Source organism: Aquitalea sp. USM4 (assembly GCF_004328945.1).
GTDB lineage: Bacteria > Pseudomonadota > Gammaproteobacteria > Burkholderiales > Chromobacteriaceae > Aquitalea > Aquitalea pelogenes.
The window spans coordinates 1435896-1493566 of sequence record NZ_CP029539.1; the positions used below are offsets into that span (position 1 = coordinate 1435896).

Below are 57671 nucleotides of genomic sequence, written 5' to 3' on the forward strand. Positions count from 1 at the left end.
ATCGGGCTGCGGGGTAAAGCCTTCGATTTCGCCATAGAACAGCTGCCAGGGCTGGTTTTCACTGCTGCGTACCTGCAGGCATTGCATCTGCCCTGCACCAGCACTGCAGTTCTTGCGCACGGCACTCACATACAGATACTGCGGGCGTTGTACCGGGGCCGTGGCAGCGGTGTTCTGGCCTGCGGCCTTGTCCTGCTTGCGCACAAAGCGGTATTCGTCGCCAGCCTTACCCGTCAGCACCAGTTGCTGTGCCTTGCCGTCGGCCTTGATCTGAAAGGGTTGCGACAGGAAACCGACATAGGCCTGTTCGGTTTGCATCATGGCCGGGGGGCACATCATGCGCGTGGTGGCAATCACCAGTTTGCCTTCGGCATTGCTGTGGCCGGTAAAACGGTTACAGCCGGCAAAGCCGCTGATGCCCTTGGCCTGAAACGACAGCGTGGGTTGCGGTTCGGCCACCTTGGGCGACACCAGCTGCCAGTCAGTACCGATCAGGTTTGGCCGGGCCAGCACCGGGGCAGACAACAGGGAGGCCATGATGGCGATGGTTTTCCAGTGCATTGCGATCTCCAAAATTAAACAATACTAATATTTAAGAGGCCAGAACCAGCCACGAGTTCCATCCGGCGACCACTGTCAACTCTCCACAAGGACGGCCATAGCCGTTGAACTGGCTGCACAGCATGAAAAAACCCCGCCATGCAGGCGGGGTTGGATGGGGTGATACCTTGGCCAGCAGTGCTTAGTGCACCACGCCCTTCACCAGGTCTTCCACCACTTTCTTGGCATCGCCAAACACCATCATGGTCTTGTCCATGTAGAACAGCTCGTTGTCGAGGCCGGCATAGCCCACGCTCATCGAACGCTTCACCACGATCACGGTACGTGCCTTGTGCGCTTCCAGAATCGGCATGCCGTAGATGGGGCTGGACTTGTCCTTCTGCGCGGCCGGGTTCACCACGTCGTTGGCACCAATCACCAGCACCACGTCGGTATTGTTGAAGTCGGAGTTGATCTCCTCCATCTCCAGCACCTGCTCGTACGGCACTTCGGCTTCGGCCAGCAGCACGTTCATGTGGCCCGGCATGCGGCCTGCCACCGGGTGAATGGCGTAACGCACGGTAACGCCCTTCTCGTGCAGCAACTCGGCAAACTCCTGCAGGGCATGCTGGGCGCGCGATACCGCGAGGCCATAACCCGGCACGATGACCACGCTGTCGGCATTGCTCATCAGGAAGGCTGCGTCTTCTGCCGAACCGGACTTGTAGTTCTTCGGGCCACTGTCACCCGCCGCACCACCAGCCGCGGCCTCGGCACCAAAGCCACCCAGCAGCACGGACACGATGGAACGGTTCATCGCCTTGCACATGATGTAGGACAGGATGGCACCGGACGAACCCACGCAGGCACCGGCAATGATCAGCACCGGGTTGTTCAGCGTGAAGCCGATACCCGCCGCCGCCCAGCCGGAGTAGGAGTTGAGCATGGACACCACTACCGGCATGTCGGCACCGCCAATCGGGATGATCAGCGTCACGCCCAGTACCAGCGCAATGGCCACCATCAGCAGGAAGGCGGCATGGCTGTCGGTCACGAAGTAGGCCACGCCAAAACCCACCATGGCCAGTGCCAGCACCAGGTTCAGCAAATGCTGACCATTGAAGCTGACAGCCTTGGAGCCAAAGCGGCCGGACAGCTTGCCGTAGGCAATGACCGAGGCGGTAAAGGTGATGGCACCAATAAACGCGCCAATGAACAGTTCCACCTTCTGCACCGGGGTGTGTTCCACGCCGGTATGGAAAATGGCAGCCACGGCAATCAGTACCGCGGACAGGCCCACCAGCGAGTGCATGGCGGCCACCAGCTCCGGCATGCCGGTCATTTCAACCGTTTTGGCCTTCCAGCCGCCAATCACGGCACCACCGATGATGGCAGCGGCAATCAGCCCCAGCACCGGCTTGTCCATGATCATGAAGGTGGTACCCACGGCGATGACCATGCCGATGATGCCGAACTTGTTGCCGCGCAGCGCCGTCACCGGGCTGGACAGCCCCTTGAGCGCCAGGATGAACAGCACGGCCGCCACCAGATAAAGTACTGCGGAAATATTAGCCATGGTTCTTCCTTATTTTTTCTTCTTCTTGAACATGTCCAGCATGCGCTGGGTGACCATGAAGCCGCCGAAGATGTTGATGCTGGCCAGGAAGATGCCGATGGTACCCAGCACCGAGGTGAGGGTGATTTCGGAACCGTTGATGTCCACCACCTGCAGCATGGCACCGACGATGATGATGCCGGAAATGGCATTGGTCACCGCCATCAGCGGGGTATGCAGCGCCGGGGTGACGTTCCACACCACGTGGTAGCCGACAAACACGGCCAGCACGAAGACGGTAAGGCTGGCGATAAAGGGATCGACCATCTCTGTTCTCCTTAGTTGGCCGCCGGGAAACGCACCTGGCCGTCGTGGGTCACCAGAGTGGCCGCCAGCAGGTCGTCTTCCAGATTGAGGGTGAAACCTTCCTTGCTCAGCATCAGCGACAGGAAGGTCAGCAGGTTCTTGGCATACAGGCTGGAGGCATCCGCCGCCAGTTCGCCCGGCAGGTTGAACTGGCCCACCACGGTGACGTGGTTGTCAGTCACCACCACTTCGCCCGGCTGGGTCAGTTCACAGTTGCCACCGGCTTCGGCGGCAATGTCGATGATGACCGAACCCGGCTTCATCGCGGCCACGATGTCGGCGCTGATCAGCGTCGGGGCCTTCTTGCCCGGAATCAGCGCGGTGGTGATGATGATGTCGGCTGCGCGGGCGTGCTTGCTAACCAGTTCCGCCTGACGACGCTTGTAGTCGTCCGACATTTCCTTGGCGTACACGCCGTCACTGGCAGCCTTTTCTTCATCGGTCATCGGTACTTCGATGAACTTGCCGCCCAGCGATTCCACCTGCTCCTTGGTGGACGGGCGCACGTCGGTGGCTTCCACCACCGCACCCAGACGCTTGGCAGTGGCAATGGCCTGCAAACCGGCCACACCCACACCCATGATCAGCACCTTGGCCGGCTTTACCGTACCGGCAGCCGTCATCAGCATGGGCATGAAGCGCGGGTAGTAATGGGTGGCCAGCAGCACCGCCTTGTAACCGGCAATGTTGTTCTGGCTGGACAGCACGTCCATGCTCTGCGCGCGCGTGGTACGCGGCAGCAGCTCCATGGCAAAGGCAGAAACCTTCCTGGCCGCGAGCTGCGGGAAAGTGCTGTTCTGGTAGGGGGCCAGCTGGCCGATCAGCACCGCGCCGGTTTTCAGCTCGGCAATGCCGGCTTCGTCCAGCGGACGCACGGTCAGCACGATATCGGCCTGGGACAGCGCCTGGGCACGATCAGGGGCAATGCTGGCCCCGACATCAACGTAAGCCGCATCGGGAGCGGCGGCAAACTGCCCGGCTCCCTGCTCGACCACCACGGAGTGACCCATGGCAACCAGCTTTTTCACCGTTTCCGGTGTTGCGGCCACGCGTTTTTCACCAGCCAGCTTTTCAGCCGGAATAGCGATCTGCATGGTGTGAATCTCCTGCAATGTGAAATGACAAAAAACAAAAACCAAAGATAGCGAACGCCCGTGCGAGGCCAATTTCGAACGAGCGTTTGAATTCTATTAAAAACACGAATGTTGATTTTGCGCAATACTTTTACACAATTGCGACATTTGCCTACCATATACCGTCTGACAATCCGGTCAACACGGCAGGGTCTCCAGGCAGGATCACTGCAAGACAGGAGCAGGTAGCAGCAAGGGCGGCGGCATCACCATCCCTCACCCCGAACCATCCGGCCTGCCATGGGCAGGCGGGGCAAAATCCGGGCAAGAGCAGTGCCGCGCATGGGAAAACACCTCGTCGAAAGACACTAACGGTTCGCCCTCCAGCTTGTAAAGCAGGGTTAACCATTAACACCAAGGTGCTGTAAACAAAAATGAATTATCCGTGTAAGCAACAGAAGAAGCACGGTGACAACCGGCTTATCGTGCATTGCACCATCCTGCAAACTTGCTTGTCACTGCCCGTCGGCGCGCACGGAATACCGTACAGGAAATGTCCGCAGCACGAGTCCGGAACCACCAATATCAGCGTTTTATGATTTCAGATGCCAGCAGGATAGGCAGGGCAAGCAGGCCAGAACGCTGGCCCGCCACACCGCGCAGTAGAGATGAAAGACGCGCAACTGCCGCATAAATGCGACAGCCGGCCTGGGACTCACAACAGGCTGCCAGCAGCCGCCAGCAACATCAACAGTACATCCAGCGCCAGCAGACGCCAGGGCGAGCACACACCCTGCAACAAACGGCCAAGGCCGAACAGTCCAGCCAGCTGCAACAGGGCAAAACCCCACAAGGCGGGCGTGGCCAGCACATCGCTCTGCCACAGATAGGCCGCGGCAGCAGCCGCCTGCAAGACAAACTGCCCCACGGCCATCAGCATGGCCGCACGCGTCAGCGGCGGGTCATAACGCTGCCGTGCTGCTTGCAGGTCAAATGCCGGGCTGTCATCGCGCACGCCGGGCGGCAGCCAGCCCGGCGCCTTGAACCACACCTTCAACTTGTCCTGCCAGCGTGGCGCACGGCGCGCCAGCTGCCACAGCGGCACATAGCCGGATGCCACCGCCCACAAGGGATTCCAGCTATTGAGTGGCGTGCGGGTGCCGTACACCGGGGCTTCATCCTCTTCGATGAAGGTGCCGAACAGGCGGTCCCAGATAATCAGCATTCCGCCGTAATTCTTGTCCAGATACTGGTCGTTCACCGCATGATGCACCCGGTGATTGGAAGGCGAGGAAAACACCCGGTCGAACCAGCCCAGCTTGCCGATGTGCTCGGTATGAATCCAGAACTGGTACAGCAATACAATCAGCCCGGCCAGGGCAAACTGGGCCGGAGGCACGCCAAGCAGGGCCATGGGCAGATAGAAGGGCCAACCCAGAAACGCCACCGTGCTTTCCTGGCGCAAGGCGGTGGACAGATTGAAATGCTGGCTCTGGTGATGCACCGCATGTGCCGCCCAGAACACCGCGCTTTCATGCCCCACGCGGTGCAGCCAGTAATCGCAGAAGTCGAACATGACAATGGCCAGCAGCCAGCCCCAGGGCGTAGCCCACAAGGCGGCATGGGGAAAGATGGCAAGGTGCTGCCAGGTGAGCGCATACAGGCCAAGCTGGAACAGCATGCTGACACTGGCCACCAGCTGGCTCTGCAGCCCCTGGCTCAGGCTGGCCAGCGCATCGCTCAGACGATAGGTATTCCGGCCAACGGCCAGGCCGTAGCCGATTTCCACCAGCATCAGCAGCAGGAAAACCGGGAAGGCGTATACGGTGAATTGTTCCATCAAACTTGATCCGCAAGACATGGCAAAACGGCACGACACGTGCCTGTACCCAACGGTACAGCAAAGCCCGGCGGAAGAATGTTGGAATTTTGTTGCGACACGCGCCAGGCTGCTGGCAGCCTGGCTGAGTGAGGGCGCGGATGCGGCTTACTTGCCGATGCAGAAGCGGCTGAAGATGACCCCCAGCAGGTCGTCCGGGGTGAACTGGCCGGTGATTTCCGATAGCGCGTTCTGTGCCAATCGCAGCTCTTCGGCGAAGATCTCCACCATTTCCCAGTCAGTATGCGCCAGCTCCATATGTTCGGCCGCGCGGCGGATGGCGTCCAGATGGCGCTCGCGTGCCAGGAACACGCCTTCGCTGGCCCCGCTGTAGCCAATCAGCTCCAGCAGGCGGGCTTTCAGCAGGTCCACCCCGGCATGGGTGCGGGCGGACAGGCGCAGCACGCTGCGGCCATCTTCCTCGGCCATGCCGATGGTTTCGCCGCTCAGGTCGGCCTTGTTGTAAATGAACAGGCGCGGCAGTTGCGGCGGAATGCGTTCCAGAATGGCTTCCACTTCGGCAGTCACGCCTTCGCGGCTGTCCACCAGCACCAGTGCCACGTCGGCGCGCTCCACCGCCTGCCAGGTGCGTTCGATGCCGATTTTCTCCACCACGTCGTCGGTATCGCGCAAGCCGGCGGTATCGATGATATGCACCGGCACGCCGTCGATGACGATTTCCTCCCGCACCGTGTCGCGGGTGGTGCCGGCGATATCGGTAACGATGGCGATATCATCCCCCGCCAGCGCATTCATCAGGCTGGACTTGCCGACATTGGGCTGGCCCACCAGCACCACGTGCATGCCTTCACGCAGGATGGCACCTTGCCGTGCGGTAGCCTGCACCTGTTGCAGGCGCTGGCGCAGGGTTTGCAGCTTGCCCAGTGCATCGGCCTTCTTGAGGAAGTCGATTTCTTCTTCCGGAAAGTCCAGCGTGGCTTCCACCAGCATGCGCAGGGTGATCAGCTCATCCACCAGCACGTGGATTTCATTGGAAAACGCGCCTTTCAGCGATTTGAGCGCGCTGCGGGCGGCGGTTTCGCTGGAAGCATCAATCAGGTCGGCCACGCTTTCCGCCTGGGCCAGGTCCATCTTGTCGTTCAGGAAGGCACGCTTGGAAAACTCGCCCGGCTCGGCCAGCCGTGCGCCCAGCTGCAGGCAGCGGGTCAGCAGCATATTGAGCACCACTGGCCCGCCATGGCCTTGCAGCTCCAGCACGTCTTCGCCGGTAAAGCTGTTGGGGCCGGGGAAGTACAGCAGCAGGCCGTTGTCGATAGCCTCGCCATCTGCCGCGTAGAAATCGGTATAGGTCGCGTAGCGCGGCTTGGGCTGTTTACCGCCGGTAAGCGCAGCGGCAAAGGGCAGCAAGTCACGCCCTGACACGCGGATGACCCCTACCCCGCCACGACCGGGTGCGGTGGCGATGGCACAAATGGTGACGGGAGCGTAGAGGCTAGGCATGGCGGTTTCCTTGCTGCTGACAGGCTGACCGAAGCAGCCGCCAGATGGATGGCGACAGCGGCTTGGGTCAACTTGCGTTGATTTTTTTACTGTATCAGAAAGAAAGCCCGGCCTTTGTCTGGCCGGGCTTTGTCAGTCACTACCGTCCATATCAGGACTGCAGGGCGACTTTCTTGCTGTTTTCAATGCTCTTGTTGATGTACCACTGCTGGGCAATCGACAGGATGTTGTTGACTGCGTAGTACAGCACCAGACCAGCCGGGAAGAAGAAGAACATGGCCGAGAAGGCAACCGGCATGATCTTCATCATCTTCGCCTGCATCGGGTCGGTCGGCGGCGGGTTCAGGAAGGTTTGCAGGAACATGGTGGCAGCCATGATCACCGGCAGTACATAGAACGGGTCCGGACGGGCAAGGTCGGTGTACCACAGAATCCACGGAGCCTGACGCAGCTCAACCGAGGCCAGCAGCGCCCAGTACAGGCCAATGAACACCGGAATCTGGATCAGCATGGGCAGACAGCCACCCAGCGGATTCACCTTCTCGCTCTTGTACATTTCCATCACGGCCTGCTGGAACTTCATGCGGTCGTCGCCGTATTGTTCCTTCATGCGTTCCAGGCGCGGTGCCAGAGCCTTCATCTTGGCCATGGAGCGGTAGGAAGCGGCAGTCAGCGGATAGAAGATGGCCTTCACGGTGAGGGTGAGCAGCACGATTGCCCAGCCCCAGTTCTGCACCAGACCGTGCAGCTTGGTCAGCAGCCAGAACAGCGGGGACGCGAAGATGTGTACCCAGCCGTAGTCCTTGGAGTATTCCAGGCCGTCGGCAATCTTGGTCAGCACGCTGTAGTCTTCCGGGCCGGCATACAGCGGCACGGTGATGGAAGCGGTCTGGCCCGGATTGATGGTTTTCAGGTCCACGGTGGCAGCGGCGGAATACAGGCCGTTGCTGTCTTTCAGCTCGAAGTGGCAGGACTTGTCGTCCTTGCACACGCTGGCCGAATCCAGCGGCTTCAGGATCCAGGCGGTCATGAAGTAATGCTGCAGCATGCCCACCCAGCCGTCGGTGGCCGACTTGGCATAATCACCCTTGCCCTTGGCCAGGTCTTCGAAGGAAACCTTCTGGAACTTGTCGGCAGCGGTGTACACAGCCGGGCCGGTAAAGGTGTGGGCAAAGCGGCCTTCACCTTCCGGTGCCTGGCCATCACGCAGGATGCGGTAGTAGGCAGTCGGAGCCAGCGGAGTGGTGCCGCCGTTGGTGATGTCAAAACGCACCGCGATATCGTAGCTACCCTTCTTGAAGGTGTAGGTTTTCACCACTTGCACGCCATTGGCAGCCGGCGCGGTCAGCTTCACCTGCAGGCTGTCGCCGCTCAGGGTGTAGCTGGACTGTGCCGAGGTGTAAACCGACTTGTGGGTAGGCAGGGCCGGGTTGCTGGCAGCCACCAGACCGGTCTGCGCCACGTACACGCGGCCATTCTTGTCGGTCAGCAGCTCGAACGGCTTTTTGGCGTCCGTGGCGGAATCGTGCTTCAGCAAATCCAGCTGACGCAGGTCACCACCCACGGTATCAATTTCGGCCTTGATCACGTCGGTCGTCACATGAATGCGCTGACCGGCGGTGAGTTTGGCAGCCTCAACAGGCTGGGCGCTGGCGGTATGGCTGGCCGGTGCGTCCGGCTGCGAAGCCGTTTGTGTCTGTGCCACCTGCTGCGGAGCAGGCTTGGGCGCAAAGTACTCCTGCCACAGCAGCAGGATGCCCATGGACAGAACGATGAAGATTATGAGTCGCTTGGAATCCATCTCTACGATACCGGAAAGTTCAGGGAACCGGGTCATAACCACTGCCACCCCAGGGGTGACAGCGCCCGATGCGTTTCATCGCCAGAAAGCCGCCCTTGCAGGCGCCATGCTTTCTCACCGCCTCGATCGCGTAACTGGAACAGGTCGGCACATAGCGGCACCGTGGTGCCAGCCAGGGGCTGATGGCCAGTTGATAAAAGCGGATCAGGAGGATGAGGAGGCGCGACATCGTGCCAGTTTAGCAAAGAGTGTAGACAAGGCGATGACAGCTTCTGCTCTGTCAGCGCGTGAAAAAGCAAGTTTGGCACGGACAATGTAGTCCTGTGCCGGCAAGGAAGCCTGATTCAGGCGGAACCACTCGCGCACGGTACGCTTGATGTAATTGCGGCGTACGGCCCGCTTGTGGACCTTTTTGCCCACCACCAGGCCAACCCGGGCATGGCCCAGATCGTTGGGACGGGCATATACCTGAAACAAAGCCGTGCTGCGCGCTTGCCGCAAACTAAAAACGGATGAAAATTCATCCGTTTTTAATAGCCGGTGCACACGGCGAAAGCGATAAGTCATTACTGAACTTATACGGCCAGGCGCTTGCGACCCTTGGCGCGACGGGCGGCGATAACGGCGCGGCCACCGCGGGTCTTCATGCGAACGAGGAAGCCGTGAGTGCGCTTGCGACGGGTAGTGGAAGGCTGGTAAGTACGCTTCATGATAAAGAATTCCTGTTTCGAAACGGAAATAAACGCGTGATTTCACAAGAAAAACCGCCGCTTGTCAATGGCAAATTTTTAGCGCACCTGTGGATAACTTTGCCGAAAACCGTTAGAATGTCGAAACTTAACGCACCCCACCCCCTGCGTAATTATTAAACGCAGCCGCCCGCCCAAGGGCAGCCAGCACGACAGGGGGATGGTGCAAGCCACTTGCCTTGCATGAACACATGCCAGGGCTGCACCCGCGCCGGACATAGCCGTCCGGCCATCCCACAGGGTGGCAACCATGGCTCCTCCCGCCGCAACGCATATCGTCAACGGCGGGTTTTTGCTTTTACTTGCGTGTACTTAATGACCGAACTGGATCAATTCTGGCCTGCCTGCCTCGCACGCCTCGAGGCCGAACTGTCTTCACAGCAGTTCAATACCTGGATCAAGCCGCTGGCGGCCGAAGCCAACGAAGAAGGCATTGCGCTGTTTGCACCCAACCGTTTCATCATGCAATTCATCAAGGATCGCTTCCTTGGTCGCATTGAAGAACTGGCGGTAGAACTGGTGGGCGAAGCCCCGGTCGAGTTGCGCCTGGGCGCGCCCAGCAGCAAGCCGCTGGCGGTGCCCACTGCGGTCAGCAACAGTGCGCGCAAGCCCGCACCGGCCCCCGCCACCAGCAACGATACCCCCAGCCCGGCCAAACAGGCGGCGGTGAAAGCCATTGGCGGCAGCCACGAAAGCACCCGGCTCAACCCCTCGTTTACCTTTGACACACTGGTAACCGGTAAGGGTAACCAGCTGGCGCGTGCCGCGGCCATGCAGATTGCCGAGAATCCGGGCGACCAGGCTTACAACCCGCTGTTTGTCTACGGTGGCGTGGGCCTGGGTAAAACCCACTTGATTCAGGCCATTGGCAACCACGTGTTCCAGAAGAACCCGCAAGCCAAAATCCGCTACATCCACGCCGAACGCTACGTGGCCGACATCATGCGCGCCTACCAGCACAAGGCATTTGACGAATTCAAGCGTTACTATCACTCGCTGGATTTGCTGCTGATTGACGACATCCAGTTCTTTGCCGGCAAGAACCGCACGCAGGAAGAATTCTTCTACGCTTTCAACGCGCTGATTGAAGGCGGCAAGCAAGTCATCATGACCTGCGACACCTACCCCAAGCAGATAGAAGGGATGGAAGAGCGGCTGATTTCGCGCTTCTCCTGGGGCCTGACGGTGGAAATCCAGCCGCCGGAACTGGAAATGCGCGTGGCCATTCTGATGAAGAAGGCCGAAGCCGACAGCATCAAGCTGGACCACCCGGTGGCGTTTTTCATTGCCCAGAACGTGCGCTCCAACGTGCGCGAACTGGAAGGCGCGCTCAAACGCGTGGTGGCCTATGCCCGCTTTACCAACCAGAGCATCTCGCTGGACCTGGTAAAAGAAGCACTGAAAGACATTCTGGCCGCCGGCAACCGCCAGGTGACCGTGGACGCCATCCAGAAAACCGTGGCCGAGTACTACAAGATCAAGCTGTCCGACATGCACAGCAAAAAGCGCAGCCGTGACATTGCCCGGCCGCGTCAGGTGGCCATGGCGCTGGCCAAGGAGCTGACCCAGCTCTCGCTGCCCAATATCGGCGATGCCTTTGGCGGCCGCGACCACACCACCGTGCTGCATGCCTGCAAGACCATTGCCGAAATGCGTGGTAATGACGCCGATATGGCGCACGATTACGATACGTTGCTCTCCATGCTGCGTAACTGATTATGTTGATTCAACCGATAACTGACTCTGGACACATTCGGGAGCCCGAAACATGCTGATCCTGCAAGCCGAACGCGATGCCCTTCTCAAGCCCCTGCTGGCCGTGACCGGTATTGTCGAACGCCGCCACACCCTGCCGATTCTTTCCAATGTACTGATTGAAAAGAAAGGCGGACAGGTAGGCTTCCTGGCGACTGATCTGGAAATCCAGATCACCACCGCCAGCGCCGACGAACTGCCGGGCGAAGACTTCCGCCTGACCACATCGGCCAAGAAGCTGCAGGACATCCTGCGTGCCATCCCGGACAAAACCACCGTCACGCTGGAACAACTGGACGGCCGCCTCACCCTGAAAGCCGGCAAAAGCCGCTTCAACCTGCAAACCCTGCCGGCGGAAGACTTCCCGCTGCTGTCGGTTGGCAATGCCAGCGAATCCAGCTTCAGCCTGAGCCAGCGCGAACTCAAGCGCCTGATTTCCCAGGTGCAATTTGCCATGGCGGTGCAGGACATCCGTTACTACCTCAACGGCCTGCTGATGCAAACCGACGGCAACCAGGTAAAGCTGATTGCCACCGACGGCCACCGCCTGGCCTTTGCCAGCGCCGACGTGGAAGCCACCCTGCCCAAGGCCGAAGTCATCCTGCCGCGCAAGACCATCCTGGAGCTGTACAAGCTGCTGCAGGACAGCGACGAGCTGATCAACATCGAAGTGCTGGCCAACCAGGTACGCTTCAGCTTTGGCTCCACCGTCATCATCAGCAAGGTTGTCGACGGCAAGTTCCCCGACTACAACCGCGTGATTCCGCTGGATAACGACAAGATCTTCCTGATCGAACGTCTGTCTTTCCTGCACGCGCTGCAACGTGCCGCCATTCTGGCCAACGAAAAATTCCGTGGTGTGCGACTGGTACTGGCACCGGGCAAGATGTCCATCCTGTGTACCAACAGCGAACAGGAAGAAGCCGAAGAAGAACTGGAAATCGCCTACCAGGGCGGCGAGCTGGAAATCGGCTTCAACATCAACTACCTGCTGGACGTGCTGACCAACCTGCCAGCCGACACCCTGCAAATGGCGTTTGGCGATGCCAACCGCAGCACGCTGGTCACCATTCCGGACTACAGCAACTTCAAGTACATCGTGATGCCGATGCGCATCTGATACAGCAGCAACACAGTCGGCAGTGACTGCGGCCACCGGCAGCAGTTTTCGAGATTTTGAGCATGAGCAGCAAAGGGAGGTACAGCGGACGGGATGTTCCCCGCCGCGCCCTCCCCCAGCGCAGGAAAGAAGCGGATGAGCGAACAGGAATACGGCGCGGATAGCATTAAAGTCCTCAAGGGTCTGGATGCGGTACGCAAACGCCCCGGCATGTACATTGGCGATACCTCGGACGGCACCGGTCTGCACCACATGGTGTTTGAAGTGCTGGACAACGCCATTGACGAAGCCCTGGCCGGCCATGCCGACACCATCAAGGTCATCATCAACCCCGACAACTCCATCACCGTATCGGACAACGGCCGGGGCATCCCCACCGACATCCACCCGGAAGAAGGACGTTCGGCGGCCGAAGTGATCATGACCATCCTGCACGCCGGCGGCAAATTCGACAGCAACAGCTACAAGATTTCCGGCGGCCTGCACGGCGTGGGCGTCTCCGTGGTGAATGCGCTGTCCGACTGGCTGAAGCTGAAAATCTGGCGTGACGGCAAGGTGCACGAAATGGAATTCCGCCGTGGCGACGCCGTGGCCCCGCTCACCGTTACCGGCCACAGCAACCACCGCGGCACCGAAGTCACCTTCCGCGCCAGCGAAGAAACCTTCGGCCTGGTGGAATACCACTTCGACATCCTGGCCAAGCGCATCCGCGAACTGTCCTTCCTCAACCAGGGCGTGGGCATCACCCTCATCGACAAACGCACCGGCAAGGAAGAAAACTTCGCCTTCTCCGGCGGCGTGGCCGGTTTCGTGGAATACATGAACCGCAACAAGAGCGTGCTGCACCCCAAGGTGTTCCACGGTTTTGGCGAAAAAGACGGCATGAGCGTGGAAGTGGCCATGCAATGGAACGACTCCTATCAGGAAAGCGTCCAGTGCTTCACCAACAACATCCCGCAACGTGACGGCGGCACCCACATGACCGCCCTGCGTCAGGTGATGACCCGCACGCTCAACCAGTACATCGAAGAAAACGAAGTCGCCAAAAAGGCCAAGGTGGACACCACCGGCGACGACATGCGCGAAGGCCTTACCTGCGTACTGTCCGTCAAGCTGCCCGACCCCAAGTTCTCCAGCCAGACCAAGGACAAGCTGGTCTCCAGCGAAATCGGCCCGGTAGTCAACGAAGTCATCAGCGAAGCACTGAAAAGCTATTTGCTGGAAAACCCCAACGACGCCAAAACCATCTGCGGCAAGATCGTCGACGCCGCCCGCGCCCGTGAAGCTGCGCGCAAGGCCCGCGAAATCACCCGCCGCAAAGGCGTGATGGACGGCCTGGGCCTGCCCGGCAAACTGGCCGACTGCCAGGAAAAAGACCCCAAGCTGTGCGAACTGTACCTGGTCGAGGGTGACTCCGCCGGCGGCTCCGCCAAGCAAGGCCGCGACCGCAAATTCCAGGCCATCCTGCCCTTGAAAGGCAAGATTCTCAACGTGGAACGCGCCCGCTTCGACAAGATGCTGCAAAGCCAGGAAGTGGCCACCCTGATTACCGCCATGGGCTGCGGCATTGGCAAGGACGAATACAACCCGGACAAACTGCGCTACCACCGCATCATCATCATGACCGATGCCGACGTGGACGGCGCGCACATCCGCACCCTGCTGCTCACCTTCTTCTACCGCCAGATGCACGAACTGGTAGAGCGCGGCCACATCTACATTGCCCAGCCGCCGCTGTACAAGGCCAAGCACGGCAAGCAAGAGCGCTACCTGAAGGACGACTACGAGCTGAACCAGTACCTGCTGCAACTGGCACTGGAAAAAGCCGAACTCATCCCCGGTACCGACGCCCCGGCCCTGGCCGGTGACACCCTGGCCGAAGTGGCCCGCCAGTTCCTGGTGGCCCGCGCCGTCATCGAACGCGAAAGCCGCGTCATCGACCCGCTGGTGCTGGAAGCCATGCTGAAATCCGGCCGCCTGTCACTGGAAAGCGAACACGCCTCCAACGACACCATCGCCCGCCTGCGCGCACTGGTACCGGCGGAAGCCATCACGCTGGACCTGCTGCACGACGAAAAGAACGACGGCCACCTGATCAAGATCACCCGCAAACTGCACGGCAACGTGCTGGTCACCGTGCTGGACCAGGACTTCCTGGAAAGCGGCGACTACGCCGAACTGGCCAAAACCGGCGACCTGCTCAGCGGCCTGCTGCGTGACGGCGCCACCGTACGCCGTGGCGAAACGGTGAAACCGATCAGCGAATTCGGCCAGGCACTGGACTGGCTGCTGGCCGAAGTGAAAAAGGGCATGAACATCCAGCGCTACAAAGGCCTGGGCGAGATGAACCCGGAACAGCTGTGGGAAACCACCATGGACCCCAATGTGCGCCGCCTGCTGAAGGTACGCATTGAAGACGTGATGGGCGCGGACGACGTGTTCACCACCCTGATGGGCGACGAAGTAGAACCCCGCCGCGCCTTTATCGAAGGCAATGCCCTGATTGCACGGAATATTGATGTGTAAGGGTGTAGGATCCCATGAATATCTAGATTTTTCCCACTATTCTAGATTTTTGGGATTCTGCTCTCTGTACTCCGCTTAGCAAATGGCCTCCAGGTTTGGAGGCCATTTTTTCGTTCATGCCCTTCCGCGGACTAGATAACTGCTTGGTTGTGAGCTCTCGGGCTCAAGACCTTTCTACAACGTATTTCATTTGGCCTTGAGATACCGTTACTTGGTAAAATATTCATATGTCACCACGGCGGGCAATTTTCCCTTCAGCAAGTAGGGAACAAGGGGCCCACATGCTCTGACACCATACTTACCCCACAATGGCATCCCTGCAGCGTAGCTTCACGTTTGCAGGGGTAAACACGAAAGTTCTAAATCGAAAGTCATGGCTATCAATCATCTCATGGCTGGGAAAATTATATGACTGAACGCAGACGCGGAAGGCAACCATTTCGGATAGCAGCTCGTGCAATGCGCCAACTTGGGGCTGAGTTGATTACATCCGACGAGATGGCGCTCTATGAACTAATAAAGAATGGCTTTGATGCTCGGTCTCCTAGAACTGTTGTATCAATCTCTGCTCCCGCAGATGCCTCAGCCGTAGCACTTATTCGGGAACAACTTGCGACGGGAAAAATTTCCACCGGAATTGCACTGGAAAGGCTGGAGAAGACACTATCATCGGATCTTGATCTTGAGCAGCGAGCCCAAGTACTCAGCAGGTTTAAGGAACACGCTTCAACAAGTACCGTACTTCATGACTATCTCGACACGTTCATTCGCGATGGGTTCTGGATCGAGGTAAAGGATACCGGATCGGGCATGTCTGCGGACGATCTCCACGACAAGTTTATGCTTGTAGGTACTCCAAATAGGCTAGATGAGAAATCGAGTAGTGAGCGAACCATTCTTGGAGAAAAGGGAATCGGTCGTCTATCGATGATGAAGTTGGGAGAGGTCGCACGTGTCCATTCGAAAGTCGAGGGCTCTACCATTTGGAGTTCCATCCAATTCGATTGGAAAAAGTTCGATGAACCAGGTGCGGAGCTAGGTCAGGTTTTCTTCGAGGTATCACCTGGTGCTGCGGAATCTCCAGAGGTACATGGGACGGTGATCCGGATCACGGAGCTTCTCGCTCATTGGTCGGCAGCAAAAGTAAATGAATTTCTCAATAAATACGTTCGTCGGCTGCAGGATCCATTTGCCAAGCCTCGACGACCTTATCCTATCGACGTTTTTCTCAACGGACATAGGTTGCCTATTGTACCGATTCCTTCGTGGCTGCTCGATGTGGCTCAGTTTCAGTGCATCATTTCTTACACGCCGAGTGCAACTGACGTAGATACAGTAGCCCTGCGCCGAGAAGTTATGTGGAAAGGGAGTGAAACCTCTGAAACCCGAACCTGGACGCTCAATGAGCTTGCAGCAATAACAGGTGTACCAATAGAAACATGCCGTAAACTGGGGCCATTTAACGCATCGTGTTATTGGTTCAATCGATCCCTGATTGTGGGAACTGTTGAGCATACAAAGTCGAAAATGTTAGCTGAGCTAAATGTGTGGTGTGGTGGATTCGCAGTTTATCGTGATGGTTTTCGGGTAGGCCAGACTGGCGGGATGGAAGATGACTGGTTGGAGTGGGATGGTAAAGCATTGAAAACTAAGGGATTTATGTTAAATCGCTACCAAACAGTCGGTACGATCAGCATAACTTCCCACGGAAATCCCAGACTAATCGATGCTGCTAATCGAGAGCGATTAGTTTCCTGTTCAGAACAGAACCTTTTAGTTTCTCTTTTTGGCGATGTTATCGTTAAGGATTTGCGATCACATATAGATGCGATAAAACAAGTTGAGGTTAAAAAAGCAATTGAAGAGGAGTCGGCAGAAGAAAGTCTTAAACGTTCGGAAGACTCCCTAAAAAGCACATTGACAGCTGTTGAAGAAATTGCAAAATCTGTTCCTCATGAGGTGCAGCCGAAAGTTGAAGGTATCAGACGTGCCCTTCAAGATCAGGTTGAGTACGTAGAGACGATCAAAAATGCTCTCAAGCTCGCTCGCGAGACTCGGGTTGAACTGCTGGAGTTAGCAAATATCGGTCTTGTCGTAGAGATTGTTGTGCATGAACTCACTCGGCTTACCCAAAGCACGGGTGACCTGTTAGTTGATTTACGAAAGACGAGCACAGAAAATACCCCGCTTGTTAGTCTCATTGACAACCTTCAATCTCAGATAAAAGCGACAAGTAAAAGAATAAGCTCCGTAGATGTTCTCAGTCCATCAGGGCGAAATCGCAAAGATCGTTATGACGTGGTAGCGCAACTGAAAACTATTGTTGGGGGTTTTGAAGCTAGGTTTCGGCGTCATTCTATTCAATGCGAGGTGTTGGTCGATGGTGCTCCGGCAATGGAGCAGAAATTCGAGGCTTATCTCGTTCGTGGCTTAATCGCTCAAGTTCTTGAGAACTTACTGACAAACTCGATTTATTGGGTTCAGCAGGGGCAAAAGCGTGGTGAGGCATTTAGGCGAATTGTTATAGAGCTTGATACGAGTTCAAGTACAGTTTTAGTGACAGACAATGGTCCAGGAATCGATCCTTCACATGCCGAAGCAATATTCCGGCCTTACTTCAGCATGAGGAAGCGAGGTAAAGGGCTTGGGCTTTATATTGCTCGCGAGCTTGTGGAATATCACGGTGGCAAGCTGTATATGGATGCTAGTGGTGAAGAGGATGGCAGGATTCGGACGTTTGTACTTGAATTGCCCCGAGAGGAGAAAAAGTGATCGAGCACGATATGGTTGGTAGAGAGGAAAACGGTCAAGAAGCTGCTGTAGCTGCTACCAATGAGCATGATGTTTCACCCAAAACGATACTTGTTGTTGATGACGAGCTGTTCCAACTACGGAGAGCCCATGTCCATCATGTAGCCACAAGTTTCTATGACACGATCGCTGACACTACGGACCCTATCTTTAGCAATCTCTGGGATGTAGCGAAGGCTATCCCTGGATTAGGTGCAGGTAGTTGGGACGAGGAACAAGCTGCTCAATATTTGTCTAGTGATGCTGCAGTTTCCTTAGTCCTTCTTTCTGTGCAATTTAAGCAGTTAGCAGGGGCCCCGCTTAAACAATTGCTTACTCCGTTTACGGCAAGGGCCGAGAGAGTTGGTAGGCTCAAACAGTTATTTCAAAGTGCCTTTCCAAGCCCAGAGTTTGACCTTCAGTTCGTTTCACCGCCAAGACCAAGCCTCGAACGTATTACCCATTGCGCCGCGGTTTTCCTTGACCTGTTCTTGGAACATGGGGACGGATCCCCAGTCGAAGCTGTGCAGACATATCTCCAGCAGCTATCAAGGGATGCTGATAGAAGATTACTTCCACCACTTGTTCTGATGTCATCTCATCCAGAGTTAGAACAACATAAGTTGCGCTTTAGCGAGAAAGCTGGGATTAGTGCAGCGGGCCTTATGGTGCTTCCAAAAGCAATGTTAATGGAGCCTGAATTCGGAGCAACCGGATTAAACCTTGCATTCAAGCAGCTAGATCGGCAGAAGAGCGTTGCTCATGCCATGAGACTCTTCATTGGTTCATGGCTTACTGCATTAAATGAAGCGAAGGAAAAGACGGCTCAGACGCTTTGGAATCTTGATGCATCCGCTATGCAACAGATTCATTTGGCCTCGGTTCGTGATGACGATCCTTATGATGAACATCTCAACGAGTTGCTTAGTCGTGAACATCTATTTCATGTGGAAGCTAAACCAAGCGTCGCAGAGAGTGTCAGCGAGCTAGATAAGTGTTTTAGAGAGCTGTTAAGCCCTGAAGGGGAAGGCGAGATAGAAAACCGGCTTCTTGCTCCGATGACTGATATTGATACCTCTCGCGCTTTCATGTCGCATTTCACTTGGTTTGGCTCCCCACTTCCCGCGAATTTCCTCTCTAATGAGGGGGATGCAGCCTCACGGATTAGCCGTTCTCTGCCGTTTGGCAGCGTGCTATGCAACGGTGTGCTCTCACACGGTGGCAAGTGCCTTGTTCACATCACTCAGCAATGCGATCTGAATGCAATAAGCCGTAGTAAGAAAGCTTCTCGTACAGTTGTGTTTGCGGCTGCGGATATCATTGAACTACAAGCATCAGATAACCCAGTTGTGAAACCGAGTGATCTTGTTGCGAGAGGTCTACGGATCATGCAAGCGAACCAAGTTCGCGAATTTGACCTTCGTGTGAACTCTGGAGAGCTGATCGCGTTGCCACTTAGTGAGTTTCTGGACAAAACAAGGTCCGAGGGATGGAGTGTTGTTGGACGCCTGCGCAGCGATATCAGCAACCACATCGTGGCTGCAATCACGAACCAGATGTCTCGGCCTGCGTCGCAGAAGATGATCCGGCCAGCGCTGCTTCGAGCAAAGCTATTTCTGCAGTCCGCCTCCTTGGAGGGAGGGAAAGAGGCGCTGCTTGATAAGAGTTCTACCGCCACACGCAAACCAGCGAAGATTTTTTCATTGTCGTACGATGAAGGTAGATATAGCTTCCAAGATGGAGCCTGCATAGAGATTGCTCTTTGGCTTGTGCATCACTCTACTACTATTGGCTTGCAGCTGGATGCCGATGCGCTTTCTACAGAATTAAGTCGCGGCTGGCGATCACAGTCCGATTTACCTGGTCGGTTAAGAGTGAAAGCTAAGGAGTGCACTGGTTTGGATAAGGCGTTCCAAGTGGTCTTGAGTGGAGACATCAACGGTAACGGAGCACAATTGACGGTTGTTTATGAAACGTGATCGCCTCCCCTTTCTGGTCCGGATTGCTCGTATGGGTGTAAACGTCTGCTGACGCAGGATACGACGACACGAGCCAACAACCAGCGCTAGAAAATGCTGAAAATGGCCGGCTACCTTTCCCCTATTGGCAGTGCCAACTGAGGGGGAAAGGTAGCCGAAATTCGAGTCAGCACCGTAACTTAGGGAAGTCAGCACGCTGCTCTAGAAGTGTGCCGGCTTGATTATGTTACTTATGGCATATTAAACAAGCACCACCACCTTCATCCTCACCATAGATGTCGTCAATATCTTCAGGACATAGCTTCACTGGCCTGAGGGGGTTTATCGGGATGCTTTTACGAAGTCGTAGTCGACGAACTTCATATTCGGACTTGATTGCCTCTATTCGCTCTGGTTGCTCTAACTCACTTAGTGATTCGCCTTTTGACCAAGTGAAGGGGGAACCATGCTCAAGTGCATCTTTTTCCAGATCCTTTGCTGCCTTGAAGGCATCGGGGTGTCGCTCTTTGAGGCGTACCCACTCGATTTTTTGCTGAAAAAAACAGAACGTGCAACCACTGCGGGAACGCCACTCATAGTACTTTGGGTAGCCCACACCAGAGGATTCGAGGATGTCAATAATGCCTGATTTGTCGATGCCGGCCTCGCGAAATGGTAATTTCACAAAAAGATTATCCGCCTTCGCTGCGTAGCCTTCTCGGTAGTCCTCGTCGGCCCGAATGGCGACATAGGAAGTTACTTTGTCTCCAGCGGCAAGCCACGGTCGGACCCATTGCTCAAACGGAGCCAGCTTGAGCTTACGAGTACACCAACGTGTTTGGGCACTGGGCAGGAAGTGCTTGTACTCGCGGAGCCAGAACCCAAAATCGCGCCGTGGATTGAGCCTAGCGATTGGCTTACCCAAGTAGCCTTCGAGGCGTCCCAAGAACTCATATACTTCAGGCAACTCTTCGCCAGTGTCGGTGAAGAAGTAATCGATATCCAGCTCGGGATGGTGATCGCGCATATAAACGGCCAGTGCTGCACTGTCCTTGCCGCCAGATAATCCCAAAACGTGTCTTTCAGCCATTCGAATCCTCCTTGTCATTCGAAGCTAGCTTCATTCCGGCCTTAGCCAGGATTGCAAGTAGCACTTCGGTTCCAAAGCCTTGGCCTTCGAGTATCGAGGCGACCTGTTCTGCTTTAGTTTCCACAGTTTTACGGTAGCGCTCATCGATTGAAAAAGAACGAGAAATCACTTGGGTGTCTGAGCCTGTTCCAATTACTACAGCTATCGCCTCGCTATGAGCCTCCCTGCCTTGAACGGCGACGAAGGCCTCAAGCTCACGGAAACGACGAGCGAATTTAGCTAATTCTAAGTTGGCTGCATCGATGTGCCGGTCGACCCATTCACGCGGGGGCTTCTCGGCCGCAAGGCTTAGAATGCCTTCAAGCGATGTTCGACTTCCATCGAACCCTGAAAGACGCGTCGTGAAAGCATCAAGTCGCAGGTCACCCGAAATACCTGCAACTGCTTCTGCCCGCTTGCGCAGTGACTCCAAGTTCCCGGGGAACGCATCGAGTGCTTCGAGCATCTTGGTCTCAACACCCGCAAGCATCTTTCCATAGGCGGTAGCAAGTTCCTGCAGAGGCGCACGCAAGGCATTTACATAGGACACACCGTCATCTGCGTTTAACAACGACGTAAGATCAACGAACAAAACCTTGTGTGGATCACTTGCCTTTAAGAGCATATCCCGCATCGTTCTAGCGGTACTGCTAATGCGCTGTGTCCTGCGTACCCACTCAGGCAGATTAAAAACCATGGCCACAAGCCCACGAGCAGCTTCCAGTGGTTCTGTAGCTCCTGTACTCTCCCCAACCTCTGCTAACAGAGTCGCGATACCTTCAAGGATGCGACTTTTTTCATCATCGATAGCTACCCAGCGTAGCGAGAATCGACGTGGATCCTGCAGGCACTCATCTATGTCGGCATCAGTAAATTGTGGAACGAACATTCCATCTTTGTAGACTGCAACATTTGTCTTGTGGGCGAGCAGAAAGGCCGTCAAAAATATAGGCTGTACACCTTGCTTTAGCCCAAAGGGTGGTGCACTCCATAATTTGTAGATTGAATCTACCCTGACCTGAGTGTTGATATCAGAGAACAGGTTCCGAGTAGCTTTCCATAGGTTGGAAAACCCTTCTGCATAACCATTCTCCGGCTCCTGACAGCGCCAGCCCCCCTTTCCGTCATGCCGATGTAATTCTGTGCGCTTGAGTAGTGTTTCGTAGAGCCCTCGCTCCGCAGGGAAGCCTTCAAACCCCAAGGCTTCTCGACCTTCCGAGTTAACCATTGCATGGAGCAGGTCACGGCGAGCTTTCACGCTGTTGCTAGAAAGACTGTCACGGTTTACTAGTTCGCTCCATACGGGAGGACAAGAGCTGAAAAGAGTATCTGCGAGTTCGGAAGCTACTGGCGATAGCTTTGTGCCTAATTCGAGAACTTGGTTGCTGCCGTTATGCCAGGTTGACAATGAAACTGCGGCTTGGAGCTGGTCCTCTAGCTCGGAACGAGTGGCGGCCAAGCGCGCATAGACTTCACGGCGGGCAACAGCATCCCCGGAGAGTTCGTGGCGATCTTTGACTTGTTCTAAGGCAACTAGCTCTGAAGACAGCTCGGCAATGCGCGAATGATTTGTCGGGATACCTACCATTATTGGCCATGGACGCAGCCTTGAGCATTGTTGCGCACGATTGCGAGCATCATTCAGACTCATGTTGCGATTAGGTAGTGCTAGTACAAACATACCAAATTCACCCTTACTGGGTTGGTAGTTCGCAGCCAGCTTTTCAGCCTGATCAATACTACACAGCGATAATTCCATCCATCGCATCGAACCTGTTTTGTGGTAGTGGCGTTTGGCGACGACTGGATGTAGTCCGGTAAGTTGAAACAGGCGCTCAAAATCGATGCCTGCCGAGTTTGCTAGGGCTTGGGAGATTGCGGCATCGATGTCAAAGTCACTACCTTCAAATACTGACCAAGCGCCTGTGTAGCTTTTGTAGATTACAACTTTCAAAGCCGAGAGCTTTTGTAATGCAGCGTCAAGCTCTTCGCGGGTTTTGTTGTCGAAAAGCGTCCCTAGCACTACCGCATCAGCCGCTAGGCCTGAGCCATTGCGGAAGAGATCAATGATGGCAATGTTTTTGATCAGGGCGACCAGAAAGGGGTCTCCTGACTTCGCTTCGGCTCGCTCTACAGCCTCAACGGCTTGTGACCAGCGATGGCCATCAGGGGAGGCGAGGATTGCAGGCTCTAAGTTTGCCCGCAGGTAGTTCCAGTAATCTCCCGGCTGATACCAAGAGTCATGGCTAACAGAAGCCGAGTCCAAATAGGAGCGGAAACCATGTGGTTCGACTGATGATAGAAATCCGAAAGTGCTGCGTTCATTTTGGCCGAACTGTCGCTTGGAAATCGGGCCTAGCAGTGCTGCCATTGCTGGGTGTAGAGGCCAGCAAGCATAGAGTGCTTTCGCGAAATCTTGCCCTACTGTGGGGCGGCGGGAGCGGATGGCATCCGCGATAGATTTGGATGCGTCAAGCATCCGCTCTGGTCGTGCTTTGGTTTCGATTGCCCGGCCAATGAGCTCCACAACCTCGTCGCTGGCTGCAACGAAGGGAAGATCGATGAACCGTCCTTGGACTTTGGCCCAATCATCTTGGGTGTTGATGCCGAGTCGCACAGAATACTGAGCGAAAGATTGGTGTAGTACGCCCACCACTACCAAGCGACCTTCGGAGCGTGCAGCCGCCTCGGCGAGTTCTTGGAAGAAGTAGACGTCATCTCCAGAGCCCAATGCGGAGGCCTCTAGGAACTTGCCCATCTCATCAATGATGACTAAGACGCCATCTTGCGGCCGACTCTTTGCTTCTATGAGAAGTTCGGCAATGACGCTTTGAACACTTGGCTTGTTACGGTTATCGACGCTTTTGCCCTGAGCTCGCCGGATGGAGGCGCCAAGCTCCGTCACAACACTTCCACGACGACCTACCACTGGTACGAGCATCCAACCGGTATTAACAGGGAAGGCTTTGTCAAAGGCAGATGCGGAGCCCAAGCATAGGGCTTCGCGTGCAAGAGTCCGGATGGTTTGGTCAGGGTGCAGCGCGCTAGCTAATGCTACGGCAAGTGAAGATTTGCCCCCGCCGAAAGGTCCTGTCCATGTAAAACAGCGTTGATTGGTGTTGGCAAGCTGTTTACTCATGCCATCGACGATCGACGCTGCCGTTGCATGGCAAATGTAGCCGGTGAGTGCGTCGGCCCGGCCGATGTCAGCATCGAGTCGTATAGATCGCTGGTATTGGCGCGAGATTTGGACGATGTCCGATAGCACCTGTTCCTTCATGTCAGTCATAAGCACGCCTGATTAATTCTTTGTAGTCTTCTTTAGATAAGGGCTTACGGTGAACCTGGCGCAGGCCCGCTGAATCAGTCCAAGCGATCTTTCCGCCAGTGAAATCAGAGAGTCCTATCAGACGCTGAGCAATTGACTCTTCATCGAGCTTAAAAACCCGTCCAGGGGAGCCTTCTGCATAAGCAATAGTTTCAAAGGCTAGCGAGCTTTGCCCGTTGGCTTGGCGATCCCAGAAATCAACCAAGGCATATGCAAAGATGCCGTCATGTAAAGATGACTTAGGACCTCGGCGGAAGGAGTGTTGGCCTTTGTGAACTTCTTGTAGCAACCCCAACTCGCCAAGCAAGGGCTCTGCAAAGTCTTCAGGGGAACTTCCTGTTACGCGAGGGGCATAGCTTCGCAGGCATGTCTCTAAGTCGCGCGAAAGCGTTGAGGTTGAGAGCCTGTGTTTTGAGTCGATCTTTTGGGCGTATTGAGCCAAGGGTTTTTCGAGCTCTTGGCGGGTGAAGGTTGGGACTGTTACATGGTTGAATAACCAATACCAAGTGGTCGATCGGATACATTTTCCAGCTAGCTGCCAGTGCACGAGCCATGCCGTTGCTGGATTCTCTGCATACGGATCCAATCCGCCATCTCGAAGGATCTCGCTTGCAAGTTTGCTAAGTTTGAATTCATTTTGACCTGCTTCGATCATTAGGCCGCATGCTAGTGCCCAATGCTTGATAGAGGCCACCATGTTCTTGCCAACTCCAAAGGCTGCGATGGCGTCAGCGTCCGAAAAAGCAGCTTTCGGGATGGTTTCTCCACCGCAGGCACGATCAAAAGCTTTCTTAAGCCACATCTGCCGAAGCGGAAAGGTTTCGTGGCCAGAAAAGTGTACACGAACCCCAGAGTGTATTTGTGTCGTCATGCTTGGCATTATAAGGCAAACGTACACCAACTGGTGGATTCCACCAGTTAGGGCTACGTGGCTGTGTTCTTGCGCATGACCAAGCAATGAGTGGCGATGTTTCTCTGGTTTTGCGGTGGGTGTTTTACATAGGGATTCTATGTAATATATTGAAATAAAATGGATTTTCGTTTCATCGACACCGTCGAGAGGCTCTTCATGTCGTTTGGGAAGACGCTATTTCAACTGATCAGCAGGCTACCCACCTGGACGTCGATGCCTCAGCAGGATATGGGTCAATGGGGCTGTAGCTGACGTGACGTAAGCCTCTCCTGGTCTGTCCCGCTCTCCGCAGACACTAACTTAAGGTGGATAATCACCACAGAGCAGCAGTGTTCATGAACAAAACAAACGTACTTTCTCCGACTCCCTCCAGCGAGAGGCTATTGAACAGGTACTTGCCGAGACAGCATTGCGACATGTTGCCAATGCATTCGAGATTACCGAATCGCTTCTTAGTACTAACCTAATGAGGTGACATCTATCGACAAGATGGAGCATTACTGCTTCATTGCCTTCGCCGCGTCGAAACATGCTCTCATTCGCTCAACGCCACCCCAATTTTCAAAGAGCGGGCGAGCTGCAGTCTCAATTCGGTCTGCCGTTATGTATGGATCTTTTGTATCGCGTGTAGCAGGAAAGATAAGAATTGCCGTTGGCGGAGTCACCCAGGCATCCTTATAGGTAAACGGCGGTTTGCCACGGATTTCCCTATAGTTGATCGGCTCGCTCTTGCCCAATATTTTCCCGTTCAGCGCGAGTGATCCCTCCCCGAGTTCATCCTCAGGTCCCGAGTCCCCAACGACTGCATAAACAGGGACCGCTTGATCGGGGAGCATTGCGACAACTAGATCCCCAATCTTTGCACGACGGGTACCGAAGTTAGTCGAGTTCTTTGGAATGACCAAGGCAGGAACGTGTAGGGCATCGACATAACGACCAAGATCACAGACATCTGCTACTTTGGTTCTAGTCAGTGCAGTAGCAGACACCAAGTACCCGTCTACTTCCGGGCAGGGTTTGCCGTTCTTAAGAGGGATGATATCTGGCGAAATGCGCGTCTGCTTAAAGCCTTTAGCCGGCCACCCCTGACTAGCAACTTTTTGCGTCAACTGTCGTCGTGCAGCGAGGCCTGTCTTGTCAAGACCTGCACACTTATCGCTCATGGCATTGCAAAGGTTGTTCACCGCAGTCTTCTCACCCCAGAAGTCCGAAACGCTATATGATCTTCGAGTTCCGTCTGTATTAACGTTCAGACGATCCTGGAAGAATAGCGCAGTGGCGTCCTGCGTTTCGAGCACTGCAGTCTTCCCAGATACTATGCTCTTATCCTTCTGCCAGAAGGCCAGCCTCATATCGCAGGAAACTTGAGCACACGCCACAATTGGATAGCCTACGGTAATCCCAAGCACTGCGATTACAACAGTTGGTTTTGGCCAGCTTTTAGTCATATCCTTCCGCCCTATGCATATCGATGATAGAAGCATAGTGTATGAATGTCACTACCGCCTCAATGATTAGTGGTGCGATAGCAGGCTTTGTGGAGATTGAATAAAAAATTCACAATTCCTGTCATTAATAATATTTCCAACAAAAACGCCTATGACCTGATGGCCATAGGCGTTTATCCGATTAAACACTAATGCCAGCTCGAAGATATGATTGGCTGTAATGTATCTTGGTAGCTTTGAGTCAGGCTCGTCGTTCCTAGTGCTGGAGGACTGAACGCAGCCATCGCACTTACAAGAGCATTAACTTGACTGTTAGAAAGTGTCTTTCCATCTGCCGCAGATATGGTATCAACCTGATGATCACTACCACTGTACCAACCAGAAATATCCACCTGCGTGGATGTCCCAATTACATTTACAAGTAGGTCATTTCCTGATTTTTGAAACCACAATTCATTACTTTGTGCCGCTTCAAATACCACACTGCTATTATTTACACTTCCTCCAGTCGAATTCTGAATTGTGTCAGAACCAGCTCCCGATTGGATATGATAGAAATTTGCCCCAGCTGAACTACCGGTTATCAAATCATTACCGGTACCACTAAGGAATGTATCATTCCCAGTACCTCCATTCATAACATCATTTCCACCATTGCCGACAAATAGCTGATTACTTCCATGCCCATTGTAAATGCCATTACTGGCATCCACAGCTATAGTACTCTTTTTGATGAGATCAACGATATTGACTGATGATCCATCAGAGAACTTGATATCTGTTATTCCAGTATCACCGGACTTATTAAAGCGAGAGAAGTAATCAGGTAGTGTTATGCTATCTCCGTTAGAAAAGCCTAGTACTAAAGAGTCTCCGACACTATGGAGTTGCAAATCGCTCTGATTGTAACCATTAAGAATCAAGGTGTTGGGTGATATTGCCTTCGCTGTCCCGAACCCGTTAATGGTGTCATTAATGGTGTCAGCGCCGTCACCCTTTGAATATGAATACGTATCATGATTACCGATGCCTTGCAGCAGCTCATTCCCGATCCCAGCAACAAGCGTGTCATATGAACTTGGGAGTGAGAAAGTACCCGGACCAGACGCTGTAATCACCTGCCCTGGAATGACGTTCGGACTGTTCATCAGATCCGACCAGCTCATCTGTGTGCCATCTGCAAACTGGATGGCACTCAGGTTGGTATCTCCATTCCAGACCTGCATCCGCAGATAGTAGTCCTGCAGCAAAATGCTGTCGTCCGACGCGCCCGGAGGGCCGAAATGCAGTACCAGGCTATAGCCAGATTGCGACCACCACAGGTCACTGCGGTTATAGTCGGTCAGCTTCAGCACATTCTGGGAGGTTCTGGAGCCAGAACCAAACCCATTCACAGAGTCGGAAATACTGTCGGCCCCATCACCACGCGAGTAGATAAAGGTGTCGTTGTAGCTATTGCCAGTGAAAACCTCTCCCCCACCAATGCCGGCCACAATCGTACTGTTGCCGAAGTCGAGGCTGTAGGTTCCGCTGCCATTACCATGCATGACCCGGCCTTCGGCAATCAGCTCCGTAACCGATTTCTGGCTGCCGTCATCAAACTGAACGGTGGTGTAGTTTTGTGGGTTGATGAAGTAGTTGTTCAGCAGCACGCTGTCTCCACCAGCAAAGCTCAGCAACAACGAGTTACCACTGCGATGCAGCAGCAGGTCACTATCGTTGTAACCGGTCAGCTGCAAGACGCTGGTGGACTGGGCTGAGGTCAGGTTGATGGTGTCGTTGCCATCGCCTTTGGCATAGTCGAAGGTAATGTGCGCGCCACCATCCTGCAGCAGTTGGCCGCCACCAGTGCCGGCCACCATGGTGTCATTGCCGTTGGTGCCGTTGAAAGTGCCACTACCTGTTGCGATAACAAGGTTACCTTGCGTATTGCTATTCAGTAGTTCAAGAATCTGAGGAACACTATTATCGCTACTGCCTGCCGGCATAGAAGAAAGAATGCCATTGAAGTCACTAAGGACAGTATTCCACTGCCCGGATGCACTCAGTTGAGATACCCACTGTGTCAGCTTGCCGACTGGATTGTATCCAACAATATTTAGTACATCGCTTCCATATGCGACCAGTTCCAGCAAATCCTCGGTTGTCGATACTGGATTAGCCGTGAAGCTAGTGTTTAGCAAACTATCCAAAGCAGACGTACCCATCCCAATCAAGTTGCCACTCACATTTAAGGTAACAGCATCAAGATAAGGCTTCAGGCGAGTCTGCAGCAGAAGTCCTTGATAGACACTTTGCTCCAATGCCAAGTAACTCTGCTGCAAATTATTTATCTGTGTTTGTGTAACAGGAACGGTGAACCACGGTGTGAGCAGATAGTCTTTTTCTGAGGAAGAAGACTGCCCCATGTTAACCAAATTTGCTTGGTTATAGCCCCACAGCAGCTCTGATTTCTTTGGTTGATACATGGTTTGGCCATTAAAAATCTCCAGCACATTAACCATGTTAACCATATTACGGTAATCTGCAGTCCAGTCAGATGAATCACCTGGTGCATGTGTCGCGTTGGGATTGTTATACTTCTGTATTCCCTCAAAGGCATATTCATAACATGGGTCCATTATGCCCCAAGTGTTACGTTGCATCAGCCCCTTGAAACTACTAGTGCTCGACCATGCTTGCAGCAACCCGGGGAGCATGGCTATTTGCTCGTCTCGGGTGGAAAGCGAGCTGTACTGCTGTAACACATTTGCAAAACCACCTGAACTAGCTGCAGCAGTCTGGCTATCGTAGACTGCCCCACTACCTTTAATCTCCGGCAAATTGCTTAACGTAATTGGCTGACCTGCATTTGTTAGGACCAGATCCTTCTGAATTGCGGTCAGAATATCGCTTGAGGGGGCTACCAGATTTTGATAGAACGGGTTGCTAACCAGGTTTACATCACCAATCGTAGTTTGATGCCCATCCTGCCATGTTACTGTTGCGTAAGCAGATTCAACATTGACTTCATTCCCAATACCACCAGTATTAATCCAGCTATTTGTCTTATTTAGGGAAATATCGACAATACCCAATTGCTGCAATGTCATCATTTGACCTGCAGTCAAGTTCGGATTTGCTGAGCCCTCAGAAGGTGCACCAACCCAAATTCTCAAATTGGAAAATTCTGGATCACTGGTGTTGATATGGCCATCAGCATTACTATCCAGTGCGGAAAGTGCCTGAAACCCATCAACAGCATACTGCCCATTTGAGAGAACAGTCTGTGTACCCAAAAGCTGGGTTTCACTAGTAAGCGTTGATGCTCCTGTTGGATCGTAAACCAGCCAACCTGTTCCCTGCGCAATCCAACCAGTTGCAACTGTATTGCCAGATCCATTAACATCAAACATTACACCGGATTGGTCTGCGCCAATCGTGTGAATTCCTGAGCCAGTCAGATCAATTGCAAGAGGATCTGCTCCGCTACTAAATAATGTTTTGGAAAAATTACTATTTACCAATGCACTTATAAACGGAATATTTTGCGTCGGCAGAACAGTAAAATGCCACCCCATTGATTTTGGATTTATATTACCAGCCTTCAATGACATCCATGTAAATGATATGCAATTGTTTGCCAGCCCATTGTAACCTCCGCCGCCCGAAAAAATATTCGCAATATCATCACCCCACCAATATCCAGTTTGATTTTCAGTTTGATCCTGAGCATATTGGGCAAAATCATTTATTTCATGATACTGATCATCGGTTATATCTATTTCTTTGCTGTACCCAGGACTTATGTAATTACTATCATCATCATTTTCTACCTTTCCGTAATCGACTGGTTTCCCAGAGTCAGCCGGCTCAAACCCCCATGACTTAGCATTTCCATTTGAATCAATTAAGGTGTACCACATGTGACCAGTTTTAGAACTACCACCAGTCTGAAGAGGATTTCCTATGGACGCTATATGTACAATTATTTTTGCCATTTAAATAAATTCCTTATTAGAATTTTCCACAATTTAAAAAATATATAAATAACAAAATTAAAAAACAAATACGTAACAAATACACCCAACGCATAGATGAGCGCATCCATACTTATACTGTTTCTTTGCAACGTATACAAAAGACTACCCCAAATGCAAATTACGATAACTAAAATCTTATCTCCAGATAATGCATTGATAATTAAAGCCGATGGCACTATGATCCAAAAATCAAAATAAATAAGGAAGAAATATATAACATCACCAAATGCATTATGCATAATTTCAAGAAAGCGCCCCTCCATCCCGCTAGAGGCAAGAAATATTTTCGCAATCGAGAGCATAATAACAACTAAAATAGCAGCCAAACTTACTGCATTTGGCTTAGATGAAGCCCACTTGGACATACACCATGCAGATGATTTTGAGTACAGAATTGATTTCACGCCCATCCCCATTAATATCTTCCTGAAACAGGTTGCACAAATTGAAAATTACAACATTTCTCCGTAGCAAAATCCACCTTCGCCCATTTATTTAAAATAATGAAGATAAATTTATGAAATACAAAATGGAGTAATTGATTATAAATATATCTTCCTCGCACACCTATTTAACTAACATGATTATCCGCAATCTAATTTCCACAAAGATAATCCTACTTTTTAGCATAAATACGCCCCATCTAGCAATGGGACATCTGTCCTAATCATTTCAACTTGACTAATAATTGACTTCTAGAACCAACCCCAAATTGATGATATATTTCACTAAGCTGATTGCGTACAGTTTTTTCTGAAATATTCATTTTCTCTGCGATTTCTTTATCATAGCACCCCGCTAATAGATACCTTAAAATTAGCCGTTTTCTTGGTGGAATATGAGAAAAATCAAGATGCTCCTGTTGATCTTTGTGAATATAATCAGTGAAACAGCTATGTAAAAGAGGCATAATTAACTGCATTATCGGCAAAAGTTCGATTCCAAGTGAATTAGCAGTCTGTCCAAAACTAAAGTAAGTTCCTTCTTTCGCTAGATGACTTACCAATCCATGACCAATAATTCCCTTTAGACCAACGCGCTCCATTTCCTGCAACTCCTGCAACGTAGCGAAGGAGGAAGGGTTTTGACGATTCAGCAAGAATGGTTGTCTGTTTTGAAGCCACCACCTTAAGCATCCACGATCTTTCCATTCGAATTGCATAAGAAAGGAAGTGATATCGACTGCCGAGTATCCGATAGGTAGCCAGTGCGTTGCTTTGACCTGTCCAGCAATCACTTCACCTCTAACACAGAACGCTCTGTCGCATTGAAACAAGGGCAAAAGGCTTTGTTCTAGCCACAAAGGAAATTGAGCAGGCTGTGGTGGTGGTGCTGTAAGTAGGCGTACTAAATTGTGGTAAACAGCTACATTCGACGTCATTACCGCTCCCTTAAACTCTCCTGCCCATACTCTATCAATGGACTCAGGAAATATTCCGCCACGCGCCGTTTGCCGGTTTTGACTTCTACTGTGACAGCCATCCCTGGTGAGAGATTGACCCACTTGTTCTCCACCTTGATCTTGCTCTGGCCGATCTTGATGCGGGCCGGGAAGATCAGGCCTTGTTTCTTGTCCTGTGCCGCGTCATTCGACACCTTGGTGACGGTGCCGGTGAGATAGCCGTAGCGGGTGTAAGGGAAGGTTTCGATCTTGACGATGGCTTCCTGACCCACATTCACAAAACCGATGTCCTTGTTGTCGATACTGGCGTCCACTTCCAGCGTGTCGTCCGGTACGATTTCCATCAGTGATTGAGCTTGCTGTGCCACGCCACCGATAGTGTGGACAGCAAGCTGCTGAACAGTGCCGTCAACCGGTGCCACCAGCTTCATGCGTTGCTGGCGCTGTTTGGCCTTGGTTTCTTCGCTTTGGTATTGCGGCAATTGCTGTTGTGCCTGGTTGAGGGCGTCCAGTTGTTCACGGCGGAATTGCGAAGTGGTGGCATCGACAGTGCGACGCTGTTCTTCTATGCCTGCCTGTAATTCACGGGCATGGCTTTGCTGTGCGGCCAGGTCTTGCTCTTGTTCGATACGGGTTTGCTCTTTCTGCAGGTAGTCCTGGCGAGAGACGTAGTTGTCTTTCAGCAGATTGCGATAGGAATCTGCCGATTGGCGTGCAAGGGGGGCGGTCTGTTTCAGCTTGTTGATTTGCTGGCGTGTACTGTCCAGCTCGGCTAGCCGCTTATCCAGCTCGGCTTGTTGAGTGGCCAGCTTGTCGCGGTATTCGTGGTATTGCCCCTCGGCAAAACGCTGTACCTCTTGTTGCCGTTCTACGGGGAGGCCAGGAATGGCAGCAACGTGGGGTTCTTGATGGCTTTGTTGGGCAGTGAGCAGGGCCTGGGTACGGGCAATGGTGACGGCAGCTTCCTGTCGGGCAGCCTGGCTCTTGCTGGCATCGGCACCGGCCTGAGTGGTGTCCAGTTCGATGAGTGTTTGCCCCGCCTTCACGCGTTGGCCGTTCTCCACCAGAATCGCGCGAACCGTTCCGGTATCCAGTGGCTGAACCACCTTGACCTGCGCGTTGGGAATCAGCTTGCCTTTGGCTGTCGCCACCACATCCAGCTTGCCAAAGATCGCCCATAGCGTGGCAAGGAGTGCGAACAGAACGACCAGTCGCATTCCCCATTTGGGTGCTGGGTGCACTGGTGTTTCTGCCAATTCCAGATGCGCTGGCAGGAAGGCAAGTTCGTGGCCTAACTTGGGCGGGGCGTCCAGTTGGTGGCGGATGTCCCAGGCAGCTTTAAAAATGGTGCCGTAGCGCGTCAGCAGGTCTTTGAGGGCTTGCAGGTGGTGTTTCATGATTTCCCTCACGCCGTTTGCAGTTCAACCAGGCGGGCGTAATAGCCGCCATGGCGGAGCAGGTCATCATGCGGTCCACTTTCTACAATCTCTCCCTTATCCATGGCGATGATCCGGTTGGCATTGCGAACGGCAGACAAGCGATGGGCAATGATGATGACGGTGCGGCCCTGGCAGATGCTGCGCATATTGTTCTGGATGATGCGTTCGGATTCGTAATCGAGCGCACTGGTGGCTTCATCAAAGATCAGAATGCGCGGATTGCTGATCAGCGCACGGGCGATGGCCACGCGCTGGCGTTGACCGCCAGACAGACCGCTTCCATGTTCACCCACCTTGGTGTCATAGCCTTCCGGCAACTCTGCAATGAAGTCATGGGCACCGGCCATCTTGGCTGCGTGGATGACAGCCTCCAGGGGCATGCCGGGATCGGATAGGGCGATGTTGTCGCGGATCGAGCGGTTGAACAGCAGGTTTTCTTGCAGCACGACACCGACCTGGCGACGTAGCCATGCGGGATCGGCCAGGGCCAGGTCTATGCCATCAATACGGACGCGGCCGTTCTCAGGCACATAGAGCCGCTGTAGCAGTTTGGTGAGGGTGCTCTTGCCAGAGCCAGAGCGGCCGACAATGCCGATGACTTCACCGGGACGGATGTGCAGATTGATGCCTTTGAGCACCTGCGGGCCATCCGGGGTGTAACGGAAGCGAATGTCTTCGAAAGCGACATCCCCCTGTACCTGAGGCAGAGCCTGCCGGCTTTGGGGAATCTCGGTGCGCGTATTGAGGATGTCACCCAGGCGCTGCATGGAAATGCCCACTTGCTGGAAGTCCTGCCACAGCTGGGCCAAGCGCAAGACGGGAGCAGCTACTCGACCCGCCAACATATTGAAGGCTACTAGTTGGCCAACTGTCATATGGCCGTCGATCACCAGATTGGCCCCCAGCCACAAGGTGGCTACGGTCACCAGCTTGCCGATCAGCTGGATACCCTGCTGGCCGATATTAGCCAGATTGCTGACCCGGAAACCGGCACTCACATAGCTGGCCAGTTGCTGGTCCCATTTGCGGGTGAACTGCGGTTCGACGGCCATTGCCTTGACGGTTTCAATCCCGGAGACGGTTTCGACCAGGAAGGATTGATTGTCGGCACCACGGGCGAACTTCTCATCCAGTCGTACCCGTAGTGGGGGAACCAGAAAGGCAGAGATGGCGGCATAGCAGGGAAGGGAGAGGGCAACAATGACGGTGAGCTTGACGCTGTAGAAGCACATGACTGCCAGAAACACGATGGAGAACAGCACATCGATGACTGCGGTCAGGGCTTGGCCAGTCAGGAAATTGCGGATGTTCTCCAGCTCCCGGACCCGTGCCACCGTATCACCCACCCGGCGTGCGCCAAAGTACGGAAGCGGCAAGGTTAGCAGATGGCGGAACAGCCGTGCCCCCAGTTCGACATCAATGCGGTTGGTGGTATGAGAGAACACATAGCTGCGCAAGCCGGTCAGGAGTACCTCGAATACCGAGCACACCAGTAAGGCGGTGCAAATCACATCCAGCGTGGTAAAGCCACGATGCACCAATACCTTGTCCATCACCACCTGAAAGAACAAGGGCGTCACCAAACCGAATAGCTGCAGCACTAGCGATACGCCAAACACTTCCAGCAATAACTTGCGGTATTTGACGACAGCCGGGATGAACCAGGAGAAGTCGAACTTGGCCAGTTCACCGGCCAGCGACGCGCGGGAGGTAAACAGAATGGCACGCCCATGCCAGCGTGCTTGCAGCTCGTCCAGGCTGACCATGCGCGGATTTTGCTCGGCGGGATCATGAATCAGGAAGCGCTGGCCATCGGTCTTGGCCAGCACAAAGTGACGGCCATCTTCAGCTAATGCCAGGCAGGGGAGTGCAGTGTGAGTCAGTCGATCAAAGGAGAGGGAAACTGCGCGGGCTTTCAAACCCAGCTGCTTGGCTGAGAGCAGCAAATCTGATTCTGAGAACTGTTCGGATGCCAAGCCAGACTGGTGGCGAAGCTGGGCCTCGTCGGCCGCGAGGGAGTGAAAACGCGCAATCATGACCAGGGCAGTTAACCCCGGATCCAGCGCTACCGCCTGTGTCGTCAAAGTAAACCACCCAAATTTTGCGTGGCTTCTGTTCTCTAACGTCTCCGAAGCCTACGCACGATCGATTGTAAAAAACAGTTTTCGCAATTTAACCGGGATTAACAGTACAATGCAATATGACGTATGGAACTTTCATCATTTTGCATGGTCGCCTTACGTTTATTCGGATGGAATTTACATAAATTAACAATTTAGCGTGGATTAGAATTTCTCGTGCGCGTGCTCTTCATTCATCAGAATTTCCCAGGGCAGTTTCAGGGCTTACTTCCCTATTACCACGGCAGAACAGATGTTGAGGTGATCGGTATTGGCGAACGCCGCTGGGTGAAAGATAAGTTGGCACGGCTTCCGAGAGGTTTCAAAGTCGGAGTCTACGACTTTGAAACTAACGCCAAGAGTGAAGCGCATCCCTACCTGACTTCAACCTCGACAGCAGTGTTGCGTGGACAGGCTGTTGTCAAAACCTTGTTAAATCTTAAGCATCAAGGGTTCTCCCCTGATATTGTCTATGCCCATCCTGGCTGGGGAGAGTCGCTGTTTGTGAAGGATGTCTTTCCAGACTGCCGTTTGGTGCATTTCTGCGAATTCTTCTACCGGTCGAAAGGACAGGATGTTGGTTTCGATCCGGAATACCCCAGCCATTTTGATGAAGCATTGCACCTGCGCATCCGCAATGCTCCCCATCTACTGAGCCTTGATGTAATGGACCTGGGCATTAGTCCCACCCAGTGGCAGCGCAGCTGTTTCCCCAAGCCTTACCAGTCCAATATCGCAGTTGTGCATGATGGTATCGATACAGATCATGTTCGCCCCAACCCTGAGGCAAGCTTCACGCTACCCAACGGTCGCCAACTGACCCGGCGTGATGAAGTCATTACCTTTGTGAATCGCAATCTGGAGCCCAGCCGTGGCTTCCACACCTTCATGCGGGCATTGCCTGCCTTGTTGCAACAACGGCCACAGGCACAGATCATCATCATCGGTGGTGATGAAGTGTCTTATGGCAGCCCATCTCGCTTTGGTTCGTATCGTGCGCAAATGCTGGACGAGTTGGGAGAGAAGCTTGATCAGTCCCGCATTCACTTTTTGGGCAAAGTCTCTTACGGTCACTATCTGCAAGCGCTGCAGGTTTCTACCGCTCATGTCTATCTGACTTATCCCTTCGTTCTGTCCTGGTCCATGCTGGAGGCCATGGCTGCCGGATGTCTGGTGATCGGTTCGCGGACAGCACCGGTCGTGGAAGTCATTGAGGATGGTCAGAACGGTTTGCTGGTGGATTTTTTCTCACCCGATGACATCGTGCAGCGCATTATTGAAGTCTGCGCTCACCCCGATCAGATGGCTGCACTACGCCATGCTGCTCGGCAAACCATTCTGGAACGCTACGACCTGCAGCGGATCTGCCTGCCCAAGCAAGTTGCCCTGCTGGAACAAGTCACCGCCCATACGGCCAACACCGTGCTCACCACTGCTGTTTGACACCGAATCATGTCTACCTTGAAGCTGCCCATCTCTCCAAAGCCGTGGAATATCACGACGACTTGTGGCCTTGTGCTGTTGCTGACCAGTCTGACAAGCCCCTGCTTGGCATGGGATCCGTACCCGGCGGATCCTTTCAAAGTGATGAACACAGGTGCTCGTCTCCCCTCAGAAATCAGCCATAACAGTGTGAATGATCCCTGCGCGCTGGCAGCACCCAGCGCAGTGGTTCAACTCGCAGAGGCGGTCGAGCAGGCCTTGTGCCATCACCCGCAGACACGTGAAGCATGGGCCAATATTCGGGCGCAAGCAGCGCAAGTCGGCGTAGCGACTGCAGCGTATCTGCCAACCGTGAATGCTTCCGTGCTGGGGGTAAGAGATCATGCCACATTGCAAACACCAGTCTTTCCAACCTTGAGTACGGATCACGCCAGTACTTACCAGACCGAAACCATTACCTTGAACTGGCTGTTGTATGACTTTGGTGCGCGCTCTGCTTCACTGCAATACGCCAAGCAGATGCTGGCCGCTGCACAGGCCAATTACGACAATGCGCTACAAAAGGTCTTTGCCAATACGACCAAGGACTACTATGCAGCCGCTGCTGCACAGGATGCGGTCATCGCTGCACGTGAAAACGAGCAGACCGCCAAGCAGAGCCTGAAAGTTGCCTCCGCCCGGATGACGGGGGGTGTCGCCGCGGTGAGTGACCAACTTCAAGCGCAGACCGCCTATTCACAATCGGTGATCGCCCGAGTGAAGGCTGAAGGCACACTACATAACACCTTGGGGGTGCTTGCCCTCGATATGGGGCAACCTGTTTCGCAAGTCACCGGGGTTGCACATGTGGATGCCGAGACCACCGAGATCCACTCGGTCACGCAATCCATTCAAGAACTACTGAGACAAGCTGAGCAACAACACCCTAGCTTACGTTCAGCACGCGCCCAACGGGATGCCGCCATTGCCAAGGCAGAGCAAGTGCGTGCGCAAGGTCGCCCCACTATCAGCCTGACAGCACGTGCCAACCGGAGTACTCAGCCAGAAAGTCTGGGTACTGGCCTGCCTACAACGCCGGCCCATTCCCAGGACCGTTATCTGGGCATTCAGCTGGATATCCCGATTTTTGAGGGATTTGGTAGGACGTATCAGATTCGTAATGCAGAAGCCCAAGTCGAAGTGCAGGAAGCGACACTCGCGGATGCCGAACAACAGGTGGCCAAGGATGTCTGGACTAGCTACCAGGACTTGAAGACCAGTGAAGAGAATGTACGCGCAACGCGTGATTTGCTGGAGAGTGCCCAGGCTGCGTTCAATGCTGGCAAGAAGCGCTACCAAACCGGAGTGGCAGATATTCTGGAGTTATTGAATGTGCAGACTGCCTTGGCAAATGCACGTCAGCAGCGCATTCAGGCCATTGCTGATTGGCATACCGCGGGGTATCAGTTGGCAAGTGCATTGGGGAGATTGCAGTCTATTCAATGAAAATAAGCTGGGCATATGCGGCCAGCTACCATGCAGGCCATTCCTAGCCTCTTGCTGAGCAGAATCTGGCCCAGTAATTATCAGGTTTGTGGCCTCATGAACGCAGAAAGGCGGTAGACGCTGCTGCTACGATTTCCAGTCCTGCCAGCGTGCTTTAGACTTTTTGTAGGCTTTCATAGTATTTCAACTCATTCAGCAACTCGGGCCAGTGGGCGAATTTCTCTCTTGCTTGGCTTTTTGGGCAAGCTGAAGCAAATCCAGATAAGTTGCCAACGACCTCTGTACCGCCTCAGCTACCAGCGCAGTGATGCCATCATAAACTCCGGTCAGACACGCTTCGTCCAGCGCATCGTAGTAGGCCACCTTCTCCTCCTGTCGGATCACTGCAGGCGGATAGCCTGCTTTCATCAGATCGAAGTTCATCAGCAAGCGACCCGTTCGACCATTACCATCAACGAACGGATGGATATTCACAAACCGGGCATGTAGTTCGGCAGCACGCTCAATTGGATGCTTTTGCCCTGTCTGTCCATACCAAGTGATGAGCTGATGCATTTTTTCGCCAAGCTGCAGGAAGTCAGGTTGGGTTGTGCTTGTGCCAGAGATCACCAGGTTCTCGCTGCGGTAGAATCCTGCTTGGCCGCTATCAATCTCTTTCAAAACCAGACCATGGATGTTCTTGATTTGCCACTCAGTCAGAGGCTCCTGCTTGGCCACGATCTCTTCGACGTACAAGACTGCAGCGTGGTGATTGATTGCCTCAAAGTGCTCACCTAGCGACTTGCCTCCAACCGTGATGCCCTCTAGCACCACCTTGGTTTCACGCAGGGTGAGCGAATTTCCCTCAATAGCGTTGGAATGGTAGGTCCACTCCAGCGTCAGCTTGTCGCGGAGGGAAGCGGCAGTGTGAAACGGCAGCGGGCGTGCAGTATCCAGCTTGGCTTTCGCAGCATCCACGGCTTGCAGTTTTGCATTCAGTTCGGGAAACATTATCTTGAGCCTTGTACCGAGCGCCTGTCCTGCCACGCATCCAGCCCCTTAACAAAGCTGACTTATGTCATAGAACATAAGTTATGTTCCGCAACATAAGTCTACATAAGTTCATCACCACAGAAAGTCCCTGACTGCAGCCAACTACCATCCGGGCCTTTCCTGTGCTGCTTGCAGTGCCGCATCAAGCCCAGTCATCAGCAAGTTTGTGACCTGATGCGCGAAAAAAACCCGATTGCGACGCTGCTGGGAAACCGGTCGCAAAACTCCATGCTCTACCAGTCGTTGAATCGCGTTATTTGCCGCCGGAAATGACACATTAAGTTGCTCAGCCAAATCATTGACCGTTACATAGGGACTGCCTAGCAATCTGTCGAGAATACGGGGTACTACGGAATCACTGCGCACCCGGATGTTACTCGCCCACTCTGCGCGCAATCGCATGCAATTTTGAACCAGTTGCCTTGTGTGCCGACATGAGGCAATGACGCATTCAAGATAAAGGGTTAGCCAAGGTTGCCAGTTGAGCCGCATTTGTACATCCAGCAAGGCTGCATAGTAGTCATCTCGACGTAGCTTGAGGAAGGAGGCCAAGTGGATCGGTACTTCATGTTCGGCAGCAAACATCAATGGCAACAACAAGCGTCCAACGCGACCATTACCATCAAGAAACGGATGGATAGCTTCAAACTGAACATGCGCAACGGCTGTTCTCAGGAAAATTGACGGTTCTCTGTCATCAAAATCCCATTGCAAGAAGCGCTGCAGATTTTCCAACAATCCCGGTAGCATTGCGGCAGGAGGAGGCACATACCTTGCATCCGTGAAGTTGCGGCCAATGAAATTCTGCCGATCTCGGATCACCCCCGGCGTCGCATCTGGCTGGCTATCCATCAACCTTGCATGGATTCCGGTGATCAGATCTAGGGTAAGGCCTTCACGTTCTCTGGCCTCAACCTCCTGCAGACCCCAGTGAAATGCTGTGACGTAGGCTAAAGTGACTTCTGAATCATTCACCGCTTCAGACTCGGAGTGCCTATCGATTTCGTACAGCTCCAGGTCGTCATACCCAGTACTGGTTCCTTCAATCTGGCTGCTGTCCACAGCCTCGCGTCTATTCAGCATACGGAGCAGCAAACCCACATGAGGGTACTGGCCCAGCTCGGCTTGTAGCTGATCATGCTCAAAACGTGCCTGGGTGAACAGCGCTTCACAGCCCGAAATATCGACAGACTGAGGGAGGAGGACGGGTACAACTGCAAACACACCACCACGACCTGGAACAGGTTCTGCGGTAGCGCGAAGAGTCGGGTGAAGGTCGGATACACGCATTGGTAACCTTTAATAACAAATTTCTTATTAAAGCTTAGCACGATTATCGTTTAATAAAAAATTTGTTGTTAAAGCTTAATGCGACGAAAAAAGCAACTCCGACCGTGTTGAACTACACAGCCACTGCTTCTTGATACCAGTTGGTAGTCTAACCGCTGCGCCTGGCCAGCTCTCTAGCCAGCAACGTTTGCACCTTGAGGTCAGAAAGACCAGTCCTGCTATCCGTCTGAATCAGATTGGGTCTATCACTATCCTCCCATCCTGTCGGCTGGTCATCTAGTGCAAGCCAATTTTGCAATCCAGCCCGGACAACATAGCGACGGATTTGCTGGTACCGCGTCGCATCATCCCACCACGTTACCCTACCTCCAGGATTCATCTCCGTTGGTAATGACATCCTCGAATGCCAGGTCGAACCGATCACTTTCGCAGCAAGCTGATCAGGTAACCAGGCTTTTGCCCTCGAAAAGCGCAGAACTCTGGCCCAACTGGTGCTCAAGACAATTTGTACATTCGGATAGTCAACCAGCAAGTCCACGAGCACTGGAGCCCACATGAATAGTTCACCTTCTGCTCTCAGTACTGGGCGTCCCTTCTCAAGGTATACGGCATCTGGATGGAGCACACCGTCATAGTCAAGAAATATGATCATCGTCTAGTCCTGGCAAGAAGAACCATGACTCGTTGTTCTGAAACCACCGCTATTTCTCTCATCAGAGATATATTGTTCCACGAGCACATAGTTATTGACCCACTCAATCTGATCCCGAGAGAGAAGAAAAACGAAAACTGTAAAGGTCTATGCCCGAGATCACCAGGCATGATGGATGCAATTGAGACGAACCTCTTGCAACATCATCTCAAGAAGAAACCACAGGATGAGCACAGATGTCATTACATCGGACACCGAATCTACACAACACGTCAAGTGGAGAAATCAGCCCACAATCCATGAAAAAACTAGCTGATTTACTTTCACCATTAACTTACGAGAACAATTCAACCAAAAAAATCATCACATAGAATGAAGAATATGCACATTTCAATATCAACAATATGAATCAACCAACTTCCATCGTAATCACTAAGCACCAATTAAATACGCCTCTCTTATCGTAATAAATTTCTTAAACCAATTATACTTTTTTTCTACATAACCAATCCATTGCAATTTGGTCGGTGGCCCTTCACCCCACACAGGAAAGATGGGAAGATCAAACTGAAAGACAATCTTGAAAAACTCCCTACGCGGCGAAATTCTATTTTTATTCAGCAAATATGCGTCTGCACTCTCTTCATTTTTCATCTTCTTCATGGAATATTCAATAATATCTAAGCTAGTATAAAAAAGGTTATAGTCCAACAGACACATGCTATCCCGCCAGGCAATCAAGTTGAACACCCTCATTATAAACAAATCAAAAAATTCTTTATCAAGCCCCCTTGTTCTAAAGGAAATACCGACAACCAACATACTTCTGTATATCGCCTCAGCGATATCACATATCGCGAAGTAATTCTCAACTTGATAGTAATACACCCAGATCAAAACCAATCCAGCAAGCCCATCCATACTCCCCATATGTACCAGCGATCTACTTATCCTGACCCAGGGCCTCTGCCTTGTCTGATTTACTTCAGCATGCCACCAGCGCTCAATATTTACTCTTAAACTATCTCCCGCCTTCTCAGTAAATTTCTTCAACCGTGTATGATTTATTTTCTCAAGCAACAGAATATCCCATAAAACATTATATAGTTCCGATGAAAAATTACTCTCAGCTGGTCCATTCAGTTGTTGTATCCATACATCAAATCTTCTGACCGATGACTTTCTCGGCAGGCTCCTTCCCTCCCTATATCTTCTCCATGAATTTGATATACACAACACATCTGACTCCCTGTGTAGGGCTGGCCTATTGAATTTGCGCTCGATTTCCCATGGAGAGTTGGCATGCAGTACTTGGCGAAGCCCTTCATACCAGAACCTCACTCTTAGCTCCTTAACACATCTCTTTGCGTCATTAATTTTCACAATTCATCCCGGCTGATTTATTTAAAATGACTTAATATTATCTCTAATTCGTTGAATGAATTATGATTTCTCAAGGAATCGTGTCTTCTCCCTCAGAATTTGTACACTATTACAGTAGCTTTATATTGGCGTACTCTTTCTAAGATCTAGACGGCAGGGACGTAACGTGGCGCAACAAGCAGATATAGAGCGTTTGACTGGCGAGCTTAGGGATAGCCTGACCAAGTTGTATGGCCCCTTACTTCCCAGCCGAGAGCTCTGGAAAATTTTTGGTTACGCATCTCCAGCTGCGTACCGCCAAGCACGCGCTCGGAAGTCGCTGCCGGTCGGTGAGTTCGAGATCGAGGGGCGGCGAGGCTACTTCGCGCTCACATACGACGTGGCTCAATGGCTCGCGAAGCAAAGCAGTCAGAAAGTTTCGGCATTGCCAGCAGAGAATCCTGAAGCCGGCATGGATACAGATTGAAGACCGGCAATACCGGTGGAGGCTTGGATGTCCCGCCGATGTGTTGACGGGTCAAACGCACCCCAAGAATGAAGGAGAAGCAGAAATGTAAAAAAGGCTAGCCATGTGGCTAGCCCGTTGATGCAAAAGCCGAAACCTTTGCCCTAGACAAGCTCAGTATCGTCTCGCGCATCTTAGCGGTCAAGCCACATTCCCCCATTTCAAGCCAAAAACGGTCAGCAAGCTGCTGAACGGCGGCTTCGCTCGTTCTGCGATTGGCTCTTTCCATACTGATGCGTGGTAGCGCAGGGAGAAGTCTTGCCAGCGCTACCAGGAGAATGCGATGCGAGTACGTAAAGTCGTTACCCGTAGGGGTAGGCACATCCGTGGCTATTTCCCCTCGAAAAAGCTCAACCGGATGGTGGCCTGGGAGTCACTACTGGAAAAAGATGCACTGCTCTTGATGGAACTCTCCCCTGGGGTGCTCTCGTACCAAGAACAGCCAGAAGAAATTTCTTACTGGGATGGGCAGGCAATGTGCAGCTACGTCCCGGACCTGCGGGTTAACCTGTGCAGCGAGATTTCCTTACTCATTGAAGTCAAACCGTCTGCCGAGCTCGAACGTCCCGTAGTGAAAGCCAAGTACCAACGAATAGCACAGCACCTGCAGGAACGGAGGGAGCACTTCCTGATACTGACTGAACAGGAAATACGGCAAGAGCCCTTGTTCCGCAATCTTAGTCAACTACTGTATTGGTACAACCACGCTCCCGAAAACTTACCCTCAGCCAAGGAAGTTGCAGCGAAACTGAAGGGACGCGACCACACTTGTATCCAGGAGTGCCTGGAGATTTTCGGTCCAGGTGTGACCTATTCCATGATTGCAAAAGGTTTGCTTGTCCCTGACATGTCGCTGGTGCTCACGCCGGCATCCTCTGTGCAACTACCTGTAGGAGGACAGCATGCAGCAATTTACTTTTAAACGTGGGCTTCGCTTCATTGCAGGACAGACCCGCTGGGAGTTGGATCGACGACTCGCCAGCAGCAAGTTGCAGCTATGTTCCGAAGACGGCGAGGTCTTGAATCTGACATATGCCGAGCTCTTGCAACGCTGGCAATCGCAAGAGTGGCTGATTGATGAGTCGTCGCTGGCAAATCTCGGGAATGCGATCTATGTGGTAACTCCACGTGATCTCTCTACCTATCCGTCCAAAATCCAGGAGATTGCCAAACGTCGTCTGCTCTATCTACAGAAGTTGAGTCCAGAAAAGGTAGCCTATAACTCGACAGTTTGGGGCGAGCGCATTCGTGAAATTGCTGAAGAGATCGGCGATGCCACCCCCCCATGCCCGTCGACCGTTTCTGCCTGGTGGCGGCGTTACCGGCAAACGCGGTCCATTCTGAAGCTGATCCCATGGAATCGCTCAGCTTCGATCCACCAGCACAAGCCAAGTTACGCCATCTTTGAAGAGGTCATCGCCGAGGTTTACCTGACAGATAACAAGCTGCCCAAGCTCTCTGTTTATGAACGGATTAAAGCGCGCGTCCAGGCCATCAATCAGGTGCTGCCCACACATGAACAAATGAAATGTCCGGGGCGCACCACGGTTTATCGCTGGCTGGGTGAGCTTCAACAAGACCTCGTTGATCTGGCTCGGGAAGGGGCCGAAGCCACACGCATGAAGTACCGGGCCGCCATTGGCATGGTCAAGACTCAAGCCATTCTGGAGCGCATCGAGATCGACCATACGCCGCTGGATATCATCATCATCGACCTGGTAACAGGCCTGGCGCTGGGACGACCGTGGATTACTCTGGCGATTGACCACCACTCTCGCATGATCGTCGGCTTTTACATCAGCATCGGTGCGCCATCTGCCAACTCGCTCTTACAATGCCTGAGGCGTGCCATCCTGCCGAAAGAGGATCTCCTCGCCCAATTTCCGGACATCAAGAATTGCTGGCCAGCCTACGGTATCCCGCTGCTAGTTGCGGTAGACAATGGCGCGGACCTTCACAGCACCGGGTTTGAGCAAGGCTGCTTGGAGTTGAGTATTGTGGTGCTGTTCTGCGGTTCGAAAATCTCATATCAGAAAGGGGGGATCGAACGCTTCATTCGTACGATGAGCGCAGGCCACATTCACACCCTGCCAGGGACAACGTTCTCCAATCCAGAACAGCGCGGCGACTACCCCTCTGAGAAACAGGCCTGCCTGGATATGCAGACTTTGACTCACTTGATCACCAAGTGGATTGTCGATGTTTACAACGTCACGCCACACCGGGGGATCCGCGGCCGGCCATTGGATCGATGGCAAGAGTCGGCCCAAACCACGCCGATTGCTTTGCCGGTCAACCCGCAGCAACTGGAGCTGATTGCCGGCATCCCTGCACAGCGCACCCTGTTCCATTACGGCGTGGAGTTCGAAGGGCTGCATTACAACGACCAGATCGTGCAGCTGATTCGCCGTCGTACCGGCAAGAACATCTCCGTGGATATCAAGTACTACGAGGACGATGTTGGCCACATCCATGTCCTGGATCCGGACAGCAAGGTGTACCTCCGAGTGCCGGCACGGGATATGGAGTACGCAGCGGGTCTAACCAGGGAAATGCACCGTACTATCCGCGCCCATGCGCGCAAAAAGTTTGGCGACCAGTGCAATGCACCTGAGTTGCTGGAGGCTAAGCGCGAAATCCAAGAGATAGCGCAAGCTGCTTTACAGCACAAAAAGATGGGCTACCGGAAGTCCGGGGCGCGTCAGCACAACTTGAACAGTGAGGCGGTTCTAGCCAACCAGGATCCGCTGGCGGAAGCCCGTAAGTCCACCAAACAGAAGAAGGTTGCCCCTCCGGTAGACCTGCCGGACGGCTTGGGAGACGACCTGCCAGAGTTTTCGGTCTCCACAAAGAAAGGGGGTGTCTGATGGATCCCCTGCTCATGATGAAGAAGTTTGTTCCGGCGGCCAGCTTCACCTCGGACAAGGTGCTGGGCTACAAGCTGCTGCTGGAACCGATTTGCCACCAACGATTCCGCAATGCACTGTTCCTGATCGCCGAATTGCATCACCGCCGGCGTACCCATGGTGTGGGTGGCGGTGTGCTGCTAATCGGTCCATCCGGTGCCGGTAAAAGTACCATCCTGCAGGCGTATGAAGCCGAGTATCCACGCAGCTTCGGGGCTCAGCGAACGCAAATCCCAGTCCTGGTTACGCGGGTGCCATCCTCGCCAACTGTGCGAAGCTTGGCCGGCGCCATTCTTGAAGCGATGGGTGACCGGAAGTCACACCGAGGTACGGCGCCAGAAAAGACGACCCGGCTCGTGGAGTTCATCAAGCACTGTGGGGTGGAGATGCTGCTGCTCGATGAGTTTCAGCACCTGTTCTATACCCCGAGCGTGACCGCATTTCGCGATGTCACCGACTGGCTTAAAAACCTGCTGGAAAGCACGGGGTTGGGCATGGTCGGGTGTGGATTACCTGCTGCCGAGCTGGTGATTCGCAGTAATGAGCAGCTGTCGCGTCGCTTCTCGCAGTGCATCCAGATGGATCCATTCTCCTTGGAGGATGAGGCCGATTTCATCGAGTACCGCGGTTTGCTCAAAGGCATTGCCGCATGCCTGCCGATGGAAAGCGAGATACCCCTGTACGAGGCCAACCTGGCCAGGCGCATTCACACGGCCAGCTTTGGGCTGCTCGACTACACCATCAAGCTGCTGGAGGGAGCGGTATCGGCGGCCAACCTGGCAGGGCTGAGTACCCTGTCGCTTGATGTGCTGGCTGCCGGTTTCCGTGAGCGCATCTGGAAAGACGTGCCAGATATCTTGAACCCGTTCCATCCAGAGTCACCGATACGGCCGTTGACGCAACCCGGAGAGGTTTTTTACCAGCATACGCGCAAAGATCCCGTCGGCTCACCCGTCGCCGTGAAACTCGGACTACGGGCAAACAAGGGAGGGGCAAGCAATGCATGACAGTGCTACCCCACAACTACCAGTACCGACACTATTGATACGTCCTCATCCCTCGCGGACCGAGGGCCCCACTGGCTATCTGTTCAGACTGGCTGAAGCTAATTTCATGAATTTGCGCGACCTGGAGCAGATTGGTATTGCCTTCAATCCGGAAGCCCTGCAGCAACAGCAGCTGCTGCCGCATCCGCAGCTCTACCCGGAGCTACATGAGCAGGTGCGGTACGTGGCCAAGCTTCTGCAAGAGCAACCGGGTATCTGGAATCGGCAGCACGCTCGGTTTTGCCCATACTGCTTGGGGGAAGACCCGCGCTGGCGGCTTGGCTGGGAGGTTTTGCACTTTGACACCTGCCATAAGCATGGCGTGTGGTTGATCGACCAATGCTCAAGCTGTGGCGAGCGACTAACCTGGCTGCGGGATAGCCTACTGCGCTGCAACTGTGGCGCAGATCTACGCCAGGAAATACCAGAGGATGCGCCCCCTGCAGGCATTCTGCTCGGCGAGGTACTAGAGCAGATACTGTTCAGACAGGACATCCGCTACCAGCATGGCTACCCGTTCCAAGGGATGACGATAGCCCAAGTGCAATCCCTGATCCGGTACCTGGGGGTGTATCTGGATCCGGCGGCTAGTCAGAAGCCGCTCAAGATCGCCAACTCTGGCGCGATGGCCGTTTCCTGGACCATGTCGTCACTGGCGGCAGAGATGCTGGTCTTTTGGCCTGAGAAGTTCCATCAGGCCCTCGACGTGCTGCAAAACACCGGGGGTGAGGCCAGGATCAGTCTGAAGGCTGTGTTCAAGGATGCGTACCAGTACCTATATAAAGGAGGTTTGCGCGGGGGAATCTACGGTCCGGTGCGGGAAGCCTTTGAACAGTGGGTCACCCACAACTGGAAAGGTGCGCTTGCCAAGCGAAACCGGCGTCTGACCGACACCGTACTCGAAAACGTGCAGTGGATTCCGGGCAAGGCAGCAGCAGATCGGCTGGGTATTTCGATGGCCAGGCTGCGGTATCTCGTCCGCTCCGGGCAGCTGGATGGTCAAGAGACGATCAGCGCCAAGGGCCGGCGCTTCCTGATGGTGAGGAAAGACCAGCTGGCACATGTCGAGGAGGAGCTGGCCGGCGAGATCACCATGGCCAAAGCCATGGAGATTCTCGGGCTGGGCAAGGTCCGGCTGCGACGGATACTGAAGCTGCTTTTTCCATCTGCCAGGCGCGTGAACGACCAGCAGCACCTGCCGTGGTGCATCTCCAGCACGGAGGTGTACCAGCTGGCAGAACTGGGTGAGGAGCTGCCACGTGTCTACTGCGTAGATGATGACGAGATCTCGCTCGCCGATGTGCTGCATTACTGGCAGTGGAACGCAGACGAGATAGTGTCGTTGGTGGAGGAGGTCAAGGCGGGGGCGCTGGTGCTGACCCGAACGCTCATTGGCAAGGCGGGTATCAGCCGCTGGGTGTTTAAGCGCAAGGATCTGATTCAGTGGCGAGCGGCCATGCAGACAGATCGGGTCAACTGGATCACGATTCCCGAGCTTGCGGAGGTGTTGGGGGTGAAACAGCAGGTTGCTTACTGGCTCACCCAGAACGACTATATTCGCTCTCACAAGCTGGGGACGAGAAAGTACCATGGCTCGCGGGTCCGGACGGTCGACGTGGACCGCTTCCTACGGCAGCACATCTTCGGTACCGAGATAGCTGACAGGATTGGTCGCTCGCCCAAAAAAGCCATGCTTATGCTGAAGGCCGTGTCGATCTATCCCCTGCGGGGAACCAGCATCGAAGCATGCCGCCAGCTGGTATATACTCGTTCTGAAGCGCTTGACCGGTTCATTGCCAAGCACAGCGTTGGTGACCTGACGAAGTGGCACGACACGGTGAACCGTCGTGAAAAAGCTTGGCAGAGGATCATCTACGAAAATGGGACGCCGGTACCTGATCCGTCCCACTTTCGACTAGAACCCCGTTGATCTGGCAATGCCCCAGATCTAAACGGAAATGGGATCCTACAAAGGGTGTATGTAGATAGACGCATAAGCTGAGAAAAAGAGGCCCATAAATTGAGAAATTTATGGGCCTCTTTCTTTGTATTGTTACTGCTTATCAGGAGATGCCTCTAGCTAGGCTTGTAATCGGCAATATTCCAATTGGACTGTCCCGCCCTCCCTGGACAGTCCAGATCAGTTGCATCGAAAAGATGGTCGCCCAATCCATTCGTAATTTTTGCTGACAAACATGGTTTTGATACTAGATTCCGCACTTTTTTCAGATACAATGCATTATACCAAATGCATGAAAGATTAGAATGAGTCGCCTTAACTGGTCCAACCCCTTCACTATTGCGGCTTTAGGTATTGCTGCCGGAGGCTTACTCTGGGGTATTGCACAATTACTACCAGCAATTGCTGCGTTCTTTGCAATTATTATAAAAGCCATTGGAGCAGCTGGCGGTTTAGCAATAGCTGTTTCATCAACAGGCTTTGCTACCGCCGGGGTGTTCGCAGCTTGGCTCCCAAATGTGGCGACTCTTGGGGTCGCCACAGCTGGCATGGGAACTACATATCTTGTTGTGGCGAAAATAGTTGAAAAGGGGAAAGAAAAGCCTTATGAGTGGCTCCTGCCAGCCTTGGGTCTTCTCGCTGTATTTTTCGTAGATTTAACCAAAGATCAATTAGTCCCAACCGGTACCGAAAGAGCCTTGTACGGACTTACAACAGCGCTATTGACAATTGGAGGCGGGTTTCTGCTTCTACAGAAGAAGCTCATTGTGCGTGCAATTGGCTTTATACTCCCATTTATTCCTGCATGCGTTGTATGCCTGCTCCTAATTCAGGAAAATCATGTATCAGCCGCTCTGTCTGACTTCATAGCCTCTGGTAGTGTTGGGGCTATAGGTCTCATCGGCGTTTTTGTGCTCGGTGCATTGATCGCTATTCTTGGTGTGGTCATTCCATCCAATAACGAAGAATAAGGTATCCAAGGAAAATCTGAACAAGCCTTCATTTTACTGAGCCAGAGCACATCCGGGGCTTGTCCGAATTTCTACGTAAACGGGGTTTGGGTTACGCCTGTGGAGTGTGCTCCACGAACTGAATGGTAAACCTACCACGACAGAGAGGGGGCCCTGCGGGATATCTTCGATTACATCGAGATGTTCTACAACCCGAAACGCCGGCATGGTTCCGCAAACGGGCTATCTCCGGTAGAGTTTGAGAAGCAATATTTCCAACGGCTCAAGAGTGCCTAGAAAAGCCGAGGCGATTCACGCAATGCCAAAGAAAGTGAAAACCATGTCAGGTTAGTGAACAATGCTGACACAGATAATGAAAAATCCACCGGAGGGCTTAGGTGGATTTTTCACTCTGGCATGGGCCAGCTGAGCCAGCTGAGCCAGCTGAGAACTTTATACTGGTTCAGAGCGATTCCATTACTAAATTTACGTTGACGGAGAGGTGCGTGCAGCCTCTGCCGCGATATGTCCAGCAAATGCCGTGACAAAATTTCCGAGCCCCGAGAGTGTTGACAATTCCGTATAGCTGCCTGTGTTCACTGCGCTCTGAGGCGTAGCCAGCAGGGCAGCGGCTGAGTAGAGCTGTTCACGGACCAGTTTTTGGCAGAGCAAGTCATATCGCCTGAGGTACGAAGCGCCCCGGAACTCCGGAAACACTGGAAAATGTGGCTCTTCATTTCGTACGGGAGCTTGCGACCCAGGCGCATCTTCAACGACCATCAACCAACCAAGAAAAGGCCGTGGTTCGTTACCCAGCGCCCCGTCGCGATAGGCGGTCCAGAGGCAATGAGCAGTGCCAATTGCCTCCTCGGTCCGGTTGTTGTAGTTATTGCCGAAACTACCTACCTGCGATTTGAATTCAATTGCAGCCACAAGGCGATGGCCGTTCACAACCAATAGATCCCACTGTTTGGTCGGTCTAAAGAAACCTGGCAATACAACCAGACCTTTATTGACGTGAACGTTGGCGTGATGAAGTCCGTTTGCTACGACCAGGTTGCGCATCAACGCAATAAAACCATCAAGGTTCTTACCTGCTGTTACTGCGCCTCGTGTGCCAGCATCGACATGACCAGATTCGACTTGGTTTCTCAAAGCAGCTTCGCGATTTCCCCAGAATACCATGATTGCTTCTTTAGCGTGTTCTTGATAATTCGCTAGGTCTAGTGCCATATTATCTTCCCCCTTTAATAGTTACTTGTTCTTGTGGCGATATTTTGTAAAGTTCGAACACCGCTTCATCACAAGAAGCTAAGTCAAGTGCCTTTGCTGCTCTGACTAGCCTTACTCGCAACTGATGCGGCACATCATCCCAACAAGGTAACCTAATCCGTCGAAGATACTGGGCTTGAAAACGGAGGAAGCCCCCCCTCATCTTGGTCGAATAGGTTTCGATAAAGAACCGAGTAAGGCTGGACAGCAGAACAGCTTGCAGTGCGTGTAGATCCCAATAGTCGGATACAATGTAATAAAGGTTATGATGCGGATATAGATTACCTTCTTCGTATACGACCTGTGCATCACCTTTGATATCAGGTATCAACAGCTTTGGCCGATTTGCAAGTACAGGTGTAATGCGGTCGATAGTTCGATACCAACGCGATGGATCTTTTTTCGCGACATGCCTTCCTGTTATGACTTTATGATTGGATTCAAGGTAGGCGCGAAGCTTAGGATAATCCTTGAGATTGACAAGCGCCCCGTCATCGGAGAAGGGATTGATGACCCCCAATCCGCGCCACTCAACATGCCCATTCCGAATATCTTTAGTCATCGCAAGTGGCAGCTTGCGACTTGGTTCGACGTTCAATTCATCCAACTTGCCGATGTAAATCTTATCCGCACCCGTCGCGACCCCAATGCCAACCTTACAACCGGTCTCTTCCAATGCAGGGAAGCACTGCTCAATGCGGCGAATGAGTTCGGTTGCTTCGGAGACCTGAAACAACCAGGGTTCATTACTATTTGTGACTGCATCAAGTTGATACACTGAAGACGGTAACGGATGCACTTCACCACGTAAGACCTTGGCCAATGAATGAAGAGCACTTTCGTCGGCTTGAGGGCGAGAAGCAACTAATGTCGGGCCGGGTTTTGCACGCGCAATAACCGTGATGGCAGGGTATGCAACCACGTCGCTTTGGAACGATGGAATATCCGTCATATCGACGTATGCCTGTAGGTGGTAGTCACGCGCAACCAAAGCACGAAGGGGGCCACCATATCTGTTCTTCATCCATCGATCTGTGCAAATAAAAGACAACTTGCCTCCTGTTTTGAGTAACTGAAGGCTTCGTTCAATAAATGGAATGTAGATGTCAGCACGATCGTAGATCGTCGCGTAGCGGAGCCGATACTCCGCAATCAGAGCGGCTGGTATTAGTTCCTGGCGCACATAGGGCGGGTTTCCGATCACGAAGTCAAACGTACAAGGTAGCCGGGTCAGCAGAAAGTCACCTTGCACAAGCCACTGTGCAACAAGCTTGTTTGCCTCGACAAGACTGACATCCCTTTCTCGGAGCAAATTAAGAACCCTTGTACGAGTCTGCTCAAAAGAATCAACGTGTAGTTCTACCGCACGAATACAGTGCTCAAGCGTAGGCTCTGCAACTCCCTTCTCACGGGCAACGTCTCTGGCCAACAGCAGACGCGAGATAGCAGCCAACAAAAACTCGCCGCCACCGAATGAAGGCTCCAGCAAAGATCGCTGATACAGGGTCTCCGATGGCAAGTAACCAACTAGGTCAAGAATAAACTCAACGATTTCTGGCCGCGTAAAGACGGCCCCACGTTCTTCAACTCCAGAGCCTATTGAGAGATCGTTAATAGCGTCGGTGACGTGGTCCATGCCTAGCAATGCAGGCTGATCGAGGAGTAATTGGGAGTAGACCATAGATTCCTTTGATGATAGTGCGCATTATCCCGGTTTGAAGGAATGTAGTCGACTCGACACCCCTCCGGTATGGAAGAGCACCTAACTTCGAAGAGTTAAAATCCAACACTCCACATCACTGAGGGTTGCTTCACCCAGCACCCTTCACAAAAAGCCCACCACGTCTGTACATGGTGGGCTTGTTCATACTTTTGCAGTCCTTGGTGGGAGCCGCTTTGGCACCGGTTTCCTGTTGTTGGTAACGCCTTTGCCATCTTGGGTGGCTGGTATGGGTTTGTCAGCCGCTTTTACGTCACATTCTTTCTCTGCCTTGCCGGACTGCGCGGGGCATTAATCCGCGAATCCATCGCCTTGCTCATTCACGCCGTGTCGTCTGGTCGGGTGTTGGCGTCCGGCTGGCTGCCTGCCTTGCTTCTGGCCCCCTTCCCGGCTGATAATCGCCCGGTGCCGTTCAATAGCGGCACCGGGATTGGCGTCCCGTTGGAATCTCGGGAACTGCGGCGTAAGCACAATGCGCTCCAGTTCTCACGCCATTGCTTTGCCCTTCGACGGCAGGCCTTGGCGGGAGTCTCCTTGGAGACGCCGGTTCCGAGATTCCGGTAACGCCAATCCTGCCATGTGCCTGCCACCCCCCGATTGGCGTCGGGAGCGTAGGCAAAAACCTTTATCTCGGAGGGTTTTGTCATGAGCAGTACACCACAACCACCGCCGTTCCCGTCGTCCCTGCCTGCTGATTTCCCGTCCCAGTCCGACCCGCAGTTTGCTTCTTTCATGAGCCAGATCAGCCTGCCGCTGGGCCGTTTGCATGCGTGTCTGGAATGCTTGCAGCAGGCGCTGGGGCCAGAGCCGGACCCATTGGCCGATGCCTGCATGCAGCGGGTGTGGCGGGTATGCCTGCAGTTGCAGGCGCGGCTGGACAAGGTGGAGGCCGACCTTAACGGCAGCCTGAAGCCGTTGACGTATTTGCTGGAAATGCTGGGGGATGAGCGCGGCGACGGCCTGTCGCGCGAGGATATGTACCGCATTCTGTCGCTCACCCATCAGCAGCTGCGCCGCGCCAGTACCGATTTGTACATGCGCTAGCGCCCGGGCAGCCAAGGCGGGGGGCCCTGGCTGCCTTTGCCTTACATCAGCGTGGTGTGGGCGGAGTTTAGGGTGTAGGTATCGACAATGCCCTTGAGCGCGCGGGAGAGCTGGTCCAGGTCTTGCGCCAGCTTGGCGGTGTCGGTGGCGGAGATGCTGCTGCGCTCGGCCATTTGCGCAATGCTTTCCACTTGCTGGGCAATATTGTTGGTGGCGACGCTTTGTTCCTGGATGGCGCTGGTGATTTCGCCCACCACATGGCTGGCTTGCTGGCTGCTGTGCTGGATGCGGTTGATGGCGTCGTTGGCGGTGGTGGTGTTGCTGACGCTGTGTTCCACCAGGCCTACTACGTCCTGCATGCCGCGCACGGCGGATTCGGCGCTTTGCCGCATGTTGACGATGGTGGAGGTGATTTCCTGGGTGGAGCTGGCGGTGCGTTCTGCCAGCTTGCGTACTTCGTCGGCCACCACGGCAAAGCCACGGCCTTGTTCGCCAGCGCGGGCGGCTTCGATAGCGGCGTTGAGCGCCAGCAGGTTGGTCTGGTCGGCCACGTCCTTGATGACTTGAATCACGCTTTCGATGTCTTGCGTTCTGGTTTCCAGGTCGTGAATCAGGGTTTCGGCATTGTGGATGTTGGCGGCAATATTGCGGATGCCGGTGGCGGCGTCGTTGATGACGGTAACGCCGTCGCTGGCCAGCTTGCCGGATTCCACGGTCATGCTGTTGGCTTCGGAGGCGCGGTCGGCCACGTGATTCACGCTGACGGTCATCTGCTCTACCGTGGCGGCCACATTGGCCGAGGCGCTGCTTTGCTGGCTGGCGGCGCTGGCCACCTGGCTGGCGTTTTGCGACAGGGAGTCGGACACGCTGGCAATGGACAGTGCGCCACGGTTGATTTCGTTAAGGCTGTCTTGCAGGCGGGTCAGCAGTTTGTTCATGGCATCGGCCACCTTGCCCAGCTCGTCATCGCGGGTGACCTTGATACGCGGGGTGAAGTCCAGCTTGCCGGTAACGTGGTCGATAAAGTCGCCCAGCCGGTTCAGGCGGTTACGCAGGTTGCGGATGGTGATGCTGCCAAACACCAGGCTGAACACAATGGCCAGCGCGCTGATGGCAATCTGGGTGATCAGCAGGCTCTGGTAGGCTTGCTTGTTTTTTTCACGCAGCACATCGCCCAGCTTCCAGTTGTAGTCCAGATGCTTTAGCAGCTGGTTTTCCAGCGTGCTGGCGCTTTGGCGGAAATCGCCGCCATCGGCAAAGCTGGCTTGTACGGCGGCGCTATTGCCGGCGGCGGCGGCACTCAGCAGCTTGCGGGTGCTGCTGATGTAGGTATCAAACATTTGCCGGTCCTGCTTCACCATGGCCAGGTCGGTGTCGTCGGAAATGTAGTTTTTCTCGTAGTCATTCAACAGCGACGTCACCCGTGCCACGGCGTCGTTCAGCTTGCTTTCTGCCTGCGCCCGGCCTTCCGGGGTGGTGAAAATCAGGTAGTCACGTGCCTGCACGCGGATTTTCTGGGTCAGTATATTGGCTTCACTCAGCGCCTTTACGCTGGGTGCGGTGTTGTCCTGATAGTACTCAAAGCGGTCTTGCGCACCATTCAAGCCATAAATGCCAACAAAACTGAGGGAAACAATGGCCGCGAACAATACAGCCAGCAGAAGCGATATACGCTGAGAAATTGACATGGTGCCTCCAAGCGACGGAATCAAGGCCGGGGGCAGGCGGCAGTCCATCAGCAGCTGATGCATGCTGCCGCTGTCCCGGATTATTTTTATGATTGTTTATGACAGAAAATTTATTTTGGCATTTTCTGTAAATTGAATACCTGACAGATATCAATACATGCCGCCCCAAACGGCATACGCGGCAATAACATGTGTAAATACATGTCAGAACATTGCCGCCTGCATTAATACCCGAAATGCATCCTTTGAAGACTATCACGCCATTGTGGCAATACAAGGTGTTTTATCAAACAAGGGCCACGGTTAAAGCTGCCATTCTCCCGGGCTGCCGCAGCGCAGCACCTAAAGCGCTGGAATTGGCGGCTTTGTTTCCAGTACATTAACTGCCCCGCTTAAACGCCACACAGGATGCTGCCGGATGGATTACCAAACAGTTCTGGATGACATTTACCGCGACATTGCCCGCTGGCGCGGGAGCGGTACGGTGGCAGGCTATATTCCGGAGCTGGCACGGGTGCCGGTGGACAAGTTCGGCATGGCGGTGGTGACGGTGGATGGCCGCTGCTTTACCGTGGGGGACGCCTGGGAGCGCTTTTCCATTCAAAGCATTTCCAAGCTGTTTGCCTGCGTGATGGCGTTTCGCCTGCTGGGCGATGATTTGTGGCAACGGGTGGGGCGCGAGCCGTCCGGCACAGCGTTCAATTCGCTGGTGCAGCTGGAAACCGAACAGGGCAAGCCGCGTAACCCGTTTATCAATGCCGGGGCGCTGGTGGTAACCGACGTGCTGGCGCAGCGTTTTGTGCGGGCGGACACGGCGGTGCTGGAGTTTATCCGGCGGCTGATTGGCCAGGCGGACCTCAACTACGATTCGCGGGTGGCGCAGTCGGAAATGGCGCATGCCAACCGCAACCGGGCGATAGCCCATTTCATGGCCAGCTTCGGCAATATGCAGATGAACCCGGAACAGGTGGTGGAAGCCTATTGCCGCCAGTGCGCCATCACCATGAGCTGTGTGGAACTGGCGCAGGCGGCCTTGTTTCTGGCCAATGGCGGGGTGGTGCCGCTCACCGGCGAGCGCATTCTGGATGTCAGTGCCAACAAGCGGCTGTCCGCGCTGATGCTGACCTGCGGCACTTACGATGCCGCCGGGGATTTTGTCTTCCGCGTGGGCCTGCCCGCCAAAAGCGGGGTGGGCGGCGGCATTGTGGCGGTGCTGCCGGGCGAGCTGGCGCTGTGCGTGTGGTCGCCGGGGCTGGACGCCAACGGCAACTCGCTGGCCGGGGTGCAGGCGCTGGAGCTGTTTACCACTTATACCGGGCGATCGCTGTTTTAATGAGGCTGGCATACCGGGGGCGATTGCCCAGGCGGTATAGTGTGGCTTTCTTTGGTTCCGGTGCCCGCCATGTTGTCCACTGTGCTGCGTAGTGTCCTGTTGTGTAGCGTGCTGCTGCTGTCCGCCTGTGCCCAGCTGCCGGATGGAGCAAGCCGCCTGGCGCACTCGCAGCAGTTGCTGCAGGCCAGTGGCTGGCAAGGACAATTTCTGCAGGCCGGGGACTTCCGTCTGTTCAGTGCCGGCCCGGTCGCGCAGATAGCAGGCAATCAGCCCATTACGGTTTATCTGGAAGGCGATGGCCTGGCCTGGCTCAATAGCGACACCCCGTCAGACGACCCAACCCCACTGCGGCCCACAGGCTTGCAACTGGCCTTGCAGCAGCCCGATGGCGTGGCCGTCTATCTGGCACGGCCATGCCAGTACGCGCAGCCCATGCCCGCACAATGCCAGCAGCGCTGGTGGACCTCTGAACGCTTTGCCGAGCCGGTGGTGGCCGCGCTGGACCAGGCGCTGGATCAACTCAAGCAGCAATACGGTGCCGGGCAAATCAATCTGGTGGGGTATTCCGGCGGTGCTGCGCTCGCCCTG

42 protein-coding genes and 1 pseudogene (2 of these 43 cut by a window edge) are annotated in these 57671 nt (G+C 53.8%); 17 read left to right on the top strand and 26 right to left on the bottom strand.

Annotated elements, in window-relative coordinates:
- The 10 genes from DKK66_RS06880 to rpmH all read right to left on the bottom strand — a co-directional run.
- Positions 1-561: the 5' portion of an META and DUF4377 domain-containing protein gene (locus DKK66_RS06880; RefSeq protein WP_131356538.1), read on the bottom strand. 123 nt of this gene lie to the left of the window's left edge; the window shows 561 of its 684 coding nt (coding positions 1-561); the start codon lies at positions 559-561; the stop codon falls past the left edge of the window.
- A gap of 181 nt (positions 562-742) precedes the next feature.
- Positions 743-2116, bottom strand: coding sequence for an NAD(P)(+) transhydrogenase (Re/Si-specific) subunit beta (locus DKK66_RS06885; RefSeq protein WP_045848132.1), 1374 nt, complete (start codon positions 2114-2116; stop codon positions 743-745).
- Positions 2117-2125: 9 nt separating this feature from the next.
- A complete protein-coding gene (locus DKK66_RS06890) occupies positions 2126-2422 on the bottom strand; it encodes a proton-translocating transhydrogenase family protein (protein WP_045848133.1) in 297 nt (98 codons plus the stop codon).
- Positions 2423-2433: 11 nt separating this feature from the next.
- Entirely contained in the window at positions 2434-3555 is a 1122-nt protein-coding gene (locus DKK66_RS06895) for a Re/Si-specific NAD(P)(+) transhydrogenase subunit alpha (protein WP_131356541.1), read from the bottom strand.
- A gap of 694 nt (positions 3556-4249) precedes the next feature.
- Complete coding sequence (locus tag DKK66_RS06900) at positions 4250-5374, bottom strand: sterol desaturase family protein (protein ID WP_131356543.1); 1125 nt, start codon at positions 5372-5374, stop codon at positions 4250-4252.
- A 147-nt stretch (positions 5375-5521) separates the two neighbouring features.
- A complete protein-coding gene (gene mnmE, locus DKK66_RS06905) occupies positions 5522-6874 on the bottom strand; it encodes a tRNA uridine-5-carboxymethylaminomethyl(34) synthesis GTPase MnmE (RefSeq protein WP_131356546.1) in 1353 nt (450 codons plus the stop codon).
- Positions 6875-7025: 151 nt separating this feature from the next.
- Complete coding sequence (yidC, locus tag DKK66_RS06910; RefSeq protein WP_131356549.1) at positions 7026-8675, bottom strand: membrane protein insertase YidC; 1650 nt, start codon at positions 8673-8675, stop codon at positions 7026-7028.
- A gap of 19 nt (positions 8676-8694) precedes the next feature.
- Positions 8695-8904 (bottom strand): membrane protein insertion efficiency factor YidD, encoded by a 210-nt coding sequence (yidD, locus tag DKK66_RS06915; protein ID WP_045848138.1) that lies wholly within the window; start codon positions 8902-8904, stop codon positions 8695-8697.
- Positions 8880-9242 carry a ribonuclease P protein component gene (rnpA, locus tag DKK66_RS06920; RefSeq protein ID WP_045848139.1) on the bottom strand — a complete coding sequence of 121 codons (363 nt, stop codon included), beginning with the start codon at positions 9240-9242 and terminating at the stop codon, positions 8880-8882. The genes yidD and rnpA overlap by 25 nt, the downstream gene beginning before the upstream one ends.
- 8 nt (positions 9243-9250) lie before the next feature.
- Positions 9251-9385 carry a 50S ribosomal protein L34 gene (rpmH, locus tag DKK66_RS06925; protein ID WP_011137953.1) on the bottom strand — a complete coding sequence of 45 codons (135 nt, stop codon included), beginning with the start codon at positions 9383-9385 and terminating at the stop codon, positions 9251-9253.
- Between the two features lie 354 nt (positions 9386-9739).
- Between rpmH and dnaA the strand changes: the two genes are divergently transcribed.
- The 5 genes from dnaA to DKK66_RS06950 all read left to right on the top strand — a co-directional run bounded on the left by dnaA (position 9740) and on the right by DKK66_RS06950 (position 19594).
- Positions 9740-11140, top strand: coding sequence for a chromosomal replication initiator protein DnaA (dnaA, locus tag DKK66_RS06930; RefSeq protein WP_045848140.1), 1401 nt, complete (start codon positions 9740-9742; stop codon positions 11138-11140).
- A 52-nt stretch (positions 11141-11192) separates the two neighbouring features.
- The gene (dnaN, locus tag DKK66_RS06935) at positions 11193-12299 is read left to right on the top strand and encodes a DNA polymerase III subunit beta (RefSeq protein WP_045848141.1); all 1107 of its coding nucleotides are present in this window, start codon (positions 11193-11195) and stop codon (positions 12297-12299) included.
- A 135-nt stretch (positions 12300-12434) separates the two neighbouring features.
- Complete coding sequence (gene gyrB / locus DKK66_RS06940) at positions 12435-14825, top strand: DNA topoisomerase (ATP-hydrolyzing) subunit B (RefSeq protein ID WP_062786708.1); 2391 nt, start codon at positions 12435-12437, stop codon at positions 14823-14825.
- A 408-nt stretch (positions 14826-15233) separates the two neighbouring features.
- A complete protein-coding gene (locus tag DKK66_RS06945) occupies positions 15234-17597 on the top strand; it encodes an ATP-binding protein (RefSeq protein ID WP_045848143.1) in 2364 nt (787 codons plus the stop codon).
- Positions 17594-19594, top strand: a complete 2001-nt coding sequence (locus DKK66_RS06950) for a hypothetical protein (RefSeq protein ID WP_197077236.1) — start codon at positions 17594-17596, stop codon at positions 19592-19594. The genes DKK66_RS06945 and DKK66_RS06950 overlap by 4 nt, the downstream gene beginning before the upstream one ends.
- Positions 19595-19820: 226 nt before the next feature.
- On the opposite strand, the gene DKK66_RS06955 is transcribed toward DKK66_RS06950, so the two are convergent.
- The 9 genes from DKK66_RS06955 to DKK66_RS06995 all read right to left on the bottom strand — a co-directional run bounded on the left by DKK66_RS06955 (position 19821) and on the right by DKK66_RS06995 (position 35338).
- Positions 19821-20663: a phosphoadenosine phosphosulfate reductase family protein gene (locus DKK66_RS06955; protein WP_045848144.1), complete on the bottom strand. Its 843-nt coding sequence runs from the start codon at positions 20661-20663 to the stop codon at positions 19821-19823.
- The gene (locus tag DKK66_RS06960; RefSeq protein ID WP_242673582.1) at positions 20656-23841 is read right to left on the bottom strand and encodes an ATP-binding protein; all 3186 of its coding nucleotides are present in this window, start codon (positions 23839-23841) and stop codon (positions 20656-20658) included. Before DKK66_RS06960 ends, DKK66_RS06955 begins: the two co-directional genes overlap by 8 nt.
- Before the next feature lie 142 nt (positions 23842-23983).
- Entirely contained in the window at positions 23984-24901 is a 918-nt protein-coding gene (locus tag DKK66_RS06965; protein WP_207389857.1) for a DUF4007 family protein, read from the bottom strand.
- A gap of 539 nt (positions 24902-25440) precedes the next feature.
- Entirely contained in the window at positions 25441-26391 is a 951-nt protein-coding gene (locus DKK66_RS06970) for a glycoside hydrolase family 75 protein (RefSeq protein WP_165494114.1), read from the bottom strand.
- Positions 26392-26579: 188 nt separating this feature from the next.
- Positions 26580-30371 (bottom strand): calcium-binding protein, encoded by a 3792-nt coding sequence (locus DKK66_RS06975; RefSeq protein WP_131356565.1) that lies wholly within the window; start codon positions 30369-30371, stop codon positions 26580-26582.
- Positions 30359-30817 carry a hypothetical protein gene (locus DKK66_RS06980; RefSeq protein ID WP_131356568.1) on the bottom strand — a complete coding sequence of 153 codons (459 nt, stop codon included), beginning with the start codon at positions 30815-30817 and terminating at the stop codon, positions 30359-30361. Before DKK66_RS06980 ends, DKK66_RS06975 begins: the two co-directional genes overlap by 13 nt.
- Positions 30818-31080: 263 nt before the next feature.
- A complete protein-coding gene (locus DKK66_RS06985) occupies positions 31081-31794 on the bottom strand; it encodes a LuxR C-terminal-related transcriptional regulator (RefSeq protein WP_131356571.1) in 714 nt (237 codons plus the stop codon).
- Positions 31794-33212, bottom strand: a complete 1419-nt coding sequence (locus tag DKK66_RS06990; RefSeq protein WP_131356574.1) for an HlyD family type I secretion periplasmic adaptor subunit — start codon at positions 33210-33212, stop codon at positions 31794-31796. The genes DKK66_RS06985 and DKK66_RS06990 overlap by 1 nt, the downstream gene beginning before the upstream one ends.
- 8 nt (positions 33213-33220) lie before the next feature.
- On the bottom strand, positions 33221-35338 hold the full coding sequence (locus DKK66_RS06995; protein WP_255434234.1) for a type I secretion system permease/ATPase: 2118 nt from the start codon (positions 35336-35338) through the stop codon (positions 33221-33223).
- A 213-nt stretch (positions 35339-35551) separates the two neighbouring features.
- Between DKK66_RS06995 and DKK66_RS07000 the strand changes: the two genes are divergently transcribed.
- Positions 35552-36817, top strand: a complete 1266-nt coding sequence (locus DKK66_RS07000; protein ID WP_131356580.1) for a glycosyltransferase family 4 protein — start codon at positions 35552-35554, stop codon at positions 36815-36817.
- Between the two features lie 9 nt (positions 36818-36826).
- Positions 36827-38302, top strand: a complete 1476-nt coding sequence (locus tag DKK66_RS07005; RefSeq protein WP_131356583.1) for a TolC family protein — start codon at positions 36827-36829, stop codon at positions 38300-38302.
- Between the two features lie 192 nt (positions 38303-38494).
- Here the strand turns inward: DKK66_RS07005 and DKK66_RS07010 are convergent, their stop codons facing one another.
- The 4 genes from DKK66_RS07010 to DKK66_RS07025 form a co-directional block, all read right to left on the bottom strand.
- Complete coding sequence (locus DKK66_RS07010; protein ID WP_131356587.1) at positions 38495-39292, bottom strand: Fic family protein; 798 nt, start codon at positions 39290-39292, stop codon at positions 38495-38497.
- 144 nt (positions 39293-39436) lie between these two features.
- Positions 39437-40624 (bottom strand): Fic family protein, encoded by a 1188-nt coding sequence (locus DKK66_RS07015; RefSeq protein ID WP_131356590.1) that lies wholly within the window; start codon positions 40622-40624, stop codon positions 39437-39439.
- Between the two features lie 148 nt (positions 40625-40772).
- Positions 40773-41276: an HAD domain-containing protein gene (locus DKK66_RS20730; RefSeq protein ID WP_131356593.1), complete on the bottom strand. Its 504-nt coding sequence runs from the start codon at positions 41274-41276 to the stop codon at positions 40773-40775.
- Between the two features lie 432 nt (positions 41277-41708).
- Positions 41709-42659: a hypothetical protein gene (locus tag DKK66_RS07025; protein WP_131356596.1), complete on the bottom strand. Its 951-nt coding sequence runs from the start codon at positions 42657-42659 to the stop codon at positions 41709-41711.
- Positions 42660-42825: 166 nt separating this feature from the next.
- Between DKK66_RS07025 and DKK66_RS07030 the strand changes: the two genes are divergently transcribed.
- The 7 genes and pseudogenes from DKK66_RS07030 to DKK66_RS07060 all read left to right on the top strand — a co-directional run.
- On the top strand, positions 42826-43125 hold the full coding sequence (locus DKK66_RS07030; protein ID WP_131356599.1) for a hypothetical protein: 300 nt from the start codon (positions 42826-42828) through the stop codon (positions 43123-43125).
- A gap of 322 nt (positions 43126-43447) precedes the next feature.
- Positions 43448-44086, top strand: a complete 639-nt coding sequence (locus tag DKK66_RS07035; protein ID WP_131356602.1) for a TnsA endonuclease N-terminal domain-containing protein — start codon at positions 43448-43450, stop codon at positions 44084-44086.
- Complete coding sequence (locus tag DKK66_RS07040) at positions 44067-46031, top strand: Mu transposase C-terminal domain-containing protein (RefSeq protein WP_131356605.1); 1965 nt, start codon at positions 44067-44069, stop codon at positions 46029-46031. Before DKK66_RS07035 ends, DKK66_RS07040 begins: the two co-directional genes overlap by 20 nt.
- On the top strand, positions 46031-47077 hold the full coding sequence (locus DKK66_RS07045) for a TniB family NTP-binding protein (RefSeq protein WP_131356608.1): 1047 nt from the start codon (positions 46031-46033) through the stop codon (positions 47075-47077). The genes DKK66_RS07040 and DKK66_RS07045 overlap by 1 nt, the downstream gene beginning before the upstream one ends.
- Entirely contained in the window at positions 47070-49046 is a 1977-nt protein-coding gene (locus tag DKK66_RS07050) for a TniQ family protein (protein ID WP_131356611.1), read from the top strand. Before DKK66_RS07045 ends, DKK66_RS07050 begins: the two co-directional genes overlap by 8 nt.
- A 335-nt stretch (positions 49047-49381) precedes the next feature.
- Positions 49382-50047 carry a hypothetical protein gene (locus DKK66_RS07055; RefSeq protein ID WP_131356614.1) on the top strand — a complete coding sequence of 222 codons (666 nt, stop codon included), beginning with the start codon at positions 49382-49384 and terminating at the stop codon, positions 50045-50047.
- Between the two features lie 132 nt (positions 50048-50179).
- Positions 50180-50323: pseudogene (locus DKK66_RS07060) on the top strand (IS3 family transposase); the annotation flags it as partial.
- A gap of 189 nt (positions 50324-50512) precedes the next feature.
- Here DKK66_RS07060 and DKK66_RS07065 read toward each other — a convergent pair.
- On the bottom strand, positions 50513-51259 hold the full coding sequence (locus DKK66_RS07065; protein ID WP_131356617.1) for a PaeR7I family type II restriction endonuclease: 747 nt from the start codon (positions 51257-51259) through the stop codon (positions 50513-50515).
- Position 51260: 1 nt separating this feature from the next.
- Complete coding sequence (locus tag DKK66_RS07070; RefSeq protein ID WP_207389858.1) at positions 51261-52934, bottom strand: Eco57I restriction-modification methylase domain-containing protein; 1674 nt, start codon at positions 52932-52934, stop codon at positions 51261-51263.
- A gap of 729 nt (positions 52935-53663) precedes the next feature.
- On the opposite strand from DKK66_RS07070, the gene DKK66_RS07075 reads away from it, so the two are divergent.
- A complete protein-coding gene (locus DKK66_RS07075) occupies positions 53664-54062 on the top strand; it encodes a hypothetical protein (RefSeq protein ID WP_131356623.1) in 399 nt (132 codons plus the stop codon).
- 41 nt (positions 54063-54103) lie between these two features.
- Here the strand turns inward: DKK66_RS07075 and DKK66_RS07080 are convergent, their stop codons facing one another.
- The gene (locus tag DKK66_RS07080; protein ID WP_165494115.1) at positions 54104-55750 is read right to left on the bottom strand and encodes a methyl-accepting chemotaxis protein; all 1647 of its coding nucleotides are present in this window, start codon (positions 55748-55750) and stop codon (positions 54104-54106) included.
- A gap of 418 nt (positions 55751-56168) precedes the next feature.
- On the opposite strand from DKK66_RS07080, the gene DKK66_RS07085 reads away from it, so the two are divergent.
- Positions 56169-57083 (top strand): glutaminase, encoded by a 915-nt coding sequence (locus DKK66_RS07085; protein WP_131356629.1) that lies wholly within the window; start codon positions 56169-56171, stop codon positions 57081-57083.
- Between the two features lie 69 nt (positions 57084-57152).
- Positions 57153-57671 carry the 5' portion of an alpha/beta hydrolase gene (locus DKK66_RS07090; protein ID WP_131356632.1) on the top strand. Its footprint extends 330 nt past the window's final position, so only the first 519 of its 849 coding nucleotides appear in the window; it begins with the start codon at positions 57153-57155; its stop codon lies off the right edge, out of view.

Coding starts and splice junctions, on each gene's coding strand:
- DKK66_RS06985 (WP_131356571.1), bottom strand. CDS start 31,794: ATGACGTCGAATGTAGCTGTTTACCACAATTTAGTACGCCTACTTACA.
- DKK66_RS07040 (WP_131356605.1), top strand. CDS start 44,067: ATGCAGCAATTTACTTTTAAACGTGGGCTTCGCTTCATTGCAGGACAG.
- DKK66_RS07075 (WP_131356623.1), top strand. CDS start 53,664: ATGAGCAGTACACCACAACCACCGCCGTTCCCGTCGTCCCTGCCTGCT.
- DKK66_RS06990 (WP_131356574.1), bottom strand. CDS start 33,212: ATGAAACACCACCTGCAAGCCCTCAAAGACCTGCTGACGCGCTACGGC.
- DKK66_RS07055 (WP_131356614.1), top strand. CDS start 49,382: ATGAGTCGCCTTAACTGGTCCAACCCCTTCACTATTGCGGCTTTAGGT.
- DKK66_RS07070 (WP_207389858.1), bottom strand. CDS start 52,934: ATGGACCACGTCACCGACGCTATTAACGATCTCTCAATAGGCTCTGGA.
- DKK66_RS07010 (WP_131356587.1), bottom strand. CDS start 39,292: ATGTTTCCCGAACTGAATGCAAAACTGCAAGCCGTGGATGCTGCGAAA.
- DKK66_RS07005 (WP_131356583.1), top strand. CDS start 36,827: ATGTCTACCTTGAAGCTGCCCATCTCTCCAAAGCCGTGGAATATCACG.
- DKK66_RS07080 (WP_165494115.1), bottom strand. CDS start 55,750: ATGTCAATTTCTCAGCGTATATCGCTTCTGCTGGCTGTATTGTTCGCG.
- gyrB (WP_062786708.1), top strand. CDS start 12,435: ATGAGCGAACAGGAATACGGCGCGGATAGCATTAAAGTCCTCAAGGGT.
- mnmE (WP_131356546.1), bottom strand. CDS start 6,874: ATGCCTAGCCTCTACGCTCCCGTCACCATTTGTGCCATCGCCACCGCA.
- DKK66_RS06970 (WP_165494114.1), bottom strand. CDS start 26,391: ATGACTAAAAGCTGGCCAAAACCAACTGTTGTAATCGCAGTGCTTGGG.
- DKK66_RS06975 (WP_131356565.1), bottom strand. CDS start 30,371: ATGGCAAAAATAATTGTACATATAGCGTCCATAGGAAATCCTCTTCAG.
- DKK66_RS07085 (WP_131356629.1), top strand. CDS start 56,169: ATGGATTACCAAACAGTTCTGGATGACATTTACCGCGACATTGCCCGC.
- DKK66_RS06955 (WP_045848144.1), bottom strand. CDS start 20,663: ATGGCTGAAAGACACGTTTTGGGATTATCTGGCGGCAAGGACAGTGCA.
- yidC (WP_131356549.1), bottom strand. CDS start 8,675: ATGGATTCCAAGCGACTCATAATCTTCATCGTTCTGTCCATGGGCATC.
- DKK66_RS07045 (WP_131356608.1), top strand. CDS start 46,031: ATGGATCCCCTGCTCATGATGAAGAAGTTTGTTCCGGCGGCCAGCTTC.
- DKK66_RS06965 (WP_207389857.1), bottom strand. CDS start 24,901: ATGACGACACAAATACACTCTGGGGTTCGTGTACACTTTTCTGGCCAC.
- DKK66_RS20730 (WP_131356593.1), bottom strand. CDS start 41,276: ATGATCATATTTCTTGACTATGACGGTGTGCTCCATCCAGATGCCGTA.
- yidD (WP_045848138.1), bottom strand. CDS start 8,904: ATGTCGCGCCTCCTCATCCTCCTGATCCGCTTTTATCAACTGGCCATC.
- rnpA (WP_045848139.1), bottom strand. CDS start 9,242: ATGACTTATCGCTTTCGCCGTGTGCACCGGCTATTAAAAACGGATGAA.
- rpmH (WP_011137953.1), bottom strand. CDS start 9,385: ATGAAGCGTACTTACCAGCCTTCCACTACCCGTCGCAAGCGCACTCAC.
- DKK66_RS07065 (WP_131356617.1), bottom strand. CDS start 51,259: ATGGCACTAGACCTAGCGAATTATCAAGAACACGCTAAAGAAGCAATC.
- DKK66_RS07035 (WP_131356602.1), top strand. CDS start 43,448: ATGCGAGTACGTAAAGTCGTTACCCGTAGGGGTAGGCACATCCGTGGC.
- dnaA (WP_045848140.1), top strand. CDS start 9,740: ATGACCGAACTGGATCAATTCTGGCCTGCCTGCCTCGCACGCCTCGAG.
- DKK66_RS07050 (WP_131356611.1), top strand. CDS start 47,070: ATGCATGACAGTGCTACCCCACAACTACCAGTACCGACACTATTGATA.
- dnaN (WP_045848141.1), top strand. CDS start 11,193: ATGCTGATCCTGCAAGCCGAACGCGATGCCCTTCTCAAGCCCCTGCTG.
- DKK66_RS07015 (WP_131356590.1), bottom strand. CDS start 40,624: ATGCGTGTATCCGACCTTCACCCGACTCTTCGCGCTACCGCAGAACCT.
- DKK66_RS06895 (WP_131356541.1), bottom strand. CDS start 3,555: ATGCAGATCGCTATTCCGGCTGAAAAGCTGGCTGGTGAAAAACGCGTG.
- DKK66_RS06885 (WP_045848132.1), bottom strand. CDS start 2,116: ATGGCTAATATTTCCGCAGTACTTTATCTGGTGGCGGCCGTGCTGTTC.
- DKK66_RS06945 (WP_045848143.1), top strand. CDS start 15,234: ATGACTGAACGCAGACGCGGAAGGCAACCATTTCGGATAGCAGCTCGT.
- DKK66_RS06960 (WP_242673582.1), bottom strand. CDS start 23,841: ATGAGTAAACAGCTTGCCAACACCAATCAACGCTGTTTTACATGGACA.
- DKK66_RS06900 (WP_131356543.1), bottom strand. CDS start 5,374: ATGGAACAATTCACCGTATACGCCTTCCCGGTTTTCCTGCTGCTGATG.
- DKK66_RS06890 (WP_045848133.1), bottom strand. CDS start 2,422: ATGGTCGATCCCTTTATCGCCAGCCTTACCGTCTTCGTGCTGGCCGTG.